Origin of the sequence: Desulfobotulus alkaliphilus, assembly GCF_007830435.1 — a bacterium.
GTDB classification, from domain to species: domain Bacteria; phylum Desulfobacterota; class Desulfobacteria; order Desulfobacterales; family ASO4-4; genus Desulfobotulus; species Desulfobotulus alkaliphilus.
In genome coordinates, this window is the sequence record NZ_VLLC01000001.1 from 138,438 (window position 1) to 196,108 (window position 57,671).

General features: G+C 51.5%; 45 protein-coding genes and 4 tRNA genes (2 of these 49 cut by a window edge). 32 read left to right on the forward strand and 17 right to left on the reverse strand.

Annotated features, from left to right (window positions below; genetic code table 11):
* The 6 genes from LZ24_RS00660 to LZ24_RS00685 all read left to right on the forward strand — a co-directional run.
* Nucleotides 1-494 carry the 3' portion of a TolC family protein gene (locus LZ24_RS00660; protein WP_186442843.1) on the forward strand. The gene continues 892 nt to the left of window position 1, outside the view, so 494 of the gene's 1,386 nt are visible here — the last part of the coding sequence; its start codon lies off the left edge, out of view; it ends in the stop codon at nucleotides 492-494.
* On the forward strand, nucleotides 491-1,498 hold the full coding sequence (locus LZ24_RS00665) for an HlyD family secretion protein (protein WP_144681272.1): 1,008 nt from the start codon (nucleotides 491-493) through the stop codon (nucleotides 1,496-1,498). The genes LZ24_RS00660 and LZ24_RS00665 overlap by 4 nt, the downstream gene beginning before the upstream one ends.
* A complete protein-coding gene (locus tag LZ24_RS00670; RefSeq protein ID WP_186442844.1) occupies nucleotides 1,495-2,679 on the forward strand; it encodes an ABC transporter permease in 1,185 nt (394 codons plus the stop codon). Before LZ24_RS00665 ends, LZ24_RS00670 begins: the two co-directional genes overlap by 4 nt.
* Entirely contained in the window at nucleotides 2,676-3,842 is a 1,167-nt protein-coding gene (locus LZ24_RS00675; protein ID WP_144681276.1) for an ABC transporter permease, read from the forward strand. Before LZ24_RS00670 ends, LZ24_RS00675 begins: the two co-directional genes overlap by 4 nt.
* 361 nt (nucleotides 3,843-4,203) lie before the next feature.
* Nucleotides 4,204-4,404 carry a cold-shock protein gene (locus tag LZ24_RS00680; protein WP_139446061.1) on the forward strand — a complete coding sequence of 67 codons (201 nt, stop codon included), beginning with the start codon at nucleotides 4,204-4,206 and terminating at the stop codon, nucleotides 4,402-4,404.
* Nucleotides 4,405-4,572: 168 nt separating this feature from the next.
* Nucleotides 4,573-5,052 (forward strand): PH domain-containing protein, encoded by a 480-nt coding sequence (locus tag LZ24_RS00685; RefSeq protein ID WP_144681278.1) that lies wholly within the window; start codon nucleotides 4,573-4,575, stop codon nucleotides 5,050-5,052.
* Nucleotides 5,053-5,160: 108 nt separating this feature from the next.
* Here LZ24_RS00685 and LZ24_RS00690 read toward each other — a convergent pair whose 3' ends face one another.
* The 13 genes from LZ24_RS00690 to LZ24_RS00750 form a co-directional block, all read right to left on the reverse strand.
* On the reverse strand, nucleotides 5,161-5,958 hold the full coding sequence (locus LZ24_RS00690) for a DUF3943 domain-containing protein (RefSeq protein WP_144681280.1): 798 nt from the start codon (nucleotides 5,956-5,958) through the stop codon (nucleotides 5,161-5,163).
* A 61-nt stretch (nucleotides 5,959-6,019) separates the two neighbouring features.
* Entirely contained in the window at nucleotides 6,020-6,253 is a 234-nt protein-coding gene (locus tag LZ24_RS00695) for a hypothetical protein (RefSeq protein WP_144681282.1), read from the reverse strand.
* A 21-nt stretch (nucleotides 6,254-6,274) separates the two neighbouring features.
* On the reverse strand, nucleotides 6,275-7,834 hold the full coding sequence (locus LZ24_RS00700) for a restriction endonuclease subunit S (protein WP_144681284.1): 1,560 nt from the start codon (nucleotides 7,832-7,834) through the stop codon (nucleotides 6,275-6,277).
* 2 nt (nucleotides 7,835-7,836) lie between these two features.
* Complete coding sequence (locus LZ24_RS00705; RefSeq protein ID WP_144681286.1) at nucleotides 7,837-9,414, reverse strand: class I SAM-dependent DNA methyltransferase; 1,578 nt, start codon at nucleotides 9,412-9,414, stop codon at nucleotides 7,837-7,839.
* Nucleotides 9,415-9,787: 373 nt separating this feature from the next.
* Entirely contained in the window at nucleotides 9,788-11,341 is a 1,554-nt protein-coding gene (locus LZ24_RS00710) for an ATP-binding protein (protein WP_144681288.1), read from the reverse strand.
* A 168-nt stretch (nucleotides 11,342-11,509) separates the two neighbouring features.
* Nucleotides 11,510-11,875 carry a type II toxin-antitoxin system VapC family toxin gene (locus tag LZ24_RS00715; RefSeq protein WP_144681290.1) on the reverse strand — a complete coding sequence of 122 codons (366 nt, stop codon included), beginning with the start codon at nucleotides 11,873-11,875 and terminating at the stop codon, nucleotides 11,510-11,512.
* Nucleotides 11,872-12,075 (reverse strand): type II toxin-antitoxin system VapB family antitoxin, encoded by a 204-nt coding sequence (locus tag LZ24_RS00720; protein ID WP_144681292.1) that lies wholly within the window; start codon nucleotides 12,073-12,075, stop codon nucleotides 11,872-11,874. The genes LZ24_RS00715 and LZ24_RS00720 overlap by 4 nt, the downstream gene beginning before the upstream one ends.
* Before the next feature lie 287 nt (nucleotides 12,076-12,362).
* Nucleotides 12,363-13,919, reverse strand: coding sequence for an ATP-binding protein (locus LZ24_RS00725; protein ID WP_144681294.1), 1,557 nt, complete (start codon nucleotides 13,917-13,919; stop codon nucleotides 12,363-12,365).
* A gap of 60 nt (nucleotides 13,920-13,979) precedes the next feature.
* A complete protein-coding gene (locus tag LZ24_RS00730) occupies nucleotides 13,980-14,150 on the reverse strand; it encodes a hypothetical protein (RefSeq protein ID WP_222427480.1) in 171 nt (56 codons plus the stop codon).
* 30 nt (nucleotides 14,151-14,180) lie between these two features.
* A complete protein-coding gene (gene hsdR / locus LZ24_RS00735) occupies nucleotides 14,181-17,687 on the reverse strand; it encodes a type I restriction-modification system endonuclease (protein WP_144681298.1) in 3,507 nt (1,168 codons plus the stop codon).
* Between the two features lie 400 nt (nucleotides 17,688-18,087).
* Nucleotides 18,088-19,098, reverse strand: coding sequence for a hypothetical protein (locus LZ24_RS00740; protein ID WP_144681300.1), 1,011 nt, complete (start codon nucleotides 19,096-19,098; stop codon nucleotides 18,088-18,090).
* 391 nt (nucleotides 19,099-19,489) lie between these two features.
* Complete coding sequence (locus tag LZ24_RS00745; RefSeq protein WP_144681302.1) at nucleotides 19,490-20,176, reverse strand: GNAT family N-acetyltransferase; 687 nt, start codon at nucleotides 20,174-20,176, stop codon at nucleotides 19,490-19,492.
* A 20-nt stretch (nucleotides 20,177-20,196) separates the two neighbouring features.
* Complete coding sequence (locus tag LZ24_RS00750) at nucleotides 20,197-22,092, reverse strand: peptidase U32 family protein (protein ID WP_186442845.1); 1,896 nt, start codon at nucleotides 22,090-22,092, stop codon at nucleotides 20,197-20,199.
* 247 nt (nucleotides 22,093-22,339) lie between these two features.
* On the opposite strand from LZ24_RS00750, the gene LZ24_RS00755 reads away from it, so the two are divergent.
* Nucleotides 22,340-22,415: transfer RNA gene (locus LZ24_RS00755), tRNA-Arg, on the forward strand.
* Between the two features lie 77 nt (nucleotides 22,416-22,492).
* The gene (gene glpK, locus LZ24_RS00760) at nucleotides 22,493-23,989 is read left to right on the forward strand and encodes a glycerol kinase GlpK (RefSeq protein ID WP_144681306.1); all 1,497 of its coding nucleotides are present in this window, start codon (nucleotides 22,493-22,495) and stop codon (nucleotides 23,987-23,989) included.
* A 47-nt stretch (nucleotides 23,990-24,036) separates the two neighbouring features.
* Here the strand turns inward: glpK and LZ24_RS00765 are convergent.
* The 3 genes from LZ24_RS00765 to LZ24_RS00775 form a co-directional block, all read right to left on the reverse strand.
* A tRNA-Gly gene (locus LZ24_RS00765) sits at nucleotides 24,037-24,111 on the reverse strand.
* 36 nt (nucleotides 24,112-24,147) lie between these two features.
* Nucleotides 24,148-24,222 (reverse strand) — tRNA-Gly (locus LZ24_RS00770).
* A 40-nt stretch (nucleotides 24,223-24,262) separates the two neighbouring features.
* Nucleotides 24,263-24,339 (reverse strand) — tRNA-Arg (locus tag LZ24_RS00775).
* Between the two features lie 379 nt (nucleotides 24,340-24,718).
* On the opposite strand from LZ24_RS00775, the gene LZ24_RS00780 reads away from it, so the two are divergent.
* The 22 genes from LZ24_RS00780 (at nucleotide 24,719) to LZ24_RS00885 (ending at nucleotide 55,116) form a co-directional block, all read left to right on the forward strand.
* Nucleotides 24,719-25,657, forward strand: coding sequence for a sigma-70 family RNA polymerase sigma factor (locus LZ24_RS00780; protein ID WP_144681308.1), 939 nt, complete (start codon nucleotides 24,719-24,721; stop codon nucleotides 25,655-25,657).
* 104 nt (nucleotides 25,658-25,761) lie between these two features.
* Complete coding sequence (locus tag LZ24_RS00785; RefSeq protein ID WP_186442846.1) at nucleotides 25,762-27,744, forward strand: tetratricopeptide repeat protein; 1,983 nt, start codon at nucleotides 25,762-25,764, stop codon at nucleotides 27,742-27,744.
* Nucleotides 27,741-28,511 carry a hypothetical protein gene (locus LZ24_RS00790; protein WP_144681313.1) on the forward strand — a complete coding sequence of 257 codons (771 nt, stop codon included), beginning with the start codon at nucleotides 27,741-27,743 and terminating at the stop codon, nucleotides 28,509-28,511. The genes LZ24_RS00785 and LZ24_RS00790 overlap by 4 nt, the downstream gene beginning before the upstream one ends.
* A 217-nt stretch (nucleotides 28,512-28,728) precedes the next feature.
* On the forward strand, nucleotides 28,729-29,556 hold the full coding sequence (locus LZ24_RS00795; RefSeq protein ID WP_144681315.1) for an Mrp/NBP35 family ATP-binding protein: 828 nt from the start codon (nucleotides 28,729-28,731) through the stop codon (nucleotides 29,554-29,556).
* 149 nt (nucleotides 29,557-29,705) lie between these two features.
* Complete coding sequence (locus LZ24_RS00800) at nucleotides 29,706-30,005, forward strand: transcriptional regulator (RefSeq protein ID WP_144681317.1); 300 nt, start codon at nucleotides 29,706-29,708, stop codon at nucleotides 30,003-30,005.
* Complete coding sequence (locus tag LZ24_RS00805; protein ID WP_144681319.1) at nucleotides 30,002-32,197, forward strand: tetratricopeptide repeat protein; 2,196 nt, start codon at nucleotides 30,002-30,004, stop codon at nucleotides 32,195-32,197. Before LZ24_RS00800 ends, LZ24_RS00805 begins: the two co-directional genes overlap by 4 nt.
* Nucleotides 32,198-32,962: 765 nt before the next feature.
* The gene (locus LZ24_RS00810) at nucleotides 32,963-33,742 is read left to right on the forward strand and encodes a substrate-binding periplasmic protein (RefSeq protein ID WP_144681321.1); all 780 of its coding nucleotides are present in this window, start codon (nucleotides 32,963-32,965) and stop codon (nucleotides 33,740-33,742) included.
* The gene (locus LZ24_RS00815; RefSeq protein WP_144681323.1) at nucleotides 33,739-35,751 is read left to right on the forward strand and encodes an ATP-binding protein; all 2,013 of its coding nucleotides are present in this window, start codon (nucleotides 33,739-33,741) and stop codon (nucleotides 35,749-35,751) included. The genes LZ24_RS00810 and LZ24_RS00815 overlap by 4 nt, the downstream gene beginning before the upstream one ends.
* A complete protein-coding gene (locus LZ24_RS00820) occupies nucleotides 35,748-36,503 on the forward strand; it encodes an IclR family transcriptional regulator (RefSeq protein ID WP_144681325.1) in 756 nt (251 codons plus the stop codon). The genes LZ24_RS00815 and LZ24_RS00820 overlap by 4 nt, the downstream gene beginning before the upstream one ends.
* 152 nt (nucleotides 36,504-36,655) lie before the next feature.
* On the forward strand, nucleotides 36,656-38,596 hold the full coding sequence (parE, locus tag LZ24_RS00825; protein ID WP_144681326.1) for a DNA topoisomerase IV subunit B: 1,941 nt from the start codon (nucleotides 36,656-36,658) through the stop codon (nucleotides 38,594-38,596).
* Nucleotides 38,593-40,872, forward strand: coding sequence for a DNA topoisomerase IV subunit A (gene parC, locus LZ24_RS00830; RefSeq protein WP_144681328.1), 2,280 nt, complete (start codon nucleotides 38,593-38,595; stop codon nucleotides 40,870-40,872). The genes parE and parC overlap by 4 nt, the downstream gene beginning before the upstream one ends.
* Before the next feature lie 54 nt (nucleotides 40,873-40,926).
* Nucleotides 40,927-43,125: a DUF4388 domain-containing protein gene (locus LZ24_RS00835; protein WP_144681330.1), complete on the forward strand. Its 2,199-nt coding sequence runs from the start codon at nucleotides 40,927-40,929 to the stop codon at nucleotides 43,123-43,125.
* Nucleotides 43,126-43,688: 563 nt separating this feature from the next.
* Nucleotides 43,689-45,710, forward strand: a complete 2,022-nt coding sequence (locus LZ24_RS00840) for a DNA translocase FtsK (protein WP_144681332.1) — start codon at nucleotides 43,689-43,691, stop codon at nucleotides 45,708-45,710.
* Entirely contained in the window at nucleotides 45,710-46,753 is a 1,044-nt protein-coding gene (locus LZ24_RS00845; RefSeq protein WP_144681335.1) for a Smr/MutS family protein, read from the forward strand. The genes LZ24_RS00840 and LZ24_RS00845 overlap by 1 nt, the downstream gene beginning before the upstream one ends.
* Before the next feature lie 92 nt (nucleotides 46,754-46,845).
* Nucleotides 46,846-47,463 (forward strand): tyrosine-type recombinase/integrase, encoded by a 618-nt coding sequence (locus LZ24_RS00850; RefSeq protein WP_144681337.1) that lies wholly within the window; start codon nucleotides 46,846-46,848, stop codon nucleotides 47,461-47,463.
* A 312-nt stretch (nucleotides 47,464-47,775) separates the two neighbouring features.
* Nucleotides 47,776-49,260: an SGNH/GDSL hydrolase family protein gene (locus tag LZ24_RS00855; protein WP_144681339.1), complete on the forward strand. Its 1,485-nt coding sequence runs from the start codon at nucleotides 47,776-47,778 to the stop codon at nucleotides 49,258-49,260.
* Between the two features lie 711 nt (nucleotides 49,261-49,971).
* Nucleotides 49,972-51,210 carry a tyrosine-type recombinase/integrase gene (locus tag LZ24_RS00860; protein ID WP_144681341.1) on the forward strand — a complete coding sequence of 413 codons (1,239 nt, stop codon included), beginning with the start codon at nucleotides 49,972-49,974 and terminating at the stop codon, nucleotides 51,208-51,210.
* A gap of 65 nt (nucleotides 51,211-51,275) precedes the next feature.
* A complete protein-coding gene (locus tag LZ24_RS00865; RefSeq protein ID WP_144681343.1) occupies nucleotides 51,276-51,788 on the forward strand; it encodes a hypothetical protein in 513 nt (170 codons plus the stop codon).
* Between the two features lie 201 nt (nucleotides 51,789-51,989).
* Complete coding sequence (locus LZ24_RS00870) at nucleotides 51,990-52,193, forward strand: hypothetical protein (protein WP_144681345.1); 204 nt, start codon at nucleotides 51,990-51,992, stop codon at nucleotides 52,191-52,193.
* A gap of 26 nt (nucleotides 52,194-52,219) precedes the next feature.
* Entirely contained in the window at nucleotides 52,220-52,402 is a 183-nt protein-coding gene (locus tag LZ24_RS18015) for a helix-turn-helix transcriptional regulator (RefSeq protein WP_407923294.1), read from the forward strand.
* Nucleotides 52,399-52,815: a hypothetical protein gene (locus tag LZ24_RS00880; protein ID WP_144681349.1), complete on the forward strand. Its 417-nt coding sequence runs from the start codon at nucleotides 52,399-52,401 to the stop codon at nucleotides 52,813-52,815. Before LZ24_RS18015 ends, LZ24_RS00880 begins: the two co-directional genes overlap by 4 nt.
* 87 nt (nucleotides 52,816-52,902) lie before the next feature.
* Nucleotides 52,903-55,116 carry a phage/plasmid primase, P4 family gene (locus LZ24_RS00885; protein WP_186442847.1) on the forward strand — a complete coding sequence of 738 codons (2,214 nt, stop codon included), beginning with the start codon at nucleotides 52,903-52,905 and terminating at the stop codon, nucleotides 55,114-55,116.
* A 138-nt stretch (nucleotides 55,117-55,254) separates the two neighbouring features.
* Here LZ24_RS00885 and LZ24_RS00890 read toward each other — a convergent pair whose 3' ends face one another.
* Nucleotides 55,255-55,509, reverse strand: a complete 255-nt coding sequence (locus tag LZ24_RS00890) for a hypothetical protein (RefSeq protein ID WP_144681353.1) — start codon at nucleotides 55,507-55,509, stop codon at nucleotides 55,255-55,257.
* Between the two features lie 270 nt (nucleotides 55,510-55,779).
* Between LZ24_RS00890 and LZ24_RS00895 the strand changes: the two genes are divergently transcribed.
* Nucleotides 55,780-56,394 (forward strand): HK97 family phage prohead protease, encoded by a 615-nt coding sequence (locus tag LZ24_RS00895; protein WP_144681355.1) that lies wholly within the window; start codon nucleotides 55,780-55,782, stop codon nucleotides 56,392-56,394.
* Nucleotides 56,394-57,671: the 5' portion of a phage major capsid protein gene (locus LZ24_RS00900; protein WP_144681357.1), read on the forward strand. It continues 48 nt past the right edge of the window; 1,278 of the gene's 1,326 nt are visible here — the first part of the coding sequence; the start codon lies at nucleotides 56,394-56,396; the stop codon falls past the right edge of the window. The genes LZ24_RS00895 and LZ24_RS00900 overlap by 1 nt, the downstream gene beginning before the upstream one ends.

The window sequence follows — 57,671 nt, forward strand, 5'->3', positions numbered from 1 at the left end:
ATGTTTTCCTTTTTGGCACAAGGGCCCTGATCACAGATGACCTCACGGTACTGGAGCCGGAATGGGCCGCAGGTGCAGGTATCCGCTTTACCCTCTTCGACGGCTTTTCACGGTCCGGCAGGGTAGAGGCCGCCCATTCCGTAAAAAACCAGATCAGCCAGCTTCGCAGTCAGGCCATCCGGGATATGGAAACCCTTGTGGAAAGCCGCTATCAGAGACTGATGCAGGCCATAGAACAGATTGATACCTTAGCTGTTTCCAGAACCTTTGTCCGGGAATACCTCAGGGTGAGAACCCGGGCCTTTGAAGAGGGCTTTGCCACCTCTTTGGATGTGGTGGATGCGGAGCTGGCCCTCTCCAAGGTACAGATCACCCACCTTCAGGCCCTTTTTGACTTTGATCTGGCTCTTGCAAGACTTCTTGAGACAACGGGCAGTATTTCTGACTTTGAATACTATCGCACAAACGCAGAAAAGGAGGCGGAACTGCCATGAGCATCCCCCGGCGCATTGCCACCCTGTTTACTCTGGTACTGATACTTACCGCTCTTTCCGTAACAGGATGGCGGCTGCTGACGCCCCCCCCCCTGATTCTGCAGGGAGAGGTGGAGGCCCGCGAGGTCCATGTGGCTTCCAAAATTGCCGGCCGTGTGGCCATACTTCACATTGAAGAAGGGCAGCGGGTACTGAAGGAAGAACTTCTTGTGGAGCTGGAAAGCCCTGAAATTGAAGCCAAGCTGCGTCAGGCGACGGCTGCGGAAAGGGCAGCCCTTGCCCAGCAGGAAAAAGCCCACGGCGGAGCCAGAAGTGAAGAAATCCGCTCCGCATACAATGCCTGGCAAACGGCGGAAGCCAACGCCACGTTGGCTGAAAGGACCTTTGCCCGCATTCATAAGCTCCATAGCGAAGGCGTTGTTCCTGCCCAGCAGAAAGATGAGGCCGAGGCCCGCATGACGGCAGCCAGAAGAACGGCAGAAGCGGCCAGAGCAGGCTATGACATGGCCATTGCCGGGGCCAGACAGGAAGACAGGGCTTTGGCGGATGCCCTTCTGGCCCAGGCCGAGGGTGCCGTCTCCGAAGTGGAGGCCTATCTCAGGGAAGCAAGGCTTTCCGCCCCGCTGGCCGCAGAAGTATCCAGCATCAACGCCGAGGTGGGAGAGCTGGTAAGCCCCGGATTTCCTGTGGTATCCCTTGTGGATCTAAACGATATCTGGATCACCTTCCAGCTGAGGGAAGACCTGCTGACCCGCTTCCGCATGGGCGATGAACTTCCCACAAAATTTCCAGCGCTGGGGGAAAGGCATTTTACCCTGAAGGTCACCCATATTGCCGCCATGGCAGATTTTGCCACCTGGCGGGCCACCCGGTCCAGGGGAGATTTTGATCTCAAAACCTTTGAGGTGCGGGCCAGACCCCTTCATCCCATACCCGGCCTGCGTCCGGGCATGAGTGCCCTTGTCGTATGGGAAGACCTGCAGCCCGAAGGAGAGCGGCCTTGAAAGCCCTGATTCCTGAAACAGGATTCCGGGCGGTTTTCTGCAGGGAACTGGTCCGGATGGCCCGCAGCCGCCTGCTCATCCTTGTGGTATTCATACTGCCCCCCTTATCCTTTGCCTTTATCGCCTGGTTTTTCTCCCAGGGGGTTCTCCACAGCCTGCCCGTGGCGGTTCTGGATCAGGATAATACGCAGCTTTCAAGGGAAATCATCCGGCGCATGGATGCAACGCCGGGTATCCGCATCCATCTGTCTGTGAGCAACTTCACCGAAGGCAGGCAAACCATACAGAGCGGGGAAACCTACGGACTGGTTATTATCCCAAAAAACCTTGAAAAAGATGTACTCAGGGGACTGGCCCCAAACACCGTCCTTTACGTGAACAACACCTACATGATTGCAGCAAGCCTCATCATGAAGGATGCCACCATGGCCATGCAGTCCCTTTCTTCCGGGCTGGAACTGAAAAGCCATATGGCAGAGGGCAGAACCCGGCAGGCTGCCATCGGCCATATCCAGCCCATACGGGTGGATGTACGTGTTCCCTTTAACCCTTACGCCAATTACTTCTATTTTCTTGCGGCTACTCTTCTGCCCACCATGCTCCATATGTTTGTCATTACCTCTGCCATCTATGCCTTTGGATCGGAACTGGCCAGAAGTACGGCAGCAGAGTGGCTGGAAAAGGCCGGGGGAAGTCCATGGCTTGCCGTTTTTGCAAAAATTTTCCCCTATACCCTTATTTTCTGCGCTTGGGGTCTTTTCATGAATGCCTTCCTCTTCCGCATGGGTGTCCCCATGGAAGGCAGCGGAATGCTGCTGCGCCTCGGTACCAGCAGCATGGTGCTGGCCTATCAGGCTGTGGCCCTTTTTCTCGTGGCCGTCTGTGCCAACATGCGCATGGCCTTGAGCCTTGCCTCTTTCTACGCCAGCACAGCCTTTGCCTTTGTGGGTGTCACCTTTCCCGCCATGGGCATGCCTTCGGCCGCAAGGATATGGGGGGATCTTCTGCCCCTCACCCATTACCTGCGTCTATTTGTGGATCAGACCCTCAGGGGGGCACCTGTGCAGGCTTCCATGGATGCCTTTGGCAGCCTGTGGCTTTTTGTGATTCTGGCCGGAGGCACAGGTCTGATTCTCATGCCCGGCCGCATGAAAAATCCGGCTTACTGGGGGCGTAAATGAAAGGTTTTTTTGAAGAATGGCGGGCAGAAGCCCTGCGTATCCTGAAAGACCCGGGCATTCTGCTGCTTTTTTTCGGCGTGCAGCTCATCTACCCTGCCGTATATCCCCTGCCTTACAGGGCCGAGGTGCTTCGCAATGTTCCCATTGCCATTGTGGATCAGGACAGAACACCCGTCAGCCGACAGCTCACACGCATGGTGGATGCCTCGGAAACCGTTCAGGTGGCAGGACATTTTCCAGATTTTGAGGCCGCAAGAAAGGCGTTTATTCAAAGGGAAGTCAGCGGTATTCTCATCATACCACCGGACTTTACACCCAATATCCGCAAAGGCAGGACAGCCACCCTCCCCCTTTACTGTGACGGAAGTTACTTTCTCGTTTACCGTCAGGTGGCCATGGGCGTCCAGCAGAGTGCAGGAACCCTTTCTGCGGGTATTGAGATTCAAAGACTTACGGCCACAGGCCTTACAAAAAAACAGGCCATGGCCGCAAGGGACCCCCTGCCCCTGATTAATGTTTTCCTGTTCAATCCCGCAGGGGGCTATGGTGCCTATATCGTCCCCGCCGTGCTTGTACTCATCCTTCACCAGACCCTTCTCATCGGTATCGGCATGCTGGGAGGAACGCAGAGGGAATACGGGGACAAAACAGCTATTCCTGAAAACAGTTCTGCCACAGGACGCACCCTTGGCCGTATTTTTGTTTATTTCCCCCTCTACTGCCTGCACATTGTCTGGTTTTTCGGTATTCTCTTCAGAATATACCGTTACCCCCAGCGGGCGGATCTCTGGGAACTTTTTTTCTTCCTTGTACCCTTTCTTCTGGCCACCATCTGCCTTGGCCTCTGCCTGCGTCACCTGTTCAGGGAGAGGGCCTCTGCCATGATGGCCCTTCTGTTCACTTCCATCCCCATCCTTTTCCTCTCAGGCTTTTCATGGCCCGTGGAAGCCATTCCTGAACCGCTCCGCATCCTGTCCCAGTTCCTGCCAGCGACACCGGGTATCGGAGGGTTTCTCAAACTCAACCATATGGGGGCAGATTTTTACACCATAAAACCCGAGTTTATACAGCTCTGGCTGCAAGCCCTTATATATTTCATCCTTGCATGCATCATTTCATGGCGGGAAAATTTTCAGCAGATCAAAGACAACAGGGTACCATAAGCCAATGAAACGATTGTTCCCAGTTTGAAACGGGAGCAGGGGCATTCAATCTTCTTTTTTCCACCCATATCTGCACAGCCTTAGTGTAAAACATTAAAATTTAAACATTTCACAGAAGCCCTGATTTAATAAAGATGCGGTAGAAGCCTCCTTAAAAATAAAAAATTGAAAAAATCAATTTTTTGTTAAAAAAAGCATTGACAGACCAGACACTTTTCTTTAGTGTTCAAGCCTCAATAGGTGCAACTCTATTGGCAAAAGCAAAATAGATGTGGAACCATCTTGACGATGATTATACAAATATAAATGCTGCCAATGATGAACACCACTTCAGATACAAACAGATGTTAAGGAGAAGACATTGGCAGAAGGCACTGTAAAATGGTTTAATGAGTCTAAAGGTTTTGGTTTTCTTGCAACGGATTCCGGAGAAGATGTTTTCGTACACTTTTCTGCTATTCAGAGCAGTGGTTTTAAAACGCTTCAGGAAGGTCAGCGTGTTCAGTTTGATATTGTAAACGGCCAGAAAGGCCCGGCAGCTGACAAAGTAGTACCTCTGTAATTTTCAATAATTACAGGCAAAATTGAATAAAACATAACGACCGTCCTGTTTTTCACACAGGACGGTCGTTTTTTGTTAAAAGATCAGGATGGGGTATTCATTCCATCACCCCATGATTTCAGAAATGACTCCATATTTTTTATTCCAAAAATTAATAAGGAGGATATCATGCCGGATTTGTACTCAGAATTCAGACCCGCCTGGCGAAGCTACTGGCAAATTACCACCCTTTCCACCGCCCTCTTTTTTCTCGCTGTTTTCATCGTTTTTACCTTTACAGGTCAGATAAAATCCATTCTTTCGGGAATCTCTTTTACCACAGGACTGCTTCTTCTGGGGCTTACGGCATTAAAAAGATTCTCATTAAAATTTACCATCGACGAAAAACGGATTTCCCGGCATAAGGGCATTATTGCCCGGAATCAGCAGAGTATCCGGATACAGGATTTAAAAAGCATCGAACTCAACCAGAGCATTCCGCAAAGACTTCTTGGCATCGGAGATATTGCCTTTTATTCTGCCGGATCCAACGATGCAGAAGTTCGTTTTCAGGGAATTCTCAATCCCTCAGCATGGCGGGACAAGGTGGATGAGGCCATAGATCTTTCCATACCAGCCAGCAGCCAGACTGCCTTGCACCGGAACTGAATCACTGCACTGAGATTGATGGTATTTAAAATAATAGAATGTACTGAGCACATATATTGCCATCAGATTTTATCAGAAAAATATCTGCCACCAGCAATGGAAGCCTTTTCAGAAAGGTCGCTGCAAGGCAAGCATCCATGCTCTGCTGTCAGACCTGTAGCTGTTTTTGTCTTTCACATCAGGCCTGACAGCTGCCACACTCCCCGTCAGTATCCATTCCCTGCCCACAAGCAGATTGATCCAGTGGCCAATGTGATCAATGGGATCCAGTACAAAAAGCATCACGCTGCCAAGCCCCCTGGATCCCATAAAGCGGCCTTCATTATCCAGAATTTTTTTTTCCCTGCGGAAAGCCCACTCTCCGTACACCCATCCTGCAAGGGGAGTGATAATCAGATCCTGTATGGAAGGCCGCTCTGCAAAGGCTTCAAGACCATACTCCCAGAAAAAAGTTGACATCAAGGCAGAGTAAACCACGCTGTCCCTCTGGCTGTACCCGGATTTCCTTGCCACCTGATAATATACACCACCACAATAGGGATGCCCCACATAGTTAAAAAACCAGTGATCATTATCCCAGACAGGCGGCCTTGAAACATTGTTCCACCAGTCACCGGGCCGCTGGCTCACGGGAACGGAGCGGTCCCAGCCGGTAACACTTTCCGGCATAGTATAAAGAACACCAGCTGAGACAACACCCATTCCAACAATCACACGGGTCTGGGATAACAGGCGATCCCTGTCTGCCCCTTCCGTGGTAAAAAGCCAGCCCGCCTGAGAGCCTTGCCGTTTTTTTTCCTTTGGGTCCGCGTGGGAAAGGGTACCTGTCCCCTTGAGCGCTGTTCCCATAAAAACAATTAGAACAAAAATAAAAATTCTTTCAATTTTTATTTGTTTTTCATCCATCCATAACTCCTTCCGATGGTCTGAAAAGTTAGGTGATCCGGCCTGTCTAAGTTTTAATTCTTCAACGATGCGCCTTCACCCGCAGATCCTGAATATTCCCGTAATCCACAAGATCGATGGCGCAGGGAAGGCAGAGATCATCCAGCGGCACACGGATACGGTTCAGACCCTTCAGGGTCAACCGCTGTTTTTCCAGCATGTTCAGCTGCCGGTACAGGTCGGCGGCATGGCGCAGCTCCGCAAAGACATTTCTGAAATTGGCAAAAGGCTGCTGCCAGCGGATGTCCTCGGGCATGGCTTTTCTCCTTTGCTGTTTTTATTCCGGTTCCAATACCCTGACGGCCTTATGACCGCATGTTTTACAGGTGCCGGTGAGGATAAACGAACGTTCTTCCATCCTCCCGTCCAGCAGCTGGAGTTCTACCAACCTGCGGCATCGTGTACACCAGACCTTTGAAAGGATATAGTTTTTTTCCTCTTCAGACATCTGGCTCCATGGGCAAGGATGGACTTTCTTTTTTCGGGTACGGGGTTTTCTGGCGGGTTTGAGGTTTTCTTTCTGGGTCCGGATTTTTTCCAGCAGGACCTTGGCGGAATTTTCGCCGGAGATGAGTTCCGGATGCTGTTCCCGCCAGTCTGCGGTGAGTTCTCCACGGAAGGCTCTGGCAAGGACGGAAGGGGTCATGTGTTCTGCTTTGGCCCTTGCTTCTTTGACCCGGTTTTCGATCTGGTCTGCGAAGGCAAAGAGTTGTTCCACACGACTAACAATCTTAAGCTGCTCTTCATAAGGTGGTATTTTTATTTGAATCATAGAAAATCGGCTTTTATTCAATATCGACAAGGTTGTACTTGAAGAGTTTGCTATCAGCACTTCTTGGATTTGAGGACTACGAATCAAAAAATAAACCCAATACTTTAAGATGTTTTCACTCGGAATGATAGCATTTATCTGTTGATTACATGTGCCGTCCACTCTTAAAAAACCTGTTTTTCCTATTGTACCTATACAGGTCACAAGCGTACTACCTGCCGGGATAAAACGGCTTTGCTCCCGTCCTGATTCTGAAAGATATTCACTGCCTTTGATTACATGGTAACCGGCATCGAGATCCGATGGCTTGAACATGGGAAAATCTCCACCATAATAATGCGGACGTTTTTTCGAAGGGGTGTTACCTGTAAGTATCTTTCCAAGGTCGGCAATGGTTTCAAACCTCCAAAAGTCTTCCTGTTTCATTCCATGTTCTTCCCTCCACCCCTCCGTCAGTCTGCCACTTACGGCGGCGGCAAGGACGGACTGACGGAAGCGTTTCAGAATCTGGGGAATGGCATCCAGCCGGGTTTTCAGGCGGTCGATGCGAGTCAGGAGGTCGTCCAACCGGGAAGCGACTTCTTCTTGCTCCGCAAGAGATGGAACAGGAATTTGAAAAGCCTTTACAATACCTGTATTAAGATTTACCTGAGTAACCCCTTGTCTGTTTGCTTGAATTACCGCTGGCCTCATCCACTCAAAAAGATAGTAAAAATATAATACTGAAAAATACTTATTAAGGTCGGGAAATGTTACGAAGCCATCATGGATACAACCTTTGTACTTCAAAATTTTAGGAATACAAACACTCCCACTATTTGATAATATTAAATCACCAGCTTCAACAATACGACTTTTTTCTGCTCCCGCCTGAGTAACTCCTTCAACTGTTTTAGAAAGAAAAACACCCTTTTCTGCATTAACATCACGAATACTTATCCAAGGAATATTTCCTCCAAAATATCTAGGATCACCCTTTGGCCTTGGAGAAGCGCCACGAACAACCTCCAAATAATCCCCTAACGATACTTTCTCCCAACCTATTGCAATTAAATTTATATTCAACTTTATACCCCCCCCATCCCCAGCACCTCAGCCAGCAGTTTTTTCTGCACCGCCGCCTCATCGCCCTTGCCCAGAGCCTCCATCAGTCCGTCCAGCTCCCGCAGGGCCTCGGTCAGCTCAGCCATGGCTTCGGCGGCCAGCACCTCGGGGTCGGGCAGGTTTTCCGCATCCACGCTGTCGCTGTCCTTGAGCCAGGTAATGTCTAAGGAATCGCCCTTTTTCTCCCGTATCCATTCCCGGTCAAAGGAGCGCCAGCGGCTGGTGCGAAGATCCTGATCCACGCCCTCGTTGATGCCGTTTTCCGTGGCTTCGGCTTCTTTGGCACCAAAGGACCATTCACCCTCCCTTCTGGGCTGCATGGCGTACACGGTTTCAAAGGGCGCAAGCTGGGTTTCGCCAAAGGGGGTACGCTTGCCAAAGGCGGGCATGTTGGTGCGCAGGTCATAGACCCAGACCTTTTTTGTGCAGCCTTCCTCCTGACGGGGATTCTCCTCCGTCCCCCGTGTGAAAAAGAGCACATTGGTTTTCACGCCGTGGGCGTAGAAAATACCCGTGGGCAGACGGAGAAGGGTGTGCAGGGTGCATTTTTCCATGAGATCCCGACGGATGTCCGTGCCTGCTCCGGCCTCAAAAAGCACATTGTCCGGCAGCACCACGGCGGCCCGGCCTCCGGGTTTCAGGCCCCGGTAGATGTGCTGGAGAAAGGCAAGCTGCTTGTTGCTGGTGCGGAAGGTGAGGTCATCCCTCGTGATGCTGGCCTCCCCTCCCTTGGATGTTCCAAAGGGCGGATTGGCAAGGATGAGATCCGCCTTGGGAAGGCTGGCTCCGGCCTGTCCAAGGGCGTTACCCAGATGCACAACGCCTTCGGCATCGCCTTCCATGTTGTGCAGAAGGCAGTTCATCAGGGCCAGCCTCCGGGTGCCGGGAACCAGCTCAATGCCCGTGAAGGCCCGTCTGCGCTGGTATTCCTGCTGTTCCAGAGTCAGGAGAAAGAGTTCTTCCGTGGCATCCTTGATGTGGCGGTCTGCGGCAATGAGAAAGCCTGCGGTGCCTGCGGCGGGGTCCTGAACAATTTCTCCGGGCCTGGGGTTCATGCAGCGCACCATGCAGTTGATGAGGGGCCGGGGCGTGAAATACTGGCCTGCGCCGGACTTGGTTTCGCTGGCGTTTTTTTCGAGAAGGCCCTCGTAGAGGTCGCCAAGGCCGTCTTCACGGGCGCTGAACCAGTCGATCTGATCCAGAGCGCGGATGAGCTGTTCCAGATGGCGGGGTTCCCGCATCCGGGTCTGGGCATCGGCATAGATGGCGGCAATGAGGGGATCATCGCTCTTTGAAAGATCCAGAAGGGTCTGGCGGTAGTGGGTCATGAGGCTGATGCCGGATTTTGAGGCGATATCCGGCCAACGGCAGCCTTCGGGAAGGGGATGGTGGTTCATCACGCCTGCGTCCCGGTTTTCGTGTTCCATTTTGAGGAAAAGAAGGAGCACCAGTTCTGTGACGTAATCGGAATAATTGATGCCGTCGTCCCGGAGGACGTCGCAGAGGTTCCAGAGTTTCTGAACAATATCTGTGGCGGTCATGGAAAGTCCTTTTGCCCTCACCCTCCGGCCTTGGCTTCGAGAGCCTCAGCCACCGGGAGGAGGGAGCGTAAAGAGTTAAAATCATTTTTGATTGACCATCATCTTCCGGCCCTGGCTTCGAGAGCCTCAGCCACCGGGAGGAGGGAGCGTAAAGAGTTAAAATCATTTTTGATTGACCCTCATCTTCCGGCCCTGGCTTCGAGAGCCTCAGCCACCGGAAGGAGGGAGCGTAAAGATTTAAAATCATTTTTGATTGGCCATCATCTTCCGGCCCTGGCTTCGAGAGCCTCAGCCAGCAGATTTGTGGGCTTCTCCCGGTGGCTGAGGCCCTCGAAGCCACCGGGTAGAGGGAACGGAGAAACCTTCATAATAATTACGAAACTTTTTCCACTTCAAATTTTTCAATATTCCGGCCTTTTTTAGAAAACTCCACGGCCACAAGATATATCTTTCTGCCGGAATCCTGATATTTTTCATGGTATTTTCTGTCTTTAAGCTGGGCCATGGCACTGCCTTCTTTTGAATTTTCCAGCACCTTGAATTCAAAAATGCAGCATATATCCTCGTAAAACAGGCTTACATCCATGCGGCCATGGTTGGTGGCATCTTCCGCGCGGATCTCAAATCCGCAGGCGGCAAAGTAGCAGTAAAAAATGCTGGCATAATAGCCCTCATATCCCGACAGCTCATTTTTTCTGTACCAGTCGTGGGGAATGGAGGCAAAAAACCGGTGGAAAATATCCCTTAAATCATTAAAGGATTGTGTCTGTATGGCCCGTATCAGGCGGGTCTCGTTGGCGCTTTTGGCCACCACATCCTCCACCAGCTCGTTTAAAATCCAGCGGTTCAGGCTGCTTTTTACCTCCATGTTCGGATAGGCAAGCTGATAGGTTCTGCGGCCCACCATCTTTTCGTCCATCCGCTCTATGGTGAGATAACCAGCCTGAAACAGAAGGGTTTCCACACGGATGCGATCCACATCAAAACTGTCGATCAGCTCTTCGCCAAGGTAAAGCTGCTCGATGGAAGGAATGCTGTAATGCCTTTCCATGAGAAGGGTGATGAGAAAACTGGGGGTTCCCGTTTCAAACCAGAAGGAGCGAAACTGCCTTTCACTGAAATAAAGAAGGATATCAAAGGGATTATAGACCTTTTCCCCAAGCCAGGCATAGCCGTTGTACCACTGCCGTATTCTCTCCTTATCAAGGCCTTCCAGCTGATCCGCAAACACCGTCTCAAGTTCCTTCTGGGTATAACCGCAGAGGGTGGCACAGGCCGGATTCATGGAAATATCCTGAAGGTTATTAAGCCCACTGAAAAGGGAAACCTTGGAAAACCTGCTTACCCCTGTAATAAAAACAAATTTCAGGTGAACATCCGCATCTTTTAATACGGAATAGAGGTTTTTCAGTTTTTCACGGATTTCTATGGCAAGGCTTTTATTGGCAATATTATCCAGAATGGGTTTGTCGTATTCATCTATGAGTACCACAACCTTCTGCCCATATTTTCTGGCAATTTTGACAATGGCTTCCATGAAACGGTCATTGACGGAGAGCTTTTCATAGTCAATGCCGTGCTCATTGCGGATATCCATGAGAATGGATTCCATTTTTATGGCAAGCTCTTCAAGGCTGTGGAGAACACCGCTGCCAAAGCTTACGTGAATCACAGGGTATGCCCTGTTCCAGTCCCAGTTGTTTTCAAGGTAGAGGCCTTGAAAATACTCCTTTTTTGCTAAAAAAGCCTGACGCAGGGTATCCACAAAAAGGCTTTTGCCAAAGCGTCTGGGTCTTGAAAGAAAAAAATAGCCCCCTCCCTGCTCCAGCAGTTTTTCCACAAAGGAGGTTTTATCCACATAATAAAACTGATCCGGCTGCTCCCGGATTTTTTCAAAACTCTGAATACCAACGGGTAATTTTTTCATGGGATTTCCCTCCGTTTCTGTTTTGATTCCTGCCACGGCTCAGCCACTGTTTTATGGCTGTCATGTCAGGGCCGGGATTGAACCTGAAATCCGGGGGCGGGTAGAAAATTACCTGCCCCTTTGCAACGACCCTTTGTCCAGCCCCTTCGTTGTGCGGCATAGAGCGGGTTAGTTCCTTAGGTACGAAACACCAAGCTCTATTGCTGTTTCATTGAGACGCCGATCATAAGTCCAAAGAAAAACATTACCCATAATGGCAGAAGCTAAGAGGTGTATGTCTACGTATCCAAGGCCACGCCCCATGAGTGAATTATTTTCGATAAATTCTAAAATTTCTGGAGCCTCAACAACAGGTGTTGAGGGAAGAACCTGAAGAAGCGTCAAAATTTCTGCCCGATTGCCCAGATTACCACAGGCCAGCTCTCCAATAATAAATGGATGACATGCAACAAAGCCGATATTCAATTGATAAATCAGTTCAGCATCAGAATCTCTGAAATGTTTGATCCAGACATTTGTGTCGGCAAGAATCATTTTTTATCGAACTCCGATCTTCGCCGCTCTGGCATTCGGATTTTTTTCTCGCTTCCTCCCAGGGCAGCCAAACGCTTACTGCTCTCCAGACTGATCAGAACTTCGAGTCCTTTACGAACAAGAGATGTTTTTTCTTTTATTCCAGTGAGCTTAGATGCTCTCTCAATAAGATCATCATCAATATTTAATGTGGTTCTCATTTTTATCCCTCCTCCTGAGATATGCATAAATGATACACATAAATATGCATCCATTGAATGGATAATGCAAGAAACTTTGTTGTTTTTTAAGCAAATAGAACAGATGGGGAAAGGGGTCTTGGGGATGGCTGTTTTTCTCCCCTCTCCCGGAGGACTGGGCTTTACCCACAATTTTTATCAAGCCTGCAGAGTTGTAAAAATGTAGTTTTGAGGGTGTCCAAATGCCCTTTTTGCTGAATAATTACTCGTTCGGAGTATAAGTTCATATACCCCCCATCCCCAGATGATTACGAAACTTTTTCCACTTCAAAATTCTCAATATTTCTGTCTTTTTTAGAAAACTCCACGGCCACAAGATAAATTTCCTTACGGGAACCCTGGTATTTTTCATGGTATTTTCTGTCTTTAAGCTGGGCCATGGCACTGCCCTCCCCTGCATTTTCAAGAACCTTAAATTCAAAAATGCAGCAGATATCCTCATAAAACAGGCTTAAATCCATGCGGCCATGGTTGGTGGCATCTTCCGCGCGGATCTCAAACCCACAGGCGGCAAAGTAGCAGTAAAAAATGCTGGCATAATAGCCCTCATATCCCGACAACTCATTTTTTCTGTACCAGTCGTGGGGAATGGAGGCAAAAAAACTGTGGAAAATATCCCTTAAATCATTAAAGGATTTTGTCTGTATGGCCCGTATCAGGCGGGTTTCATTGGCGCTTTTGGCCTCCACATCCTCCACCAGCTCGTTTAAGATCCAACGATTCAGGCTGCTTTTTACCTCCATGTTGGGGTAGGCAAGCTGGTAGGTTCTGCGGCCCACCATATTTTCGTCCATCCGCTCTATGGTGAGATACCCCGTCTGGAAAAGAAGGGCTTCCACGAGGATGCGGTCCACATCAAAACTGTCGATGATTTCCTCACCAATAACAAGATTCTCAAGCCTTGCAATGGGATAGTGATTCCCCATGAGAAGCTCAATGAGAAATCGGGGCGTTCCCGTTTCAAACCAGAAGGAGCGAAACTGCCTTTCACTGAAATAAAGAAGGATATCAAAGGGATTATAGACCTTTTCCCCAAGCCAGGAGTAGCCATTGTACCACTGCCGTATCCTGCCCTTATCAAGGCCTTCCAGCTGATCCGCAAACACCGTCTCAAGTTCCTTCTGGGTATAACCACAGAGAGTTGAAAAACGGGCATCCAGGGTAATATCATTGAGGTGATTTAAGCCGCTGAAAAGGGAAGCCCTGGAAAACTTGCTCACCCCTGTAATGAAAACAAATTTCAGGTGAACATCCGCATCCTTTAAAACGGAATAGAGGCTTATAAGTTTTACACTCATTTCTACGGCAAGGCTTGTATTGGCAATATTATCGAGAAAGGGTTTGTCATATTCATCGATGAGAACCACAACCTTCTGTCCATGTTTTTCATGGAGCCTTTTGATCAGCTCAAAAAATTTTCCTCTGATGGTTGGGGAATCAAGATGCTCAATGCCGTAAAGCCTGCAATTGCGGCCAAGAATTTCCATCTGGGTCAGTTCAAGCTCTTCCAGAGACCCCATGACACCGCTGCCAAAGCTTACGTGAATCACAGGGTAAGCCGTGTTCCAGTCCCAGTTGTTTTCAAGGTAGAGACCTTGAAAATACTCTTTTTTGGCCAAGAAAGCCTGACGCAGGGTATCCACAAAAAGGCTTTTGCCAAAGCGTCTGGGTCTTGAAAGAAAAAAATAGCCCCCTCCCTGCTCCAGCAGTTTTTTCACAAAGGGGGTTTTATCCACATAATAAAACTGATCCGGCTGTTCCCGGATTTTTTCAAAACTCTGAATACCAACGGGTAATTTTTTCATGGGATTTTCCTCTGTTTCTGTTTTGATTCCTGCCACGGCTCAGCCACTGTTTTATGGCTGTCATGTTAAGGCCAGGATTAAACCTGAAATCTGGGGACGGGTAAAAGTGCTGGCTTCGAGAGCCTCAGCCACCGTTTCGAGAGCCTCAGCCACCGTTTCGAGAGCCTCAGCCACCGTTTCGAGAGCCTCAGCCACCGTTTCGAGAGCCTCAGCCACCGTTTCGAGAGCCACAGCCACCACCGTAGGAGAAGCCACAGACTTTCACCCCGCCTGCCAGAGTTCTTCGCTGAAGGTTTCCAGCACGGCATCCAGTCTGTTGTCCAGCACCTTATCGAAGCGCTTCACGCCGCCATGGGCGGCAAAGGCCCGGTTGATGAACCCGGCATCCACCACCACCTCATGGGTGAGCTGGGCGGCCAGCCGTTTCAGCCACTGCTTCTGTACGCCTGACCATTCATGCATGGCGAAGATACGCTGAAGGGCCTGATGCACACGGGTTTCAAAGGGCACAAGGGGTTCGCCAAGGGCGGCCTGACGAATGAAGCCGATGACGCTGGCCGCAATGTCCTCGTTGGTGCGGCTGGCCCAGGCCTTTCGCAGATGGGCTTCGGGGAAGCCTGCGGCATCAAGAAAAAGCCGGATTTCCCTGAGGGCGTCACGGGTCAGCTCCTTTGGCCGGTTGACAACGGCCATGAGGGCGGCATTGCGGTTCACCTCCTCCCGGATAAAGCGGGTGAAGGCATCGAGATAATCTTCCGGCCTGCCATGCTCTCCCCAGGTCTGGCTGCGCTCCAGAAGTTCGTCTGCGCCTTCATAGATAAGGGGCCTTGTATAGCTTCCTAAAATGGCCTGCACCTCCTCCACCTGCCTGAGAAAACCCGGCTGGCTGCGGATAAACTCCGAAGCCTTTTCCGGCCCCAGCTCCCTCAGAAAACGGGGCATTTCCTCCGTGGCGCATCCCCAGCTTTTTTCCAGATCCGCCAGCTTTTCCCGCATTTCAGGCTTGGTCTCGGCCTTTTTTTCCGCCTTGCGCATGACCCGCATGAGCTTCTGGCTGAGCTGATCCAGCACATCATGGGCATGGGTGGCGGGGCTGCCCTCCCTTTCTCCGGGCTGCCCAAGGGCCTCCTTCAGAGAGGCCGTATCCGTGATTTCATCCAGAAGCTGGGCGATGGTGATGCCGGGGTTTTTCACCAGAGGCTTCATGTCCGTGACCTTTTCCAGCGCCGCATAAATACCCACGGGATCATAGATACGGAAGATGGTTTTACCGATGGCATCACAGCGGCGGGTGGCCCGGCCCATCATCTGCTGATAAAGAATGCGGGAACGCACCCTGCGGAGAAAAACCAGATGGCAGATGGGCGGTACATCAATGCCCGTGGTGAGAAGATCTACAGTAATGGCCACAACGGGGTAGCGTTCATTTTTATAGAGGCGGATCACCTGATCCACCTTATCCGTACGGCCCGTGATGATGCGGACGCTGGCCTCGTTGTAATCGCCGTTGTACTTTTCAGAAAAAGCCTCATCCAGCAGACGTTTCACCATTTCCGCATGGTTCTGGGTGGCACAGAAGATCATGACCTTTTCATCGCCAAAGGGGTCCAGCTCTTTGGCCAGTTCCCCGCAGATCACCCGGTTAAAGCCTTCGGTGATGACCCTGCGATTGAAGGACTCCACATCAAAATCCAGCTCATCCTCCAGCTCCGCCAGCTCCACGGCCCCGGTTTTCATATCAATGGCCTGCACCTCGCCCTTGTCAAAATGGATGCCGTGGCGGGTGAGCATGGTTTCATAGCGGATGGGCGGCTCGTGATCGATGAGCCAGTCTTCGGCCACGGCCTCCCTGTAGGAATAGGTGAAAACGGGTCTGCCGAAAATCTCCGTGGTGTGCCGGGCCGGGGTGGCGGTGAGACCGATGCGCACGGCATCAAAATATTCCAGCACCCTGCGGTAGGCGGACTGATACTGGAAAGCGTCCCGGTGATGGAGCTCCCCTTCGTCCATCTCCTGATCCAGAACGTAGCCCCGGTGGGCCTCATCCACGATGATGCAGTCAAAGGTATCCACGGCAGGGGGTGTCTCCACCATGAAAATGCGGCGCACCATGGCCTGCACCGTGGCTACCTGAATGCGGGTTTCCGCCTCTTCTGCCATGTCCCCCATTTCCGCAATGTTGTACACCCTGGAAAGGGAAAGGTTCTGCTCCAGCGGGGCTTCCTTAAAGGCATCCATGGCCTGACTGCCAAGGGCCGTGCGATCCACCAGAAAGAGAATGCGGTGAAACCCCTCGGCCTTGAGAAGGCGGTACATCAGCCCGATGATGGTGCGGGTTTTACCCGTTCCCGTGGCCATGGCCACAAGGCAGCGCCGCTCTCCCCGGCCAAGGGCCTCTTCCACGGCGGTGATGGCCCGCTTCTGGTATTCCCTCAGCCGGAGATAGCCAAAGGGCTCCTTTTTTAAAAATTCCATGGACTCCCTGCGGCTTCGGGCCAGTATGTCCAGAAGACCTTCCGGGCTGTGGAAGTTTTCCAAGGCTCTGCGGATAAAAGAAGGACTGCGAAGATCCCTGAACCATGTGCCGGACTGTTCCGCCATCTGGGGCAGAAAAGGCCTGCCGTTGCAGGCATAGGCAAAGGGAATGCCGAAAAAATCCTGCTGACCGTCGGGCCAGGGGCCATTTTCCCAAGGGGGCTGCATGGATTCCGAAGGCCGAAAGGCTCTGGCATAGCGTTCCGCCTGGGGAATGGCTGATGCCACATTGATGTTTTCCCGCTTGGCTTCCACCACGGCAAGGGGGATAAGGCCCGCAAAAAGAATATAATCCGCCCGGTGTCCGCCCTTTAAAGGCCACTCCGCAATGGCAAGGTTTCTGCCCTTTTCAGGCCTTGCGCCAAGGGAACAGGTGAGGGACTGGGAATCCGCCTCCCAGCCTGATTCCCTAAGTCTGGCATCAATGAGGATGCGGGTCAGCTCCTCGTTCAGGGAAAGGTTTTCGGCCGCCTTCGCCGTGCGCTTGCGGATGTCCTTCAGGCCGGGGGTGTCCGCACCCTGTTTTTTCTGTTTTTCAAGCTCTTCCTGAAGATTTTTAATGCGGCTTTCAAAGGCCTCCCTTTCCTTTTCAAGCCTTTGCTCCTGCGTTTTCGCCCTTTCCTCAAAGCTTCGGGCTTCCGCATCCATCAGCTCCGCAAGGGCTTCATATTCCTCCTTCTCCCTTGCCATGAGCTCGGCAAGGGCACGGCTTTCCCCTTCCTTTTCAAAGGCATCCTTCAGGCTTGCCTTCAGCTGGGCCATTTCCTCCTGAAGCTTTCGCAGGGGCTGGCTGGGATCTTTGGGCGGAACAAAGGGGCCGGGCTTGAAATCCTTTGCATTTTTACCAAAGCTTCTGTGGAACCAGACCGCAAGGCTCCGGGCCAGCTTCAGGCCGTCCATGGCCTGTCTGTGGCAGGTACGGAAGGCATGGGTGGCCTTGTTGCCCTCGATGCGAAGGGTATGGAAGATCTCCCGGATCTGCGGATCAAGGCCCATGTCCTGCTGGAGCCTGTAAAGGAGGGTGGCCTGGGTGGTCTGGCTGTCAAAGGGAATGCCACAGCGGGTGGCAATGTCCTGGGCAAAGGCTTCGCCCAGCTGGCGGAGTTTGATGAGGGTGGTGTTGGGATCGCTGGCAAAGGCCTCTTCCGCGCGCAGGGCCAGTTCGGAAAAGATGGGATCATGGTTTTTCAGAAAATCAAAATTGCCCTTTGTTCCGGAATGATCTGTCTCCACGAAGCCTCCTTGTATTCAAAATCCATGAAGCATCTGCAAGAATCCTTTCTATAGCACAGTCAGCGGCCCATATAGTGGGGCACCCCTCATTTTTTTAAAATAAAATTTCTGATGATCAGGATCTTTACAATTTCTTATTACTACCCTGACTCAGCCACAGCTTGCTGGTCCGGTTGTTGTCAGGCCCATGGTGCGAGCTTTAATGATTTCAGGCTCCATGGATACGGACTGTCTTCCATGGGATGAACGCTAAGGTTTACCGCCAGCACTTCCATGCGGTTGCTTACGAATCGCTGCATTCAGGCCCTTTCCTGCTCTCTCCGCCTCCCATAGGGCATTCATCGGTCAGACCAAAGCTGCCACCATCACACAAGGACCTGAGTCTGCATAAACCAGGGTATCACGGACAATTTTCCAGTTCCTCATATACCCCCCTCTGAACATTGAAGGCATAGGCTTGCCCTGCCATTTTCTCCATGGAATCGAGAACAAAATCCTTCTCAAGGAAAGCATCCTGCCTGTATCCGGCCCTTCTGATATGACATTCCAGAAGCCCCGTTATGTCCATCCCCCATAAGACCTTCTGATCCGTATCTTCACCATTTTTGATACCATGACTGCCATTGGCTGTAGCGACTGGCCGGGGTTCCAGAAAACTTATAAAATTCACATACGGCCCCATGCCCGGACCATAAATCAGTATGGCAAGAATATCGCCCTTTCTGAAAAGAAGAAAAACCCCATTTTTTTTTGCAAGCTCGCTGTCCTCTGCCCTGCCCCAGTATGAAAAACCAATGGCTTCAAGCTCAGCGAACTCTATCTTCAGCCCTTTAAGCACCTCTTCATCCGGCAAAGAATCCTCCTTAAACGGAAGCCTGAAAACCGGAGGAGGCTGAACTGTATCAAACTTTTTTATCCCCAGATATTTACACAGCGAGAGAACAAGGAAAGGCATCAGAGAATGTGCGCTAAGATCCCATAGTTCTTTCAGGGGCAAACGACCAAGCCTCAGACGAAAGGCCTTCACTCTTTTGCCTTCTGCTCCATGCCGTTCCCCCACAGCCTGCATCCACTCCCACTGATCCCTTATGGTACCAAGGGAAATATCAGGGGAAAGCTTCTCATCCGTGTAACGGGCCTCTTCCCCCAGCGTTGCGGGATCCAGATCTTCCAGGGCATCAAGAAGCTGTTCATATTCCTCCTCCGATATGGAAAAGGGTTCCCAGCTTGCTCCGGGTCCCATGCCACCATCCCCGCCGCCGGAAAGAAAAATCTCGTTGAGAACAAAAAAATCAGGAAAAATACCCAAATGTCCCAGATAGGGAATGTCATAGACAAAAACCGGAAGCGCAGCCTCCCTTGCTTCTGGCTCGCCATGAAATTCATGGCGCAGATATTTAACTACCTTCACTTCCCCTCCTTTTTTTAATAATATGCTTTCAGGGCTTGCCTTCACAATCTAAACAAAATCAATATCTTATAAAGCTGGTTAATACCAAGCTTCCCATCCTGATTCCGTGAATCCCGCACCCCGTAAAAAGGGGGCAAAGGAGGAAGGAGGGTAACCCGGCTGTCAAAGGGGATGTCACAGAGGCTGGTACAGAAAGAAGGCAATCATGGGAAAAGCGCCAGAAAAAACATAACACGGTCTGAAAGGAAGCAAGAAAGCAATGAGTATGAGCAAAACCCTGAAAAAAGAAATACCAGCCATTCTCACCTCTTAATGCCCGCATAATAAGACTCTTTCATGCCTACAGCAATCAAGGAGAGTTACCAATCCATTATGCGCCGCCGGTCCTGGGTCACGGCCTTTGATGCAAGCCTTTGCAAAAATATTTTACCATGAGGCAGATATCCACGTCACAGCCTTCAAAGGGTGCTTCACCATTCAGAAGAAAATCCTTAACTGCTATCGTCTTAAGCTGTTCAAAGCCACATTTTTCGTGCAGCTTTCGGGAACCAACGCCCGTACATTCCGAAAAGACATAGTGAAAGCCAGCATTACAGGCAGCCGCAAGCGCAGTCTGCATAAGACGCATCGCAATACCTCTGCCTTCATACTCCGGTGCAACTCCAACCGCAGTGAGGTGCAGGCCTGCCCCTTTCCCGGTTCCTCCCATCTCGTGCAACGGAAAGAGAAGCTCTTCATGCAGAGCAGAAACAGCCAAAATCCTCTCGGCTTCATCCCCGGTCAGATTTTCCGGCTTTTGCTGCAGGCCTGCAGCAAAAGCCGGATCTTCACAGAGGATAAAACCTGCGGCCCTTCCCCCCTCTGCCGGAATCCTTGCAATCCAGCAGAACGCCTGAGAAAGGGAACTCTCACCACCATATACCGTCTTTGCAATGGAAAACAGACGTTCCCTGCTGAAACCAATACATTTTGTCAGTGGTTCCCGGTTATAGAAAAAATCAAGGTAGAGATGCAGCAGCTCATCTGTTTCCTGACCGGAAACCCGCTCTGTCAGAACCGTATCATATTTTCTGTCCATCTCTTTCTCTCCCCCTTTTTTCAATCTTGAACAGCATTTTCCGAAACAACGTGCATGCAGCAGGCAGCACAGTCAAAAACCAGAGTAAAAGAAACCCTGTTTCCCTTCAGATGCCAGCTTCCTCCGCCGTCTGCCCCATGCCAGCGGGGGCAGGCCCCAAAGGCATAGCGCAGGCAGTGATGGGTGGTCATGACCCTTGTTCCGGGAGGCAGTCCTTCTTTTTCAAAGGCCATGGCCTGAACAATGCTGCCATGCTTTTCATAAAAGGCCCTTGCCATGGCATTGCTGACATTAAAGGAAGCATCAGGGGAGCTTTCTGGATAGCTCAGTGTTTCAAAGCCCTCTGCGGCCGGCTTTCTTCGGGGTCTTTCATATTTTTCAAGACGCAGGGCCGCAAGCTTTTCTGCCGCTTCCCGTCGCAGGGCATTGAGGGCCGAAGCCCTGAAAAACCAGGGGCCTGTCTCCACAAGGACGTCCTTTGCCTCAAAGGCCGTGTCTCCCAGTTTTTCCAGCTGCCGCCTCACGGTTTCCTGAGCGGCTGCAGGGTTCTTTGCGGGTTCACGGTCAAAGCCTGAACAAACCTCCACACACAGCCCTGTGGCAGAATCTCCCATTTCAAGGACAAAATCCTTCTCCCCTTCCCTGAAAACAAGGGTTACGGCAAGCTTTCTGGATGCGCTTTTTTCGGACTCCAGCATCCGCCTGAAACGGATATCCCCATTTCTGTATAAAACGGACCCGGCCACATCGGAAACCTTGAGACCCTTGAGGGCGTCCGGTGCAGGCCATACCCTTTTCCCTTCCGCACGGTTTATATGGAAACCCCGCATCCGGCCTGCGCTATCCAGAAAACAAAGTCCGTCTCCGGAAGCAAGATCCGCTGCCCCTTCCAGAAAAAGAATGCCCCCCTCAAGGCTCTGAATACGGCAAAGCTTTTCACCCATGGCTTTTGGCGTATCCATCTGCCAGATTTTTTGCCGCCTGCCGTAAAGAAAATAATCCGTGCCGCCCCGGCGAAAGGTCTTTGCCGGGTCCGGGCTAAAGGTAAAGGAAGAATCTCCGTGGGAAGCCCGCTCTCCCCTGCCCCAGATTTCCATGGCCGCATCCAGCTTTTTTCTGTAAAAGGCCGTCACGTTTTTCACGTAGGAAATATCCTTGAGGCGTCCTTCGATCTTGAATGAACTCACCCCTGCCTCCAGCATGGAAAGAAGGCCCTCCGAACGGTCCATGTCCTTCAGAGAAAGCAGATGCTTTCCGCCGCTGATACCCTTTCCCTTTTCGTCCATAAGGTCCCATGGCAGACGGCAGGGCTGGCCGCAGACACCCCGGTTGGCACTTCTGCCTCCCATGGCAAGACTCATCCAGCAACGGCCCGAATGACTGACACACAAAGCACCATGCACAAAGGCCTCAAGGTCAAGGTTCGTTTTTTTACGGATGCGCCCTATGGCTTCAAGGTCCAGCTCCCTTGCCAGAACGACACGGGAGACGCCCGCTGCTTCCAGAAAAGCAATGTGCTCCGGTGTCATGTTATGCATCTGGGTGCTGGCATGGAGGGCCATGGGGGGAAGATCCATTTCAAAAAAAGCCATATCCTGAAAAATAACGGCATCCACCCCCGCATTCCAGGCTTCATGGATCAGGGTTTTCGCATTTTTAAGCTCATGGTCGTATAAAAGCGTGTTCAGGGCCAGATAAACCTTTGCATGGAAACCATGGGCAAAACGGCAGAGGCTTTCAATGTCTGCCATGGTATTTCCTGCGGCGGCTCTGGCACTGAAACGGTCCGCACCGATATATACGGCATCCGCACCATGGCTGATGGCGGCCCTGCCCCCTGCCAGATCCTTTGCCGGGGCCAGAAGCTCAATGGCTGCCTTTTTTATAAAGGGGGCACCTTTTTGTACTATGGTCATGGTTGTCCTCCATGGTTGTGGTTGCCCACCCGAGGCTGGCATGAAGCCTGCCATATTTAAAAACCCTAAGACTTTAAAGACCCTAAAGACCTTAAACACAGCCAAACCTGCTGCATTCAACAAGATTAAGCACCTTAAAGACCTTAAAAAAACTAAAATCCAACCTTTTTCCTTTTACCCCACCCCTGCCCTTTTACATAAAATACCTTGACAGGAAAACGCCTTTCTTCTAATCATTCTTTTTGTTGCGCCCGTGGCCCAGTGGATAAGGCGTCGGCCTCCGGAGCCGAAGATCGCACGTTCGAGTCGTGCCGGGCGCGCCACAAATAAAACATTAAAGCTCCGGATTCTGTCCGGGGCTTTTTTTATTCCCCACAGCCCGTCTCCCCATGGAGCCACCATGCCTGCAGACCACATCCTTGCCATTGATCAGGGTACCACCAGCTCCAGAGCCCTTCTGTTCAACAGGGAAAACGAAATCCTGCACATCACCCAGAAGGAATTCACCCAGTATTTTCCCGAGCCCGGATGGGTGGAACAGGATGCCATGGAAATATGGTCTTCCGTTCAGGCCGTTGTGGCCGAAATGCTGGGTAAACCGGGGGTCAGCGGTGCCTCCATTGCAGGCATCGGCATTGCCAATCAGCGGGAAACCACGGTGATCTGGGACAGAAACACCCAGAGGCCCATATACAATGCCATTGTCTGGCAGTCCCGCCAGAGTGCGGCAATCTGCGAAGAACTCAAGGCAAGGGGCCATGAATCCCTTTTCAGGGAGCGCACGGGCCTGCTGCTGGACCCCTACTTTTCCGGAACCAAGGTGAAATGGATTCTCGACCATGTTCCCGGTGCAAGGGAAAAGGCCCGCAGGGGGGATCTCCTCTTTGGCACCATAGATACATGGCTGATCTGGAAGCTCACCGGCGGCAAAGTCCATGTGACAGACCTTTCCAATGCCTCCCGTACCCTTTTGTGCAATATCCGTGAAAAAAAATGGGACAGGGATCTTCTGGACATCCTCGATATTCCTTCATCCATGCTGCCCAAAATCGTTCCCTCCTCGGGGGTCTGCGGCCATACCCTGCCGGAAACCTTCTTCGGCCACATGCTGCCCATTGCGGGCATGGCAGGGGATCAGCAGGCGGCCCTTTTCGGTCAGGGTTGCCATGCACCGGGCATGGCCAAAAACACCTACGGCACCGGCTGTTTCATGCTCATGAACACAGGGGAAAAAGCCGTGGAAAGCACAAGCGGGCTTCTCACCACCATTGCCTGGGAAATCAGCGGCAGGGTACAGTATGCCCTTGAAGGTTCTGTTTTTGTGGCAGGTTCTGCCATTCAATGGCTGAGGGACGGCCTGCGCATGTTCAGAAATGCCCCGGATTCCGAAAACTACGCCAGAAAGGTCAAGGATACGGCGGGCGTTTATGTGGTCCCTGCCTTTGTGGGACTGGGAACGCCCCACTGGGATGCCAAAGCAAGGGGTGCTGTTTTTGGCCTCACACGGGGATGCAGCAAGGAGCATTTTATCCGGGCGACCCTGGAGTCCCTTGCCTACCAGAGCCGGGATGTGCTTCTTGCCATGGAAAAGGATGCGGGTATCTCCATCCCTGTACTGAAGGTGGATGGCGGGGCTGCGGAAAACAGCTTTCTCATGCAGTTTCAAAGTGATATTTTAGGCATCTGTGTGGAAAGACCAGCCTGCATAGAAACAACGGCCATGGGGGCTGCCCATCTGGCGGGCCTTGCTCTGGGATTCTGGAAAAATCCTGAAGACATTCACGAACAGGGAAAACGCCAGACCTTCCTGCCACAGATGACAGAAGAAGACGCAGCCAGACGCTGCAGGGAGTGGGAAAAGGCCGTGCAGGCGGCCCGAATTTTCAGGCAGGACTAAAGCATAAAAAAAGACCACCCCTTTGGGATGGCCCTTCATCGTCATAATGGAGCGGGAAACGGGATTTGAACCCGCGACTTCAACCTTGGCAAGGTTGCACTCTACCACTGAGTTATTCCCGCATAAGGGGGGGTAAAACAAAAAACAATTAAAATTAATGGAGCGGGAAACGGGATTTGAACCCGCGACTTCAACCTTGGCAAGGTTGCACTCTACCACTGAGTTATTCCCGCCCATTTCAAAGGCTTTCAGAAGCTTCCTTTAAAAGGCGCTTGGCGCGCCAGGGAAGATTCGAACTCCCGGCCTACGGATTAGAAGTCCGTTGCTCTATCCAGCTGAGCTACTGGCGCTTAACGAAGAGACCTTTTAGCAGAGGGTTTCCCCCTTGTCCAGCAAAAAGCAACCTGAAATCCATTTTTTTATTATAAACATGCCAGAGCAGGGGCCGGATACATTTCCTGCATACCAGAGCCATCATGGTGACAGGCAAACAGATGATCCTTACCGGCCATAATTTTTTTTTCACAAAAAAAAGAACGGGGACAAAAAAAACAGGAGGATGATCCATGAAAATACCCTGCAAGGTTTACATCTTTATTCAGGCATGGGATGATGTCCTTTCCGGGAAAGCACGAGGCTTTTACCCCTCTGTATAAACCTGGATGACAGGCATCCCGGCAGCCCCGGAACGCATCAGAAAAGCTTAACCGACCATCTGGAAGTGCCACAATGACAGAAGAAAAAAAAACACAGAAAAACACTGTAAAAAAGAACCTTCCCGTTCCAAGGCAGGAAACAACCAAAGCCCTTGCCAAAATAGATCCTCTCCAGAGTTATCTTTCTGAAATCAGCCGCTACAAACTGCTGACCAGAGAAGAGGAGGTTGAGCTGGGGCGCAGGGTGCAGGAAGACAATGACCCGGAGGCCGCCTACATGCTCACAACGGCCAACCTGAGGCTTGTGGTTAAAATCGCCATGGAATTCCAGCGGGTATGGATGCAGAACCTGCTGGATCTGATTCAGGAAGGCAATATCGGCCTGATGCAGGCGGTACGTAAATTTGATCCTTACAAGGGCGTCAAGTTTTCCTATTATGCCTCCTTCTGGATCAAGGCCTATATTCTCAAATTCATCATGGACAACTGGCGACTCGTCAAAATCGGCACGACCCAGGGCCAGCGCAAGCTTTTTTTCAAGCTGAAAAAAGAAAAACAGAATCTCATTGATCAGGGCTTTGACCCCAAACCCAAACTGCTGGCGGAACGACTGGGAGTTTCCCAGAAGGAAGTCATTGACATGGATCAGCGTCTGGACTCCTGGGATCTCTCACTGGATGCTCCGGTACGGGAAGACTCGGAAACGGACCGCATGTCCTTTCTCGGTTCCGATGCTGTTTCCGCAGAAGATGAGGTCGCACGCAAACAGATAGAAAACATGCTCCATGAAAAAATCGCCTCCTTCACCTCCCAGCTGAACAAAAGGGAGCTGGAAATTTTTGAAAAACGCATTTTTTCCGATGAACCGGTCACCCTTCAGGAAATAGGTGAAACCTATGGGATTTCAAGGGAAAGGGTCAGGCAGATTGAAACCGGCATCATTAAAAAAATGCAGAGCTATTTCCAGAAAGAACTTCCTGATTTTGACATCTACACATCGGATCTTTCCTGAGATCCGACGGATTTCAGGAAGGGGAAAACAAGATCTGTATCAAGAGAAACTAACGGCAGATCCCACACAATCAACACCGAACTTCCATGAAGGCAAAGTGCTGTATGCAGACTCCATCGCCCCCTCCGGTCTTTCATCTGCAAACAAAAGGTTTCACTGAAGGTGTCCTTTACCTTTTTTTCATCGTTCTTCTCCTCTTTTCCCTGTCCGCATGCGCCCTAAGATCTCCCGGTCAGCAGAAGCCTGAGCCTCCTGCACCTGTCTCAGAAAATGAGTCGGTCGTCATCCTCCTTCCTGCGCCCCGGGCATCGGAATCTCCCTACTATTACTACACGGAAGCACAGATCCGCCTGAACCGCAACCGCCCCCTGGAAGCCATCGGATTTCTCAGGCAGGCAGCGGCTCTGGACCCACAATCCGCCTTTCTCCAGCAGGAACTGGCTGCCATCCTTGTACGCACAGGTCAGCCCCAGGCGGCCCTGCAGGCCATCAGAAAATCTCTGGAGCTGGATCCTGAGGATCCGGAAACCCTCATTGTCTTTGCGGGCATACAGCAGATGCTGGAACAGGATATCAAGGAACTCATTCCCATCTATGAAAAGGTCATCGCCCTTGATCCGGACAGGGAGCGCATTTATCTGATTCTGGGTAATCTTTATCTGGCACAGAAGAAAACGGCAAAGGCCGAAGCCGTTTACAGAGATCTCATTGCCCGGCATCCGGAAAATTATGCAGGATATTATTATCTGGGTCAGCTCCTTGCCCTTCTGGAAAGGCCAGATGAGGCCCTTGAAAACTTTGATATTGTCATTGAAAAAGCCCCGTATCTTCTGGAACCCTATCTGGAACGCATCAATATTCTGAGCCAGCGCCTTACCCGTTCCCTTACCGTAGAAATCAGGAAGGGAGATACTCTGGATGCCCTTCTGGTCCGTCATTCCGGCAGACCGACACCTGCCCTCCGCAGACAGGTCATGGCCCTCAATCCCCAGCTTGTGGATATGGATCATCTGGAAAAGGGAAAAAAAATTCTTCTGCCCCCAAGAAAAAACAATCCCGAGGTTGCGGCCATTCAGCAGGCCTATACGAATCTTCTGACGATGAACCCGGAATCCGTTGAAATACGAATGGACCATGCCCTCTTTCTTTATCAGACCGGCAGGGAGGATGCGGCCATGGAGGCCATGGCACTCCTTAATCAGGAAGAGACACGGGAAGAGGTGATCAGAAGAATTTTTTCCGTTTTTGTGGAAAACAAACGATATAGCGATGCCATTTTTCTTCTGGAAGGACTCCGCAGTCAGGACATGGAAAACGGAGAAATCCGCTATGCGCTGGGTCTTGTCCATGAAGAAACGGGAAAACGGGAAAAGGCCCGCAGCTTTTATGCTTCCATTGATCCAGCCGATCCCGTTTTCCGTAAAGCGGTCATTCACCTTGCCTACATTGACAGTCAGAGCGGAAACATAGACAAAGGCATTGAGATCCTAGAAAAAGCCCACGTCACCAATCCCTATGATGCCACCCTTCGGCTCTACCTTGGCGCTTTTTATGAAGAAGCGGACCGCCTTGAAGATGCGGCGGATATTTTCAGAGACAGCCTTGAAAAAGACCCGGAAGATCACCATGTCCGCTACAGGCTGGGCATTGTTCTGGACAGGATGGATAAAAAAGAGGCGGCCATGGAACAGATGGCCATCCTGATCGACCAGAACCCGGACCATGCCAATGCCCTGAACTATCTGGGCTATACCCTGACCGAGATGGAAATCCGTCTGGATGAAGCAGAAGCCATGATCCGCAGGGCCATGGAGCTGAAACCCGGTGACGGCTACATCACAGACAGCATGGGATGGGTTTACTTTAAACAGGGAAAGCCGGAAAAGGCCCTTCCCTACCTCGAAAAAGCCGCCCGCCTCCTTCCGGAAGATCCGGTGATTCTGGATCATCTGGGCGACGCCTACCGCAGCCTCGGAAAAAGAAAAGCCGCTGTGGAAGCCTATAAAAAATCCCTGCAGTTTAAGGAGGCCCCAGAAGTTCGGGAAAAACTGGAAGCCCTTTCCCTTGAAATTGAGGCGCTTCCATGAAAAACCCTGACCTGCCTGCCCCTGCGGGATATCGCAGCATCCGCACCCTTGCGGCACTGCTTTTCTTCCTCAGCCTTGCAGCCTGCGCCCTGCACCGACCTGCACCCATGGCTCCGGAAAATTTTCCGGAGATACTTAAAATACACAGGGAAATTCCCGCAGACTTCAAGGGCAGGGCCATACTCACCCTGCCGGACTCCCTGCCACCGGGGGGCAGCCTGCAACTGGCCTATGCCGTGTCCCGGCACAAGGGACTCCGTATGGCCGTACTGACACCCATGGGGGCACCTTTTCTGGAAATGGCCGCAGCTCCCGGACATGTGCATATACGGGATATGGATTCCGGGAAACTGCAGAGAGCAAACTCCCTTGGGGCCCTCACCCGCAGGTTAATGGGTATCCATTTGGATATGAACGAACTTTCCCTTCTGCTGGCCGGAGAAATTCCTTTCCCTGAGTGGACAGAGGTGGTTTCAGATGGACCTTCCACCTTTCTTCTGATGCATGGCCGCCGTGCAGAAGCCCGCCTTCTGCTGGATGCCCGCGGGGATCTCCTGAGACTGGACCGGCTGCACAGAAACAAAGTGATCTACACCCTCACCTCCCTGCATCCCAAACCCCGCATCTGGCAGATCGAAAGCAGCGAGCACAGCCTGCGTCTGCGCATCCGCCATGTTGAACCCGCATCCCAGATGGACAGCTCCCTTTTCCGCCTCAGTCTTTTGTCCCCTTCATCTCTCCAAAATTTTCAGCAAGCAGACTTGTGAGCATTGTCTCAAAATTATTCTATTGACGCTTTGCATGGGAGGCAATAAAACCTTTTCTGCCATAGCAGATGCAGATGGCCGGAGAAGACGAAAATACAGCCACAGTGCCGCTCCGGGCTCCCATGCCAGGCACTGGGGCCACAAGGAAACACTACTGGATTTCTCAGTTAAGCCTGACAGATACACCTAGAATACAAGGAACACAGGAGGAAGAACCATGATTCATGAAAAAATGCCTGATCAGAAAAAAAAGAATCCCGCCGAAGAAAAAGATGCCATGATGAAAGCATCCCTTGGCAGAATCCGCCATAAGCTTCTGGTCATGAGTGGTAAGGGCGGTGTGGGCAAAAGCTCCGTTGCCACCAACCTCGCCGTGGCCCTTGCGGAAAAGGGTTTTAAGACCGGCCTGATGGATGTGGATCTCCACGGCCCCAGCATTGCCCAGATGATGGGGCTTTCCGGTCTTCTGGATGTTTCCGGAGCCAAACAGCTTATCCCTGCAAACGGTGGCAAAAATCTCGGTGTCATTTCCATGCAATCCCTGATGCAGGACAGGGATCAGGCTGTGATCTGGCGGGGACCTGCCAAATCCGGCATGATTCAGCAGTTCATCACTTCCGTGGAATGGGGGGATCTGGATTTTCTGATCATTGATGCCCCTCCGGGCACAGGGGATGAACCCCTGACCGTGGTACAGAGTGTGCCCGATGCCAAAGCCATTGTTGTGACAACACCCCAGGAAGTGGCCCTTGCAGACGTGCGCAAATCCATTAACTTCTGCAAAACCGTGAATCTGAAAATTGCAGGCCTTGTGGAAAACATGGGCCCCTTTGACTGCCCCCACTGCAATGAGCGCATTGCCCTGTTCAAAACCGGTGGCGGAGAAAGTACGGCAAAGGCAACGGGTATTGCTTTTCTTGGCACCCTGCCCTACGATGCAAAGGTTGTGGATGCCTGTGATGAAGGCAATCCCATTGCACGCAAAGATTCCGGTTTCACAAGGGATCTGCAGCAGGTCATCCAGAAGCTGATGGAACAGCTTTGAACCCATGCGGGTCGTCCTTCGGGCGGCCCGCTTGCAGGGTGAAGGGAATCATATCCTTTCATCCCCACCTGAAACCAGAAAACCATATTCTGGTCTTCACAGACCTCTTGCCGTGGATGAATGCTCAAAAAAAGGCAGGTGCCAGACATATGGAAACCCCCAGACAGAAAATCCGCACCCTCCTGCTCACGCAGCCCCATAATCTTAGGGATCTTTCCCTTGAACTCAGACTGCCGGAAAAAGAGATTCTCAAAGAACTGCCCCATGTGGAAAAAAGCCTGAAACCTCTGAAACTGAAACTCCGCCAGATCCCTGCCCGGTGTCAGGGATGCGGATACACCTTTGCGGACAGAAAACGCTTCTCAAAGCCCGGTAAATGCCCGGACTGCCGGGAAACCTTTATAGAATCGGCTTTTTTCTATATTGACCCAAAGGGAAAAACACCATGAAGCACCTGAATTTTTCCTTTCTCATGGCAGGCCTTGTGCTGTTTTGCTCCTGTTCCCACAGCTCCCTGTCCCATAAAAATTTATGTCCGGACCGCCTTGCCCTGGACAATCTCCATCCCATGCCCGCAGACCTTCCCCTGCATCCCGATGATATTCCCGGCAATGACAATGCCGCAAGGGCAGCCCTTTTCCATATTTCCGATGCCTCGCCCGCAAGCTATGCCTGGCGCATCCTTTACATGATGCAAGACTTTGAACAGCACCCCCTTTACAATGAACTGCTCGCCCGCCTCATGCTCAGCCGGGATGAGACAGAAGCGGCCCTGCATGTGGCCGATACCCGTCTGGACATGGAAGCCAGATTCCGGATTTACAGAGCCTGCCACAGCTATTTCCTTGATATCGGCCAGGAAAAACATGCACAGGCCCTTTTCGTCCGCCTGAAAAAAAGCTTCCCTCATAAAGAAAGAAAGGACGTTTCCTTTACCCTTCACATGATGGATTTTTACCGGCTTCAGGGCCAGTACAAAGCGGCTGTGAAATATTTCAAAAGGGCGGAACAACAACTGCAGCAGGGAATCATGCCGGATAAAAACCAGCAGGATATTTTTCATAATCTCCGGCAGACAGCCCTCATGGCCATAGAGGAACAGGATCCTGAAACAGCCCTGCGCATCGTCGCTGCCATGGAAGCCATGGTGGATTTTCTGCCTGTTTCCAGAAACCTGCCCGAAACAGGGTATGCTGAGGACATGGGTCATACCGTTCTTATAACCGGCACCGAGTGGTTCCAGCCCGGCGCAGCCCAGTCCATTGCAAAAATCTATCTTCTCCGGACTTATGCTGAAATGGGAGAAAAAAATCAGGTTTTAAGACTGTATCATCTGCTGATGGAAGAATGGCATGAAGCGCTCAAGGCCATATATTCGGGAAAAAGTTTTGAAGCCCGCCTCCCCTCCCTTGCCGAGGCCCTTTATGCGGCTGGCCTTCAGGAGGAAGCCCTTAACCTGATCAACCAGATCCCAAAAACTTTCCCCTTTGCCATCCATCCGGATACGAGACTCAATCCTGAAACACAGGTTCTTTTACAATCCGATCTCCGCCGCTACAATTTCCAGCGCCCCGGAAGAATTCAGCGCAACATTGCCCTGCGCATGGCCGCCCTTATGGGCCCGGAAAAAGATGAAGAACAGACCCTTGCGTGGATAAAAACCAGCACAGCCCCCTCCTGGTACAGGGACCTTCTTATCCGCGCCACAGAAACCCGTCTGGAGGCAGGGAGAAATGCAGAACTGCTGCTGTCCCGGCTGGATGAAATTCAAAAAAAAACCGCGTATAAAGACCCCGCTTCCCTTGAAAACCGGCGTATCATCAGGGCCCTTCTTCTGGCTGGCAGACAGGCAGAAGCCCGAACAGAACTGAAGAAAGAAGTGGAAAAAATAAAAAGGGGCCTCTATGGCAGTGATCAGGCAAGGCAGCTCGCTGCCCTTGCAAGGGTTTTTGTTGAAAGGGATTCGGTCACCGCAGAAAAAGTCCTTCTGAAAGCCCTTCGTTTCCATGAGGATACAGAAGCAGCGCCCCGAAAAGCAGACAGCAGCATCCAGCTGATGGCAACGGTTGCACGACGACTGGACAATTGTGAAATCAAGCATACAGTTCTGGAACTTCACAGAATCAACCTGTTAGAAAATGTATCCACACATGCTGCAGGACTTGGCAGGGACCGGCATCTGGAAAAACGTTTTGCCTCCCTTTTACAGGTCATCCGCACACGACTTCTCTTTAATGTACGTGACAATCTCACCCGTTCTTTGTTATGGGAATGCGAAGAACTGATTGCCCATGTGGAAAACCCGGACCTTGCGTATCAGTTAAGATTTCGAACTGCGGAATTGTGGTGCTCCGGCGGATGGTTCCGGGATGCCTACAGAACCATGGAAGGCGTTCCTGTCAGCGAAGAAATCTTTCCCTTTCTGATCACCCGTATCCGCCAGAATATTCTCGGATACAGCGCATTTTCAGGCAATCAGACCGCACGTTTTGACACCGATGCCGATGGAAGGCCGGATTTCTTTTCGCCGCTGGCATCAGAGGATGCCATAAAGGCCACGGGACTCACAATGGATACGGATATGGACGGCGACGGTATTCCGGATACCGAAGATCTGCGTCCCTGGTTTCCCGATTCCTGACAAAGAGGCTTTTTTTCATACGTTAAGCCTTGACCGGAGCCCTGTTTTTATCATTTGACAATTTTATGCATTGCAACTTCTGAGTAACTTGAATTTAGTTCTTTTAATTCAAAAGCTTAAAAAATGGCCAATTATCCATCACTGATCGAAATGAGTTTGAATCCGGCACAAGTTACTCTACGACAAGATGCCCTAACAGGGCGTGAGCTGCTTCTGAGTAACTTCAAAAGTTACTTTATGACAAAACGCCGCAACACGGCGTGGGTTGCTATTCAGCACAGTTTTCCATCTATAAATCTTAAACTTACAATCAGGCGCATAGACAATCTAGCCGTTTGTTCGTGACGCAATCCGGCACTCAAGCTGAAAAGCTCAAGCCCTTTACGGGAGCAAAAGTGCTTCAAGGATCTTGAGTACCGGAATCCGAAACGATTGCAATGTCACTCACAAACAGCACGATTGTCTTTTGTTGGAATCAAGACCCTTAAATTAAAAAATAATCTGATTACTACCCTGACTCAGCCACAGTTTGCTGGTCAGGTTGTTGCCAGGCCTATGGTGCGGGCTTTAACACGGGCAGGCGCAAGGCCTGCCCCTACGAATGGTTTTTACGACCCTGTTTTGTGTAGGGGCACCCTTTACGGGTGCCCGCTGACATGCGTAAAATCTGGTCATATAATTTCCATGATGAAGGTTTGTATGGCTGAAAGACAGTGGTAATCAGAAAAAATAATTTTTCAGAATAAAACATACTGAATAATTACTATGATTTTTCCATTTTTTCGCAGATTCCTGTTTTCCATCATCCTTCTCACGACCTTATGTCTGGGACAGGGCAATCTGCGTGCGGACATCCCCTATGTTCTGGCAACGGATCCCATGCCCCCTCTGGTGGAAGGCAGCTACGGCCCTGCCAGTGGAGGCCCCGCCATAGAGCTTGTCTCTGCAATCTTTGCCAAAACAGGCAACTCCGTACAGGTTCTGGTACACCCCTGGAACCGGGTGCTCCGGATGCTGGATTTCGGCAGGCTTGACGGTATTCTCCTTATTCAACATCAGGATGAACTGGACGATCTGCTTCATTTCTCCCACCCTGTTTTTACCAGTCACACCATCATCTGTTACGACACACGCAGACATCCCAACTTCGAATACAAAGATATTGAAAGCCTTAAAGGGTACACCCTGGGGCTGATTCCCGGCCATTCTCCTGGCATTGAAAAAAAAGCGGATTCCCATCAGCTTGACATTGAAAACCTTCCCAGCATTGAAACGGGTCTGCGAACCCTGGGAGCCGGTCGCATTGACCTGCTCATCGGCAAGGAAATCAGCATCGCAGAACGAATGAAAGACATCCCCCAGTCCCATTTTTTCTCCATATGGCCCGTACCTCTGGAATCCTGGGACATGCACATCGGCATTGCAAAAAACAGTCCGGCTTCAGCCCTCCTCAAAGATATCAACAGGGCCATAGAAGAGATGAAAGCGGACGGAAGCCTTGAATCCTATTTCACCATTACCCAGCCCGTCCGGGGGGAACCATGAAAAAAATATCTCTTCGTATGCGGCGCAGCCTTTCACTGAGACAGACCTTCTGGGTTCTTGTACTGACCATGCTCACGGGCCTGATTACCAGCAGCGTACGGATGACCACGGACTACTACAGGGATCAGGAATTCCTGAAGGAACATATAGAGCAGCTTTTTATCATCAGCGAAGCATCCGCTGCCCAGTCCCTTTACCATCTGGATATAAGACAGGGAGAGCGCATTGCAGATGGCCTCTTCTCCCTTCCCATCATTGGCCGTGTCCGCCTTGTGGATGACTTCGGCATGGTTTTCGTACAAAGGGAGAGGGGCCGGACGGATCATGCCCTTACTCCACTCATAGTAAAAGTCATTCAGCCTGCACCTTTCCGCCATGCCCTTGTTTTCACCCCTGCGAATACGGCTGTGGGTTACATAGAAATTGAACTGGATGCCCATCCCATTTTCATGGAACTCTTCCGGCGCTCTGCTCTGGCAATGATGATGGATTTCATCCAGTATCTGACCATGGCAGCCATCCTTGCCTATATTTTTTACCGCACCCTGAGCCGTCCCCTGCTCCGCATGACCGGAGAGATCGCCACCATTCATCCATCAAGACCCGGAGGACAGAGAATAACCATTCCCCATGGCAATGAGAAAAATGAGCTTGGCCAGCTAACTGAAACCATTAACGATATTCTCAGCAGGCTGCAAACACTGAATCAGGAACTGGAACAGCGGGTGGAGGAAAGAACCGCAGACCTGAGCAGGGAGCGGGAGCAGCTTCTCTCCATCTTTGACAGTATTGATGAGGTCATTTATGTCACAGATCCCTCAAACCACGAAATTCTCTTTGTGAATCAGGCATTCAAAGAACTATGGGGAGATGCCACGGGAAAAAAATGCCATGAAATTATCCATGGAAGACAAATCCCCTGCATACACTGCACCTCTCTTACGCCTCTCAGTCCGGAGTTCAGCAGGGCAGGCGCCCCTGAAACCCATGAATTTTTCAACCCCTCAAGCCAGAACTGGTTCCGTTGTTTAAACAGGAGCATACGCTGGCCCGATGGTCGCATGGTCCGCTATGAAATGGCCTTTGACATCACCCTGCAAAAAGATGCTGAAAATATACTTAAAGAACGCAGCGATGAACTGGAAAAAATCAATCAGGAACTGACGGACTCCATCAAAGCCCTGCAAAGTGCCAGAGAACAGCTGGTGCAGTCGGAAAAAATGGCCTCCCTTGGCTCCCTTGTGGCGGGCATTTCCCATGAAATCAACACCCCCATAGGCAACAGCATTACAGCCGCCACCTTTCTCTCGGAAAAAACCCGCCATATTCTTCATCTTTTTTCCGGAAACGAACTGCGCCAGTCAGACTTCAGGGCCTTTATGGATACGGCAAAGGAGGCCACGGAAATTCTGCAGTCCAATCTTAAAAGGGCTGCGGATCTCATTGCCAGTTTCAAGCAGGTGGCCGTGGATCAGACCTCCAACCAGTGCCGCCACTTCAGACTCAAAGCCCACCTTGAGGATATTCTGCTCAGCCTCAGCCCCAGACTGCGCCATACCCGCCAGAAGGTTTTTATCCTGTGCCGTGAAGACCTGATGCTTTTTCAAAATCCCGGAGCCATTTCCCAGATTGTCACCAACCTCATCCTCAACTCCGTAACCCATGCCTTTGATCCTCAGAATGAAGGAGAAATCCATTTTGATATCCACACAAGCGGTGATATGGTAGAAATCATTTACAGGGATAATGGCAGAGGTGTTTCCCCCCAAACCCTCAGGCATATCTTTGATCCCTTTTACACCACAGCCAGAGGAGAAGGCGGAACAGGGCTTGGTATGCACATTACCTTCAATCTGGTCACCCAGACCCTGAAAGGGTCCATTTCCTGTGAAAGCCCTGAAAATGGCGGCATACGTTTTTTAATCCGCTTTCCCGTATCCATTGAACAGGAACAGTCTGACGGCCTGAAAACCGTCACCCCGGAAAACACTGGAGCAGAAATTCCATGAGCATACAATCCGTTCAGCGTGCCCTGCGCATCCTTTCTTTTTTTTCCAGCAAGAACCCAAGGCTTGGCATCACCGATGTCAGTAAACAGATGGGCCTGCCCAAACCCACGGTACACGGACTGATGCAGACCCTCCATGAAGAAGGATTTCTGCAGCAGGACCCTGAAACCAGAAAATACGGCCTTGGACTCAAGATCTATGAGCTGGGAACCTATCTTTCCGCCACCTTAAAAATCAATCAGGTGGGCATGGCCCCCACCCGCAGGCTGGCGGAAACCACAAGGCGCATGGCAAGGCTTGCCATATGGGACAGAAATGCAGCCCTTGTCACCATGAATCTTTTTCCCCACTTCCATGCGGGTTTCCAGCATCATCTGGGCCCGAGGCTACCCGCCTACTGCACGGCCTTAGGGAAAGTCATGCTGGCGGCCCTGCCCGAAGAAAGTTGTAACGAGTTTATGGAAAATACGGATTTCATTCCCTTCACGCCCAGAACCCGTACGGAAAAGGACCTTTTCAGGGAAGAAATAAGACAGATCCGCTTAACGGGCTTTGCAACGGAATCCGAAGAATACATGAACGGGATGAGCTGCATTGCTGCCCCCGTATGGGACAGTACCGGAGAATGTGCCGGAGCCATCAGCATCTCCGACAGTCCGGCACTGCTTTCCGGGCCGGACCGGGACCATCACACAAGGGATCTTCTGGCAACGGCCATGGAAGTTTCAAGGGCCCTCGGTTATCTTCCCTGACTTTTCCCTTCGCCTCCTCCTTATTTTATTTTCATAAAAAGACGGTTTTCGTTCCAGATGAATCTGGGGTATATATAAAACTTTGTTTCCGGCAGCAGGAGAGGCACTCTCCCTGCTGCCCAGAGTTTCAACAATGAGGCATCGGGATTTTCATGTTCGACAGAGCGGCACCGGCATCCACAGACTATACATCGGAATCCATTGAGGTTCTCAGGGGCCTTGACCCTGTAAGGCAGCGGCCCGGCATGTACACGGACACCCAGCGGCCCAACCATCTGGCCCAGGAGGTGATCGACAATGCCGTGGATGAAGCCATTGCAGGATTTGCAAAAAAAATTACCGTCACCCTGCACAGGGATCAGTCCCTGTCCGTACTGGACGATGGCCGGGGTATGCCCGTGGACATGCATCCGGCAGAAGGCCTCACCGGCGTGGAACTTATCCTGACCCGCCTCCATGCAGGGGCCAAATTTTCCAGCAAGACCTACCGTTTTTCCGGCGGCCTGCACGGGGTGGGCGTTTCCGTTGTCAACGCCCTCTCCCGCCGTCTGGAAGTGGAAATCCGCAGGGACGGCAAGCGTTACGCCATTGCCTTTGAACAGGGATACAGGGTCGAAGAACTCACCCCCATAGACACGGTCAGCCGCAGGAATACGGGAACCCAGGTGCGCTTCTGGCCGGAACCCCGGTATTTTGATGCCCCGGATTTCTCCGTCGGAAAACTTCGCCACATCTTAAGGGCCAAGGCCGTCCTCTGCCCCGGCCTTGAGGTAATCTTTTCCAATGAGATTGCAGGGACAAAGGAACACTGGCACTACGAAGACGGACTCAGGGACTATCTGGACACCACACTGGACATGCAGGAAAGGGTTCCCGAAGTACCCTTTACCGGCAGCCATGATACGGAAAATGAATCCGTTGAATGGGCTGCCACATGGATGGCCGAAGGTCCGGGTTCGGTTGCGGAAAGTTATGTCAACCTCATCCCCACCCCCCAGGGAGGCACCCACGTTAACGGTTTCCGGTCCGGGCTTCTCATTGCCCTCAAAGAGTTCTGTGAATTCAGAAACCTCCTGCAGCGGGGTGTCAAGCTGGCACCGGAGGATGTCTGGGAATCCTGCTCCTTTGTCCTTTCCCTGAAGATGTCGGAACCCCAGTTTTCCGGCCAGACCAAAGAACGCCTTTCATCCCGTCAGGCAGCCAGCTTCATTTCCACAGCGGTCAAGGATACCTTCAGTCTCTGGCTCAACCGCCATCCTGAAGTGGGGGAAGCCGTTGCTGCCATTGTCATACAGGCGGCCATGAAAAGGCTGAAGGCCGCAAAAACCGTATCCAGAAAAAAAATCACCGCAGGACCGGCCCTGCCCGGAAAACTTGCGGACTGCGTTTCCCAGGAAAGCGGACGGACGGAGCTCTTTCTGGTGGAAGGAGACTCTGCCGGGGGCTCTGCCAAACAGGCCAGGGACAGACAGTTTCAGGCGGTCATGCCCCTGAGGGGAAAAATCCTCAACACCTGGGAGGTGGAATCGGGGCAGGTTCTTGCATCAAAGGAAATCCATGACATCTCCGTTGCCATAGGCGTTGACCCGGCATCCGATGACCTTTCCGGACTGCGCTACGGTAAAATCTGCATTCTTGCGGATGCGGACTCCGATGGTCTGCACATTGCCACCCTGCTCTGTGCCCTGTTCATGCGCCATTTCCGGCCTTTGGTGGAAAAGGGGCACGTCCATGTGGCCATGCCCCCTCTTTTCCGCATTGACGCAGGAAAAGAGGTCTTCTATGCTCTGGATCAGTCGGAAAAAAAAGCCATCTTAAACCGGATTGCCCGGAAAAAAGGGAAAAAGGGTACCGTCAACGTGGTTCGTTTCAAGGGTCTTGGTGAAATGAATCCCATGCAGCTCAAGGAAACCACCATGGCTCCGGATACCCGCAGGCTGGTGCGTCTCACCCTTAACAATGACAGCCGTACCTTTGATATGATGGACATGCTGCTGGCCAAAAAACGATCCCAGGACCGCCGTGTATGGCTGGAAACCCATGGGGATAAAACCCTTGAAGAAAATACCGATGAAGGGGAGATCCTTTCATGAGCGAAGACATCCTCACCCCGGATACCCTGGAAGGCGATGAAGCCTTAAGCCTTGATACCTTTACGGAAACGGCCTACCTTGAATATGCCATGTATGTCATTCTGGACCGGGCCCTTCCCCACATCGGAGACGGTCTGAAGCCCGTACAGCGGCGCATTGTCTACGCCATGAGCGAGCTGGGCCTCAAGGCCGCTGCCAAGTATAAAAAATCCGCCCGCACCGTGGGGGATGTGCTGGGTAAATACCATCCCCACGGAGATGCCTCCTGCTATGAGGCCATGGTGCATCTGGCCCAGCCCTTCACCTGCCGTTACCCCCTTGTGGACGGTCAGGGCAACTGGGGTGCCCAGGATGATCCCAAAAGCTTTGCCGCCATGCGTTACACGGAGTCCAAACTCACCCCCTATGCGGAACTGCTCCTTTCCGAACTGGGTCAGGGCACCACGGAATGGATACCCAATTTTGACGGCACCCTTTCGGAGCCCAGAGTCCTTCCGGCAAGGCTGCCCAATGTGCTCATCAACGGCGCATCCGGCATTGCCGTGGGCATGGCCACGGATATCCCCCCCCACAACCTTGGAGAAGTGGCCGCAGCCTGCGTCCACCTCCTTGATTACCCGGATGCGGACACAGCTTCCCTCTGCCAGCATATTCAGGGGCCTGACTTTCCCACGGGTGCGGAAATCATCACCCCCAGACAGGAAATCCTTTCCATCTACGAATCCGGCCACGGCTCCATTAAAATGCGGGCGGTTTTCACGGTGGAAAACGGAGAGATTATTATCACAGCCCTGCCCCATCAGACCTCCGGTGCAAAAATTCTGGAACAGATAGCAGGCCAGATGCAGACAAAAAAAATCCCCATGGTGGTGGATCTCAGGGATGAGTCCGACCATGAAGATCCCGTGCGTCTGGTCATTGTTCTGAAAAACCCCAAAACAGACGCCCAGTCCGTCATGGCCCATCTCTTTGCCACCACGGATCTGGAAAAAAACTGCCGGGTCAACATGAACCTCATCTCCATGGACAGAAAACCCGGCGTTCTGGGCTTAAAAAGCCTCCTTTCCCAGTGGCTGGCCTTCCGTACACAAACCGTACGCCAGCGGCTGGAACACAGACTGAACAAACTCAGAGAACGCCTGCACCTGCTGGAAGGTTTTCTTCTTGCCTGCCTGAACATTGATGAAGTCATCGCCATTATCCGTCAGGAGGACAAACCAAAACCCGTTCTCATGGAGCGCTTTGGTCTGACGGAAATTCAGGCGGAATATATTCTCGATACCCGCCTGCGGCAACTGGCACGGCTGGAAGAAGTAAGACTGAAGGCGGAGCAGGATGCCTGTGCAGAGGAAGCCAGCCGCCTTGAAGGGCTTCTCGGTTCAGAAAAAAAACTGAAAAGCCTTATCAAAAAAGAAATTCTTCAGGATGCAAAGCAGTTTGGCGATGGCCGCAGATCCCAGGTGGTTGCCAGGGAAGAGGCCCGTCCCCTGCGTCAGGATGAGCTGATGCCTGCGGAACCCATCACCGTGATTCTTTCGGAAAAGGGATGGGTCCGGGCAGCCAAGGGCCATGAGGTGGACGGCCACAGCCTTTCCTATAAGTCCGGAGACGGTCTTCTCGATGCTGTGCGGGGTAAAAGTGACCAGCAGGCGGTTTTCATCGATTCAACGGGCAGATCCTATTCCCTTGCGGCCCACGGGCTGCCCTCGGCCAGAGGTTACGGGGAGCCCCTCAGCGGCCGTCTGAGTTTTCCTCCGGATGCCGTTCCCCTGCACCTGCTCATGGGCAGGCCCGAAGACAGCTTTCTCGTGGCCAGCAATGCGGGTTACGGCTTCATAGCAAGGCTTGGGGACATGATGGCCAAAAACCGCGCAGGAAAAGCCTTCATTACCCTGACCCGGGAAGCCGTTCCCTTAAAACCGCTGGGCCTTTCCCGGATTCAGGATCTGCTCCTTGCCGCCATCACCAACGAAGGCCGCATGCTTGTTTTCCCCCTTGGGGATCTTCCCGTACTGCCAAGGGGAAAGGGCAATAAAATTATCAACATACTGGCAGCCAGAGCTGCCAGCGGAGAAGAAGTGCTGAAACACCTCATGGTTCTCCCTTCGGATGCCAGCCTTGTTCTCTGGGCCGGAAAACGAAGCCTTACCCTGAAGCCGGGTCAGCTCGATCCTTTCCGGGGGGTAAGGGGACGCAGGGGGCAACTGCTGCCAAGGGGTTTCAGAAACATCCAGTCCTTTGATATTCTGCACCCGGAAAACAAAGAAGAGTCCTAAGACATAAAAGGCGCATCTTTATTCACAAAAACTTAAAGCACCCAGGGGCATTTTATGAGCTTATCTCCAGGCGGAAAAATTCAGGGCATCAGCCTTCCTGCTTTCCTCCAGATGGTACAGATGGAAAAAAGCACCTGCACACTCACGGTGAAAGGGAAAAAATCCCAGGGAGAAATCCATATCCGGGAGGGTGAAGTCATTGATGCCAGCTACAGGGATTTGCCCGCACTGGATGCCGCCTACGAGATTCTATGCCTCAAAGATCCTGTCATTCACATGCAAAGGGACTGCGCTGCCACGGAAAGAAAAATCCGTGTGCCCATGATGCACCTTCTCATGGAAGGGGCACGGCTTCAGGATGAAAAACTCCAGAACATCGGGGCTGAAGAAGACGATGAAGATGAGATCCCTGTGCTTGAAGATAAAGAAACACCTGAGCCAACGGCACCTTTCCAGCAGGACAGCGGAAGCGGTTTTGATGATGAAGAAGATGATGAGCTGGCCGCCCTGAGTGCCTATGAGTTTTCCGACGATGAAATACGTCAGGCCAGCAATGCGGATTTTACCCAGAGCGTCTCTCCCGAAGCCTCCTTGCAGCCCATCCGGATACAGGCCGTACAGACCAGCGCAAAACAGCCTTTAAAACCGGAGCAGCCTTCCCATGCAGAAAAACCCGAACCTCCGAAGCTCTCTCCTGCTCCAAAATTCAGCAGAAAACAGCTTCTGATTTTCAGTTTTACAGCCATAGGCTTCATTGTTGTCGCTGCAGCTGTTTCCTACTTTGGCTATGCCCGGTACCAGCATAACACGGCCTATTCGGAACTTCAGGAATCCCTCCTGCGCATGGAACTGCCCGAACAGCAGGAAGTTCTGTTTACCCGCTTTCTGGATGCCTTTCCGGAAAGCCCCCATGCAGAAGAACTCATCCACGCAAGGAGTCAGCTCAGGGAAAATATACTGGAAAGGGATTTCCGTGAACTCATGACAGAAAAAGAACAGCTTTCTTCCGGTCATGAAGACTTTGAAAGGGGGCTGCGACTCTATGACCGCTTTCTTATCCGTCATCCTTTCGGCACAAGGACGGATACGGTTAAAAAGCTGCGCGAGGATCATATTCTTACCATGGCAAAAAATATGGCGGCCATGACTGTGCAAGAGCTTCCCGAAAAAGACTGGTTACAGCGGACAAGGGATTTCCAGCAGCGTTTTCCGGAAAATCCCGGCATGGAAATCCTGGAAAAAAGCATAAAAGAAAGGGGAGACCGGCGGCTGGCATTTATGCTTGGGCTTCCCGTCAACAACAGGGAAACACGATCCCGTGCCGTGGCTGCCGCCCGTGAATACATGGAAGATTTCCCTGAGCACGGAGGCGTGGAAAGGGCCCGCACCCATCTGGCCAGCCTTCTACGGCAGCAGCGCATTGAGGATCTTCAGGATTCTGCAGAGAAGCTGAACAGCAATGAAGAGATGCTGCGTTTTTTTGAAAGAACAAGGCGAGAGGAAAACGATCCGCAGATTCTCGCCTTTGTTCGTCAGCGCATCACGGAGCTTGAGCAAAAGACAGCAGAAGACCGGATGTGGGAAAGTCTGCAGTCGGATCTCAACCGCCCCGGTCTCAGTGAAACGGCCCGCATCTCCCTTCTGGACCGCTACCTCACCGAATCTCCGCCGGACCATTACCGAAGCCGGGCCCAGACCATGCGAAACCAGATTCTTTCGGAAAGGGCAAGGCGGGAGCAGCAAGCCCTTGAAGAAAGAAGGCGTCAGGCAGCACTGGCCCTGCAGCGTCAGCAGGCGGAGGAAAGGGCAAGGGCCACAGAGGCAAGGGCACGCCTTGAAAATGCCACAAGGGAAATGAACCAGCGGCTTGCAGGGGTGGCCCAGCGTTTCATCAACCTCAACAATGGAACGGTGCAGGACAGACAGACCGGAAAGATATGGATGCTGACGGATTCCGAAGCCCATACGGGCCAATGCCTTAATTTCAATGAGGCAAGGGACTTTGTGCAAAACCTTGATCTCGGTGGTCACAGGGACTGGCGGCTGCCAAGGGAAAGCGAGCTGGCCCAGATATTTAAAAATCCTCCGGCCTATCCCCTGCCCGACCCCAACCGCTGGTACTGGAGTTCGGAGCTTTTCAGCCGGGGCTATACCAATGAAGTCCGGGTGGTCACAGCAAGGGATGAAAGCGTTTTTCAAAGGCAGAGCCATAGGCCCGAAACCTGCGGCCATGCCTTTGCCGTCAGACCCTGACTTTGCTTGCTAAAGGCCACATCTGTCAGTCAGACAGGTATCCCGGCTGTTTGACCGTGACGCAATCCGGCACTCAAGCTGAAAAGCTCAAGCCCTTTACGGGAGCAAAAGTGCTTGAAGGATCTTGAGTGCCGGATTCGGGAGCTTCTTGCCCTGTGCTGAATCGGCAAAACTTGTCGGCACAGGCAGATTGGGCTTTTGTATTTCCATAGAAGCTTTGGTACGCTGCCTTTTGTGCCGACTTCAGACAGTTGCCGATTCTTTACGCACAGGCCTGCGAAGCTCTGATCCGAAACGATTGCAATGCCACTCACAAACAGCCGGGACACTTTAGCCCAAGTTCGCCAAAGTAGTGACCATACTTCTGAAGGCTTAGTTTAAATGGCTAAAAAATGGATATGTAGAACCCATAAAAAATCACTTCGCTTGATTTCATTGGGTTTTCAGAAAAAAAATGACGAACTTGGGTTAGGGCTGAACGAAGCAGCTCAAATTAAAGCTCATGGATTTTAGATCAAAAAATACCTGACGCTTACCATTATTTTGACACACACGGAGTATCCATGTCACAGGCAGATTCAGAAAAAATAATCACCATTGATCTTTTCGGAACACCGCATAAAATCTGTGCTTCTTCCGATGTGACAGATCCCGAATCCGTACTGGCCCTTCTCAAAACAGAACTGGACCATGTAAAAAAAGATATTTCGCCGACCCACAGTACCGTAGGCAATGAAAAACTGCTGCTCACAGCCGCCCTGAATCTGACGGGAAAACTGATCAGCCTGCAAAAGGAAGACCGGGTTCTCAGCGATTCGGTCTACACCCGTTTCCAGAACATGCTGACCCGCCTGAATACCGCAACGGGAAAAACAGGCCCTGAAATTGTTTTCACAGACAAAGCAGAACCGCAGCTTGCGGAAGCCGTAGCCCCTCCAGTCAAAACACCAGCTCCGGAAAAAACACCTGAGCAAACGCCTGCTGGCAGCCCGGCTCCTTCTGCCCAACAACCAGCACAGCAAGCCCCTGATACCACAAAAAATCAGGTGCCTTTCCCTGAAAGACAGGAGAAAGAAATCCGGCCGGCACCTTCTTTATCAGAAAACAGGCCTTTGGTGTCTCATCCCATGGCACAGGGGAAAAAGCCATATCAGAACACTCCCTGGGAAATGCCCTCCCCTGACTTTCTGACACCAAGGGATCCTTCTCCTCCCACCCAGGACAGAACAGCCCTGGAAATGAAATCGGAAATACTTGAAAACAAACTCGGAGATTTCGGTATACGGGGTGAGGTGGTACGCATTGTTCCGGGGCCCGTGATCACCACCTTTGAGTACCGCCCTGCACCCGGCATTAAAATCAGCAAAATTGTCAACCTCTCCGACGATCTGGCCCTGGCCCTTTCAGCTTTGAGCATACGCATTGTCGCCCCCATCCCCGGAAAGGATGTCATCGGCATAGAGATACCCAATAAGGACAGGGAAATGGTAAGGCTGCGGGAAGTTATCGAATCTCCGGCCTTTATGCAGCACCCCTCCCGCCTGACCCTCTGCCTTGGAAAGGACATCGAAGGCCGTCCCATTGTTGCCCCCATGGATCACATGCCCCACATCCTCATTGCCGGTGCCACGGGAACGGGGAAAAGTGTGGGACTCAACAGCATGATCACAAGCCTCCTTTACAAGGCAAGGCCCGATGAAGTGAAGCTTCTGATGATTGATCCCAAGCGCATAGAACTTTCCTTTTATAATGATATCCCCCACCTTATTTCCCCGGTGGTCACGGATATGAAACTGGCCACCAATGCCCTGTACTGGGCTGTCAGGGAAATGGAGAGACGCTACAGCCTGCTGGCGGATCACAAAACCCGCAACATTACGGGTTACAATAAAAAAATGAGGGAAACGGGACTGGATGCCCCCCTGCCCTTTATCGTGATCATCATTGATGAGCTGGCAGATCTCATGATGGTGGCCTCCCGCGATGTGGAAGTGGCTCTGGCCAGACTGGCACAAATGGCAAGGGCTGCGGGGATCCACCTCATCCTCGCCACCCAGAGACCTTCCGTGGATGTTCTCACCGGTGTCATCAAGGCCAACTTCCCCACGCGCATCTCCTTTCAGGTATCTTCAAAGATTGATTCCAGAACCATCATTGACAGCATGGGCGCAGAAAGCCTTCTGGGTAACGGTGACATGCTCTATGTGCCGCCCGGCACCTCCCGCATCCAGCGCATCCACGGCGCCTTTGTCACGGAAGAGGAACTGACCCGCATCATAGACTTCATTAAATCCCAGAGGGAGCCGGAATACATTCCCGATATCACCGCTGCGGATCATAAGGAAACCCCGGAAAGTGAAGACACCGAATATGATGAGCGTTACGATGAAGCCGTGGATCTGGTTCTGCGTACCCGGCAGGCCTCCATATCCGCAGTTCAGCGGCATCTGCGCATCGGTTACAACCGGGCAGCAAGAATCATAGAAACCATGGAAAAGGAAGGAATTCTCGGCCCTGCCGATGGTGCCAGACCCAGAGAAATCCTTTTGCCTGCACCCGATGAAACCAATGGAAGTTTTGCCTGATGAGTGTATTTGAAGGATTGCAGAAGCTGTTCCGGCAGCTCCCGGCCAGAGAAAAAAAAACCGTTGAACCAAACCCCCTTCCGGAAAAGAAAACGGTTGCCGATGCCCCCCCTGCAAGTGAAAACGCTGCTCCGCCTGCCAGAAAGGCAGCTCTAAAAAAAAACAGGCATGGCATTCCCCTCATCGAAAAGCCTGTGGAAGAGCTCTTCAAAGACGTTCCACAGCAGACGCCTCCTGCCACCATAGATCCGGCAATCGGAAAAAAAACGCTGCCCCTGACGTCAAATAAGGCTTCCGCCAAGAAAAAACCGGAAAAGAAAAAGCACACACCCATGAACAGAAAAGGGCTTCCCATTCTGGATCAGGATGCGGATCTCATGATGCAGATGGAAGCTCCGAGACCCCACTTATCCCATCAGCCTCAGAAACTGGCCTCCCACCTCAGAAAAAAAGCAGGCCTGCCAGCGGGAAAAAAACCAAGGCCCCTGTTAAAGGATAAAAACGGTATCCCCCTTTTAAAAAATCATACGGATTTCACTGAAGTTTTTAGTGAAAATATCAAGGATGCCGCCAAACCTGAAACCCAAAAGAGATCTCAGCCGAAAGTTCCCCTGTGGAAGGATCAGGATTCCGGTGATTTTTCCAAAAGCCTCAGGGAAAGCCTTGGCAACAAAGCCGGAGCCGTTCTCCTCAAGGAAAAGAAGGCAGGGTTTCCTCCTTCTGCGCCCATCACACTGAAAGAGCGTCTGCGCCGCTATCCCCCCCCCCAGGAAAACCTTGATCTCCATGGTTTTTCAGGTATTCAGGCCAGACTTAAAACGGAAATATTCCTGCAACAGGCAAAGGAAAAGGGAACTTTTACCGTAAGGATCATCCCCGGACGGGGCCTGCACTCCGAAGGCCCTGCGGTGCTGCCTGATATTGTGGATCAGAAAATCCGGGAAATGGAAGAGGCAGGGCTGGTCCTGTCCTGGAAATGGGAGAATGAAAAAAGAGAGCCCGGTGGCAGCGTCCTTGTTTACCTTAAGCATTTTGATCCATAATTTTTTTTTAGGTATTTAAAAAAAAGACTTGAAAACTGGTTCTGTTTTAGTCAATATCAAATAAAACTTAACCTTAAATGCAGGAGGTTCCCATGCAAACCCAGGAAATAGGTGATAACGAACCTTCAGACAACTTCCAGGAGCCGGATGCTGCCCAACAGGCCAAGGTCGAACCCATCCGGCGGCTCAGAGACATCAAAGCCATCAAGGTCCTCATCAAAGACAGCCCCCGCAACGCCGCCCTCTTCACGCTGGGTATCAACACCCCCCTGATGCCCAACGAACTTCTCCACCTCAGGGTCCATCAGGTCAGAAACCTGAAACCCGGAGATCCCGTCACCATCATTGATGACAAGAACGATAAAGCAAAAACCATCCCCGTTAACCGCATTTCCGTACTGGCCATACAGGCACTGCTTGAAACGGACAGCTACGAAGACGAAGATTTTCTTTTCAAATCCCAAAGGGGAAACCTTGTGGTTCCCTCCCTGCACAGGCTGGTCACCAAGTGGTGTAAAAGTATCGGACTCCCCGGAAATTTTGGGTCCCACACCTTAAGAAAAACCTGGGGCTTCCACCAAAACCACAGCTATGGGGTGGATATTTCAAAACTGATGAAAATTTTCAATCACAGCAGCCAGAAGCAGACCCGGGAATACCTCTGCATTGAAGAACCGGAAGAAACGGATATTTTCCTTAATGAACTCTGAAAAAAAAGTTCATCCCATGCCAGCTCATAAAATTTCACTATAAAAACAAGTCCTTTTTTCAACTGAAAGCAGAATTTTCCTTTAAAGGTATTCTGCTTTCAGCTTTTCTGACCGAACCTTATCAAACAACTCATCAGGCTTTGTACACAAGGCCCCTGTCTTCAGGCTTCTTTTATGCAAAATTCTTGCTCCATACTGCGAAAAGAGCTTGCCCTGCGGCATACTCCCATGTATAGTGATTCGCAACCTGAACAGCATTTCATAAAATCACAGACGTACACCCAAGGGAATCATCGACCAAAGGAGGAAACCGTGTTGAAATTTTCCAGAAAGAATTTACTTATCATCGGCCTTGCGGCCCTCTTCCTCTGCGCCATGGCATCCGGTGCATGGGCAAAAACCTATTCGAATATCCTTGTTTTCGGGGATAGCCTGTCGGATGTAAATAATATGCATACGATAACACAAGGCCAACAACCTGTCAGATACAGTGACGATAAAGTCTGGATTGAATTTCTGGCTGAAAAAATGGGGCTTGAGGATAAACTCATTAACAAAGCGTATGGAGGTGCAAAAACAACAGGACACCTAAATGAGCAATTTAACAATTTTGGTTTTCAGGAACAGATTAATGCCTATACTTCAAAAAATACAATTGATCCAAATGCTCTTGTAGCTATCTGGATAGGCGGTAATGATTTAAATACCCACCTTCCCATTATCAGCTACAATACCGCACAGGATGCAAGCAACCCGGCAAATAATGGACCTTGGGTTAAAGAGGCCATAGCAGCCATCCAAAAGCAATGGATAGAAAGCGGAAAAGATCCAAGCGAGCTGCCCGCATATCTTGGATCCGATGAAGGTAAAGCCAAAATAGCAGAAATGGTCAATGGAAAAATCCAGATCTACCTGAGAGATGAAATTGTATTGAATATTGTCCACGGGATTCAGGCATTAGAGCGCTCAGGCGCCAAAAATTTTCTTATACTGAACATCCCTGATCTTGGAAAGACACCACAGGCCATTGAAACTGCAAGAATTGCTGCATCCGGAGCCATTGCCCAGGCTGATCAGGCAGACCAGGTTATGAGTCCGGAACAGGTTGCCGGAATAATAAAAGAAACACTTGGCAACATATCCAAGCTTACTGCGGCCTTTAATGACGTCACTATGATTGCCCTTCAGAACCTTTTCAGTAGCTTGGGGCCCAATGCCAAATACCAGTATTATAGTGCTTTCAAATTTATGAATCAGGCTATTGCTCAGGCTGACGAAACATCTTTCCCAATGAACAAAAACGAAAAATATTCGCCTGAAAAAATAGCTGAGCAGCTTTTTGAATCAAAAACCACTAATTTTGGAGAATTAAAAATATGGGAAATAATTATTGGGGCTGCCACAAACAAACTGCCTTCCAATTTTTATAATGATTATCAAACAAGCTGGTTAAAACTTGAAGGAAATGTTGAACCTCCTGCCCTTCCAGTAATAAAAGCACAAAGCCCCGCGACTCCCAACACCGGAGTCGCAGCAGATTATATTTTCTTTGATACCATCCACCCCACCTCCAAAGCCCACAAAGAGCTGGCAAAAGATGTTCTTGCCAGGATGCAGGCAAGCAAACTCCCTGCCCCACCCGAAGCCGTCAAGGTAGACAGTGAGATTGCAGGCAGTCCCTGCTTCATTGATTCCGCAGCAGCCGCAAATCATAACACCTTCATGATCTTCATGGGGCTTATGGCAGGCCTTGGCATGCTGATGATCATCATCCGCAAGAACCACAACAGGGGATAAGTCTCACCCTGCAGTAAAAAGCTAAAAAAAAGAAGCCCCTTTTCGGAAGACTCCGGAAAGGGGCTTGGTTTATTTTGTTTTCAGAATAGTAATTATTCAGAACAGTTTATTCCGAACTGCCAATGCTGTAATTGCAGCAGCTTCGTACTGCTGCAAGGCTCCGTGGCTATTTGCAAGTGACATTGCAATCGTTTCGGATCAGAGCTTTGCAGGCCTGTGCGAAAGAAGCGGCAAACTGTCTGAGCCGCCACAAAGGCAGCGTGCTGAAGCCTGCCATGGTAATCAAAAAGCTTATCCTGCCTGTGGCGGGGAGTTTTTGCCGCTTCCGCACAGGCCAAGAAGCTCCCGAATAAGATTGCGTCACGGGCAAATAGCCTGGGGCCTGTGCATCTGTCTTGCAGCTATGGTACTTGGAAAACTGCGCTGAACAGTTACTCAGAATAAAAAAAAGCCCGGACATAAAGCCCGGGCCCTTCCTCTTATTTATGGAGCGGGAAACGGGACTTGAACCCGCGACCTTCAGCTTGGGAAAATTGCATTTCACGGTTTTACGCCCCTTCATACCCCCCCACAAAACACACTATAAGTTATTGACTTTATGAATTTTACCACCTATACTGCCTTCATGCTTCACCACCCGTTTTTACCTGTTGCCGTGAAATTTTGGTCGCAAATTTGGTCGCAAATTTTGGTCACAAAGGAGGTCACATAATGGCACGTTTTACGGATCTGGGGATTGAACGCCTGAAGACAACGGGCAAGCGCTACACCGTGACAGAGGGGGATGGTCTTTACCTGGAGGTTTCCCCCAAGGGAAAAAAAAGGTGGCTGCACCGGTATGAATTAAGCGGCCAGAGAAAATGGTTTCCTCTGGGGGAGTTCCCGGCCATGAAACTTAAGGATGCCCGTGCCGAAAATGCCAGATTGCAAAAGCTCACCCAGGACGGCGGGAACCCCGCAGAAGAAAGGGCCGCATTGAAAGCGGCACCAACGGTTCAGGAACTCTTTGAAGAATGGCATACCAGAGGGACGGACAAGCGGGGAAAGCCCTGGAGTGACGGCCACAAGCGGAATGTTCAATACATGTTTGGAGCTGACGTGCTTCCCGCCATAGGAAGCAAAAAGGTTGCAGATGTCACCAAACGGGATCTGCGTGTTCTTCTGGAACGTATCGAGGCAAGGGCTCCGAATCAGGCATTGCAGGTTTACCGCCGCCTGAGCAGGCTTTTCAACTATGCCTGCCAGAAGGACGTAATCGAACACTCACCCATGACGCACCTGGAGCCTATCGGCAGCACAAGCCGGAAAAGCCGGTACCTGTCGGAAAGAGAAATCGGGGAATTTCTGGCCGCACTCCCCCTCATGAATGCGGCCCCGCAGACCACCCGCATACTGGAGCTTATCCTTCGAACCGGGCAGCGCCCTTCGGAAGTGTGCGGAGCTCACGAAGCTGAAATTGATACTGAAGGCATGTGGTGGACACTGCCAGGCAGCAGGGTAAAAAATGGTTCAGAACACCGGATACCCCTCACCGGAAAAATGTTGGATCTTTTTGGCCTTCCAAATGAGCACGGCCTTTTTTTCCCCAGCCTGCGAAAAGAGGATACCCCCGTGGGCCATACCATCCTTTCAAAGGCCTTACGCCGATCCATCACCGGTCGGGAAAAAGGAACCGATTCCGAAAGAACTCTTCCCCTGGAAGACTTTTCACCCCATGATCTGCGGAGGACTTGCGCCACTGGCCTGGCAGAACTCGGATTTACCGATGAAGTCATCGGTGCCGTGCTGAATCATTCCAGGCGGGGCGTGACGGCACAGCATTACAATCATTTCAGATATGACGCACAAAAGCGGAAGGCGCTGGAAGCATGGGAGCGGAGGCTTGACCGGATAGCCGGGAAGGAAGAGGCGGGGAATGTGGTGTCCCTCTCCGGGCGGCGGAGGGCGTGATACATTTTTTAAAGCAAATTTGTGCTTGACATGAAAAACAAGAAAATGGTAATTGCTTATTTACTATGAATATGAAAAAAGCCTACACAACAAAAGAACTTGAAGCGCTAACTGGAATGAGTGCTAAAAACCTTCATGGGTACATCACCGCCGGTAAAATTAACCCCGATATTCGGAGTGCTACCGGGCCAGGAACGGTTGTGTTGCTTTCCGCTAATAATTTGTTGCAGGCTATGGTTCTTCACGAATGTTTAAAGATTGGCTTACCGAGGCGAACCATATTTTTGATGTTCGACAGCCTCAATTCAAACGGGGACATAAAACGGCTTAATCTAACTGAAATTTCTGCGTATAATAACAACGTCCTTTTGCGTTTTTTATCTAATGGGAGGGGGGGGATTTGCCACAGATTTGACCTTGAGAGAAATGCCTGTGTAAGGTGTGAAAATGCCTTCTCAGATGAAATAAGACAACTTCATGGGGGAATAGATCTTACCGATGTTGAAGCTATTCTTTTGGTAATTCAAATAAACCTTTCCCGGATGGCGAGGCTTCTTTTAAAAAACCTTAAAAAATAAGGGTTTTTTTTTACATTTTAGAGTCAATGATAATTTACCATTAATTAACTAAACCACAATGAAATATACTTAACCGAGAAAAGGAATTTACTATCTGCAAAACAGCTTTTTTTTACATTTTAGAGTCAATGATAATTTACCATTAATTAACTAAGCCACAATGAAATATACTTAACCGAGAAGAATAGAGGAGGAAACACCATGGCAATACCCGAAGGCAAGCGGCAGATCACAGCAATAGTTACCCCCGAGGCCCATAGAAAGCTCCGGATCATTGGAGCCATACACGGTTTTCCCAATGCCGGGGAAACGGTCATGGCGCTGGTGGATTTTTACGAAAAAAACAGTCAGGACAACCCCGGCGGAATAACTTTAACGGCAAACGGCCCCGCCCTGGGCCAGTAAAGGAGCGCACCATGGACAGAGCACCAATGCTAATCCGCAGAAAGCAACTTAAGGAACTGACCGGCCTGTCACCTTCGACGGCTGAACGATGGGAAAAAGCTGGCAAGTTCCCTGCCCGCAGGTGTGTTGGGCCGGGTGTTGTCGGGTGGCTGTACGACGAAGTCCGGGAATTTATGAAAAACACCCCTACGGCAGGAGGCACCCCATGAAAAAAACATTTTTAAGAAGAACCCTGAAAGAAGCCCATGACTCCGAAAACCTGGCATACCTCCATTTTTTTGCGGACGGGCAAGAAGCCCCCTGGGTGCTGGTGGCCATGGACAAATCAGGCGACACACTCATGCAGCGGGAATTCGAAAGCCTCGACTGCCTGATGCGGCACGTTGTCGCAGAAATTGGATACTGCCCGGCCTTCAGGTCGGAAACCATGCAGACACAATCGGAAAAAATTGAAGCAATCCTTGGGGAGTTTGGAGCACAGGCCTTCCGTGCAAGGCTTTTTTTCAAGGGGCTGGCCGAACGGATTGGGGAGGGGCGGGAGCTTGAAGCCGTCACCCTGGGCGAGCTTTTGGAAGCAGTCCGGATGCAGGTGGCCCACCATGAGCAGATGGCCCGGCTTTAAAATGAAACGGCCCCCAGCCTGTGGGGGGCTGTGGGGCCAAAAAACAAAAAGATAACTAAGCCTTACCTTAGGACATTCATGCCGAGAATGCAAGAAAAAACTGACCTCATCCCAGAACTGAAAAAGACCCTCCCTGAAATCCGGGATCATGTTCCCGGTCTCATGAAGAATGGTGCGGAACTTCACGGCCCCTGCCCCTTTTGTGGGGGAGAAGATCGCTTTTTTCTCCGGCCTGACGGCTTTTTCGGATGCCGCCAATGCACTCCGCGTGGAGGAGACAAAATCGACTTTTTCCAAAAGCTTCACGGGACAACCATACGGGGACTTGCAGAACAGTTCCTGGGCGCAGCCCCCGCCCTCCCCAGGGAAAAACAGGCCGGGAAGGTAGCGGCCACCCCCGCTAACCTGAAGGCCGAATATTTGTACCGGGATGAGGCCGGGAAGGAGCTTTTTCGCGTGCGTCGGTATGAGGCCAACGGTGCCAAGACCTTTAGGCAGGGCCATTTTTCTGAAGGCCGGTGGGTCTCCAGTCTCAAAGATATACGCCGTGTGCTGTACCGGCTTCCGGAGGTTGTGGCTTCGTCAAACGTGCTGCTGGTCGAGGGCGAAAAGGATGCCGACAATGCCGCAGCCCTTGGCTTCACGGCCACAACCGGCCCCATGGGGGCTTCATCATGGAAGCCTGGCTATGCGGAGGCCCTGCGGGACAAACACGTTGCCGTGCTGCCCGACAAGGACGAACCCGGTCAAGTGTATCTTAAAGCCGTGATCCGCAGCCTTGTTGGCGTTGCTGCCTCGGTTCGGACGGTTTTACTCCCTGGGCCGGGAAAGGATATTTCAGACTGGATTCAGGCCGGGGGTACGAAGGAACAGCTTGTCGCCCTCATCGAGGAAACCAGCCCCTTGGAAGAAGAGCCAGACCATGAGTGTGGGGACGGGAACCCGCTTTTGGAAGCGCCGAAGGTGGACAAGAGTCTTGTCATAGATAAAACCGACTTCATGCGAACGGCCAGAAAATTCCTGAAGGAACGGGGAACACAGATCCTCACCCACAGAGGAGAGATTATGGAATACCAGGGGGGCCGGTACGTCCCCATTGAACCGCCTGACCTGGGGGCCGCTCTGCTGGCCTGGGCTGAAACCCAGATCGATTTTGAAAAAAAGCGGCCCTTCAAGCCGAACCGGAACTGGCGTGTGAACATGGAAGATTCCGTGAAGGCCATTACAAACATTCCGGCACGACAGGCCCCCCCTTGCTGGACGGATGGCCGGGAAGAGCCCCAGGGTAAGTTCGTCCTGGCCTGTGAAAACGGCCTCCTTGACGTGCGGAACCGAACGCTGACACCTGCAACACCAAAGTTTTTCACGCGAAACGCCCTGCCCTATGGCTTCGATCCGGAAGCCAGCTATTCAAGATGGTTTGACTTTCTCCTGGAGGTTTTTGACGGCGACACTGAGAGCATGGACACACTTCAGCAGCTTTTTGGATATCTGCTCACAAACGACACCACCCAGCAAAAAATATTCCTGATAGTCGGGCCTAAGCGGAGCGGAAAAGGAACCATTGCCCGTGTACTGACCGAGCTTCTGGGCCGGGAAAATGTGGCCGGGCCTACGTTGAACGGGCTGGCCCAGCAGTTCGGCCTTGCCGGCCTCATCGGAAAACCACTGGCCATTATCAGCGATGCGAGGCTTTCCTCAAAAACGGATAAGGCCACCATGTCGGAACGGCTCCTGAGCATTTCCGGTGAGGACTTTTTAAGCATTCCGAGGAAGTATCTCACGGACGTGACGATGCAGCTCCCCACCCGAATTCTGATTTTCTCTAATGAAATGCCGAACCTCGGCGATGTTTCCGGGGCCTTGGCTTCCCGATTTATCACCCTGATAATGCCCAAAAGCTTTTTCGGAAAAGAAGACCCCCAGCTCACCCAGAAGCTGATTAAGGAGCTGCCCGGCATCCTGAACTGGTCTCTGGATGGCCGGGATCTTCTGGAAAAGCGGGGGTATTTCTCCCAGCCTGAAAGCAGCATTGCAGCCATGCAGGAGCTTGAAGACCTGTCAAACCCGATACGGCCCTTCATCCGGGAGCGCTGCATAACCGGGCCGGGGCAAAGCATTGAATGCTGGCGACTCTTCCAGGCGTGGGAGCAATGGTGCCTGGAGCTGGGCCAAAGAGATCCCGGAAGCCCCCAGAAGTTTGGAATCGGTCTCAAGGCTGCGGAGCCAAAGGTGGAAACAAAGCTAGTTCGCATTCTGGGTGGCCATTCAAGGAATTATATGGGGATCAGTCTTTCTTAAACGGCTGTCTGTAACGCAGTGTAACGCGTTACTTTTCATTGTAGCGGAAACTTTTTTTAAAGGAAGGGGAAGAATGGGAGAGAGAGACGAGGAAGAGAGAGTAAGGAAAACAATAGAGATGTAACGCGTTACACTGCGTTACACCGAGGCCACCCAAAACCACAACAACAGGGCGTATGCCCTTGAAATTATAAAGAAAGGCAAGGCATGGACAAAGAGGTTGTAGAGAAAGCGAATCGGCTCATGGCTGAGGCCGTCAAAAAAGGGCCTGGCGTGTGGTGCATCGAATACCTGCACGATAACGACTGCCCGGCTCTTCGAAACGGGGATTGCCGGTGCAAGCCAGATGTCCGGCTGAAGCAACTGGGAGGGGGAGGGTAAAATCTCTGGCACCGCCGCTCCCTAGACCGAGAGGGCAGCCTTTTCGGCCCTGTGTCAAAATGGAGGACTTTTTTTTACCCCCCCCTACCCCATTTTGACATAGCGGAAAAAAAGCTGCCCGTCCGGTCCAGGAGACAAAGGGCCTAGAGATCCGAACCGCCCCTGGGGGCTTAGGTGCGACCACCCGGCCCCCGAAACAAAACAATAAGCCGCGACCGGCTCTTATCCCCAAAGCCACAGCGCTACCGCTACTGACTTCGGGTTTTAGAAAGGAGAAAGCATGTGAGCAAAATTGAACGACGTATATTTCCCGCAAAGGAGCTGAGGCTGTACCGCAGCCGCTCCGGTGGGATGACACTGGAAGGATATTCTGCCGTTTTCGGCAAGCCTTCCGAAAACCTTGGCTGGGGTGACTTTGAAGTCCGGGAATACATCGCACCGGGTGCCTTCACGGAAGCACTGAGGAAGAGCGACTGCCGGGCGGTGTTTAACCATGATCCCAATCTGATTTTAGGGAGGGAGTCTGCCGGAACTCTGGAACTGAAACAGGACAGCACCGGGCTGCGTTCCGTGATCCACCTGCCGGATACCCAGCTGGGCCGGGATCTGGCCGTCAGCGTTGAGCGTGGTGACATCCGGGAGCAGAGTTTTTGTTTTGTGGTGGGTCGTGACCAGTGGGAGGAGGATCAGAAAAAGCGGATTGCCACCCGCACCATACTGGAAATCAGGGATCTGATTGACATCAGCCCTGTAACCTACCCGGCATATCCGGACACAGATATTGCCCGACGGGAAGCGCTTCGACGCTTTGGCGGGAAGGTGTCTGGGCAATCTTCACAAAGATTGAAACATTTTGACCGTCACGAAAAAACACTAAAAATAAAAGGACTTATATAATGAAAAGACAGCAGCTGACAAGAGCACAGGAAAAACTGGGGCAAACCTGGGATGAATACAAATCATACCGGGATGGCTTGCCCGACGATGAAAAGCGCTGGACAGGTGAGCAGCTGGAAAAGTTCGACCGGTTTGACAGTGCCATTGACGGGCTGGAAGGCGAAATCGAGCGCCTGAAACGATCTATCAGGGATGAAGAGCGGGAAGAGCGTTTCTCCCAGTCCGGTGACCCCTGGGCTGGAGAGCACGGAGGGCATGGATACGGAGGGCTTGGTGCTCCCATTGGGGAGAGCCGCAGCGGTGGTAAACCCTTCGGGATGGAAGCGGATCGACAGGAGCAGTTTGATTTCCGGAGTAATCCTTCAGGCAACACGAAAAGGCACTCTTTCAACCGGTACCTGCTGGATGGAAGCCGGGCTATCGGTGCCGATGAATTCAGATCGCTTCAGGCCGGGTCTGACGTGTCTGGTGGCTTCCTGAATGCGCCGGAGGTTTTTGTGAAAAAGCTCCTCAAGAGCCTCGACGATGAAATCTTCATCCGTAAACTGGCGACAAATTACCCCGTACCGCACAGCGTCAGCCTGGGATGCCCGGTTCTGGATTCGGATCTTGCAGACTGCGAGTGGACGGCTGAACTGAAAACCGGCTCCGAGGATAAGGGGCTGGGCTTTGGGAAGCGTGAGCTGCGGCCCTACCCCACAGCTAAACGGGTGCTGGTTTCCAATAAAATCCTGCGTACAGCGGCATTGAATCCGGAAGACCTGGTGAGAGAACGGCTGGTGTACAAGCTGGGAGCGACCGAAGAGAAAGCGTTTATGACCGGGGATGGCCACAACAAGCCCCTGGGCCTCTTCACCCCCTCCACGGATGGGATCAGTACGGCCAGAGACGTGAAGGGCAGCAACACAGCCACAGCCATCACAGCGGATACGCTCATCGATGTGGTTTATAGCGTGAAGGCCTCTTATGCGAAAAAAGCCGTCTGGATTTTTAACCGGGAAGCCATCCGGCGCATCCGCAAGCTGAAGGATAACGATGGCCAGTACCTGTGGCAGCGGGGCCTTGCCGGTGCACCGGATACCATCCTGGAGCGCCCCTATCACATTTCCGAGCACTGCCCTGGTGACTTCTCAGCAGGCAAATATGTGGGCCTGTTCGGGGATCTGTCCTTCTACTGGATAGCCACCGGCCTTGCTGTGCACGTAAAGCGCCTTGACGAGCTGTACGCTGAGCAGAACATGACCGGCTTCATCGGACGGCTGGAGGTTGACGGAATG

Bases quoted from the DNA above. Each gene is read 5' to 3' on its own strand.
- LZ24_RS00665 (WP_144681272.1), top strand. From the start codon at position 491: ATGAGCATCCCCCGGCGCATTGCCACCCTGTTTACTCTGGTACTGATA.
- LZ24_RS00675 (WP_144681276.1), top strand. From the start codon at position 2,676: ATGAAAGGTTTTTTTGAAGAATGGCGGGCAGAAGCCCTGCGTATCCTG.
- LZ24_RS00685 (WP_144681278.1), top strand. From the start codon at position 4,573: ATGCCGGATTTGTACTCAGAATTCAGACCCGCCTGGCGAAGCTACTGG.
- LZ24_RS00690 (WP_144681280.1), bottom strand. From the start codon at position 5,958: ATGGATGAAAAACAAATAAAAATTGAAAGAATTTTTATTTTTGTTCTA.
- LZ24_RS00695 (WP_144681282.1), bottom strand. From the start codon at position 6,253: ATGCCCGAGGACATCCGCTGGCAGCAGCCTTTTGCCAATTTCAGAAAT.
- LZ24_RS00705 (WP_144681286.1), bottom strand. From the start codon at position 9,414: ATGACCGCCACAGATATTGTTCAGAAACTCTGGAACCTCTGCGACGTC.
- LZ24_RS00710 (WP_144681288.1), bottom strand. From the start codon at position 11,341: ATGAAAAAATTACCCGTTGGTATTCAGAGTTTTGAAAAAATCCGGGAG.
- LZ24_RS00715 (WP_144681290.1), bottom strand. From the start codon at position 11,875: ATGATTCTTGCCGACACAAATGTCTGGATCAAACATTTCAGAGATTCT.
- LZ24_RS00720 (WP_144681292.1), bottom strand. From the start codon at position 12,075: ATGAGAACCACATTAAATATTGATGATGATCTTATTGAGAGAGCATCT.
- LZ24_RS00725 (WP_144681294.1), bottom strand. From the start codon at position 13,919: ATGAAAAAATTACCCGTTGGTATTCAGAGTTTTGAAAAAATCCGGGAA.
- LZ24_RS00745 (WP_144681302.1), bottom strand. From the start codon at position 20,176: ATGGACAGAAAATATGATACGGTTCTGACAGAGCGGGTTTCCGGTCAG.
- LZ24_RS00750 (WP_186442845.1), bottom strand. From the start codon at position 22,092: ATGACCATAGTACAAAAAGGTGCCCCCTTTATAAAAAAGGCAGCCATT.
- glpK (WP_144681306.1), top strand. From the start codon at position 22,493: ATGCCTGCAGACCACATCCTTGCCATTGATCAGGGTACCACCAGCTCC.
- LZ24_RS00780 (WP_144681308.1), top strand. From the start codon at position 24,719: ATGACAGAAGAAAAAAAAACACAGAAAAACACTGTAAAAAAGAACCTT.
- LZ24_RS00785 (WP_186442846.1), top strand. From the start codon at position 25,762: ATGCAGACTCCATCGCCCCCTCCGGTCTTTCATCTGCAAACAAAAGGT.
- LZ24_RS00790 (WP_144681313.1), top strand. From the start codon at position 27,741: ATGAAAAACCCTGACCTGCCTGCCCCTGCGGGATATCGCAGCATCCGC.
- LZ24_RS00795 (WP_144681315.1), top strand. From the start codon at position 28,729: ATGATTCATGAAAAAATGCCTGATCAGAAAAAAAAGAATCCCGCCGAA.
- LZ24_RS00800 (WP_144681317.1), top strand. From the start codon at position 29,706: ATGGAAACCCCCAGACAGAAAATCCGCACCCTCCTGCTCACGCAGCCC.
- LZ24_RS00805 (WP_144681319.1), top strand. From the start codon at position 30,002: ATGAAGCACCTGAATTTTTCCTTTCTCATGGCAGGCCTTGTGCTGTTT.
- LZ24_RS00810 (WP_144681321.1), top strand. From the start codon at position 32,963: ATGATTTTTCCATTTTTTCGCAGATTCCTGTTTTCCATCATCCTTCTC.
- LZ24_RS00815 (WP_144681323.1), top strand. From the start codon at position 33,739: ATGAAAAAAATATCTCTTCGTATGCGGCGCAGCCTTTCACTGAGACAG.
- LZ24_RS00820 (WP_144681325.1), top strand. From the start codon at position 35,748: ATGAGCATACAATCCGTTCAGCGTGCCCTGCGCATCCTTTCTTTTTTT.
- parE (WP_144681326.1), top strand. From the start codon at position 36,656: ATGTTCGACAGAGCGGCACCGGCATCCACAGACTATACATCGGAATCC.
- parC (WP_144681328.1), top strand. From the start codon at position 38,593: ATGAGCGAAGACATCCTCACCCCGGATACCCTGGAAGGCGATGAAGCC.
- LZ24_RS00835 (WP_144681330.1), top strand. From the start codon at position 40,927: ATGAGCTTATCTCCAGGCGGAAAAATTCAGGGCATCAGCCTTCCTGCT.
- LZ24_RS00840 (WP_144681332.1), top strand. From the start codon at position 43,689: ATGTCACAGGCAGATTCAGAAAAAATAATCACCATTGATCTTTTCGGA.
- LZ24_RS00845 (WP_144681335.1), top strand. From the start codon at position 45,710: ATGAGTGTATTTGAAGGATTGCAGAAGCTGTTCCGGCAGCTCCCGGCC.
- LZ24_RS00850 (WP_144681337.1), top strand. From the start codon at position 46,846: ATGCAAACCCAGGAAATAGGTGATAACGAACCTTCAGACAACTTCCAG.
- LZ24_RS00860 (WP_144681341.1), top strand. From the start codon at position 49,972: ATGGCACGTTTTACGGATCTGGGGATTGAACGCCTGAAGACAACGGGC.
- LZ24_RS00865 (WP_144681343.1), top strand. From the start codon at position 51,276: ATGAATATGAAAAAAGCCTACACAACAAAAGAACTTGAAGCGCTAACT.
- LZ24_RS00870 (WP_144681345.1), top strand. From the start codon at position 51,990: ATGGCAATACCCGAAGGCAAGCGGCAGATCACAGCAATAGTTACCCCC.
- LZ24_RS18015 (WP_407923294.1), top strand. From the start codon at position 52,220: ATGCTAATCCGCAGAAAGCAACTTAAGGAACTGACCGGCCTGTCACCT.
- LZ24_RS00880 (WP_144681349.1), top strand. From the start codon at position 52,399: ATGAAAAAAACATTTTTAAGAAGAACCCTGAAAGAAGCCCATGACTCC.
- LZ24_RS00885 (WP_186442847.1), top strand. From the start codon at position 52,903: ATGCAAGAAAAAACTGACCTCATCCCAGAACTGAAAAAGACCCTCCCT.